Here is a 55975-nt window from a genome sequence, read left to right on the forward strand (position 1 = left end):
CTACAAAAGAAAAAACACTAGCGATAACGTTATCGCTAGTGTTTAATTATTTAATTTTGTTTAATAATCTGTATCGCTTTTTTAGGACGGGACATATTTTAAGAATTTATCTTTTATTCATTTCTACGTAATCACGTTTTGCCGCACCTTGGTAAACCTGTCTTGGTCTTCCGATCGGATCATTGTGCAAACGCATTTCCTTCCACTGGGAAATCCAACCTGGCAAGCGTCCTAAGGCGAACATTACGGTGAACATTTCTGTAGGAATCCCTAAGGCTCGGTAAATTATTCCAGAATAGAAATCCACGTTAGGATATAATTTTCTGCTTACAAAATACTCATCTTCTAAAGCTACTCTTTCTAATTGACGTGCAATATCTAAGGCTTTATCTTCAATTCCTAAAGATTCTAAGATATCATCTGCCGCTTTTTTAATGATGGTTGCTCTTGGATCAAAGTTTTTATAAACTCTATGACCAAAGCCCATCAAACGGAAATCATCATCTTTATTTTTGGCTTTTTCAACATATTTTGCTACGTCGCCACCATCTTTTTCAATCATTTCGAGCATTTCAATTACTGCTTGGTTTGCACCACCATGAAGTGGTCCCCAAAGTGCTGAAATCCCAGCTGAAACGGAAGCGAATAAACCTGTGTGTGCAGAGCCAACCATTCTCACGGTTGAGGTAGAACAGTTTTGCTCATGATCAGCGTGAAGAATTAATAATTTATCTAAAGCGCCAACAACCACAGGATCTAATTCAAATTCTTGGTTAGGACGACGAAAACACATTTTGTAGAAATTTTCTACATAGTTTAAACTATCATCTCCATGATTGATAGAAAGTCCCATTTTTTTACGATACGTCCAAGCGCAAAGGTGAGAGAATTTAGCGATCAACATTTCTGCAGCATGATCCATTTCTTCCTTTGAACGTACATTTACAGCTTTTGGATTAAAGGCCGTAAGCGCTGAAGTTAGAGAAGATAAAACTCCCATTGGGTGCGCAGATCGAGGGAAAACATCGATTAATCTTTTCATTTCGTCTGCAACGAAATTGTATTTTTTAATCCCTTTTTCGAATCCTGCAAACTGATCTGTGGTTGGCAAACTGCCATTTAATAAAAGATACATTACTTCCGTAAAGTTTGATTTTTCCGCAATTTGCTCAATGGGGTAGCCTCTATAATACAATTCTCCATTGTCTCCATCAAGGTAAGTGATGTCACTTAACGTGGCACCTGTATTTTTATATCCTAAGTCTAAAGTAATTAAACCTGTTTGATCTCTTAATTTAGAAATATCTATTCCTCTGTCCCCGATAGTGCTTTCTACGATTGGGTATTCAAAAGATTTACCATCATAGTTTAATATAACTTTGTTATCTGACATTATAATTTAATTTTTTACTAATTTATACTAATTGGAAGAAAACCACAAACAAAATTCAGCGTTCGTGATGAATTCTGTCTATTATCGATTTATTTTGAATGCTTCTAATCCTGGAAAGTAGGCAGACTCTCCCAAAGCTTCTTCAATACGAAGTAACTGGTTATATTTTGCCATTCTATCTGAACGAGAAGCAGATCCCGTTTTAATTTGTCCACAGTTCATTGCTACTGCTAAATCTGCGATGGTATAATCTTCAGTTTCCCCTGAACGGTGAGACATTACAGAAGTATAGCGATTATGCTGTGCCATCTGAACTGCATCCATAGTTTCTGACAAGGTTCCGATTTGGTTCACTTTCACCAAAATTGAATTAGCGATTCCCTCTTTAATTCCTCTAGAAAGGCGCTGAACATTAGTCACAAATAAATCATCACCAACCAATTGAACTTTATCGCCAATTTTATCAGTTAGCATTTTCCAACCTTCCCAGTCATCTTCGTGCATTCCATCTTCTATGGAAATTATTGGATATTTAGCTGCCAAATCGGCTAAATAATTTACTTGTTCGCTCCTGTTGTATTTTGCGGAATCTGGTGTTTGGAATTTTGTGTAATCATAAGTTCCGTCTTTGTAAAATTCTGAAGCGGCACAATCCAAAGCAAACATAATGTCATCTCCCGGTTTGTAACCCGCTTTTTCTACGGCTTGAGAAAGCGTATCTAGAGCATCTTCTGTTCCTTTAAATTTCGGAGCAAAGCCACCTTCATCACCAACCGCGGTAGAAAGACCACGATCATGCAAAATTGATTTTAGACTGTGGAAAATTTCTGTCCCTTTTCTTAAAGCATCTGAAAAAGATTCTGCTTTTACAGGCATCACCATAAATTCTTGAAAAGCAATGGGAGCATCTGAGTGCGATCCACCATTGATAACATTCATCATGGGAACAGGAAGTGTATTAGCATTTACGCCACCAATATATTTGTACAATGGCATTTTTAATTCCGTTGCTGCGGCTTTTGCTGCGGCTAAAGAAACACCTAAGATTGCATTTGCACCAAGATTACCTTTGTTATCTGTACCATCTAAATCAATCATAATCTGATCTATATAGTTTTGGTCAAATACAGGCATCCCGATGAGTTCTGGAGCAATAACTTCTCTTACATTCTCTACGGCTTTCAAAACGCCTTTTCCACCAAATTCTTTCGCTCCGTCCCTCAATTCAACTGCCTCATGTTCACCTGTAGAAGCTCCGGACGGAACTGCTGCTCTACCCATGGCGCCACTTTCTGTGAAGACATCTACTTCAATTGTGGGATTACCGCGCGAATCTAAAATCTGTCTGGCTTCTATGTAAGAAATGTAACTCATTATATTTTATTTTAGTTATTTAATAGTATCCACAAATTTAATTAAAATTCAATGATTGAAAGGATTTTAACAGATGATTTAACTACTGTTAGCGTTAAAATTTAGTTAATTACCACCATTTTTAAAATCTAAAAAGTAAGTGTAAATTTGAATCATCTAAAAAATTTAAAAATGAAGAAATTAATTTATTCAGCAGCTGCAATCGCATTGTTATTTAATGTAAGTTGCAAGAAAAGTGCGGAAGGAAACACCACTATTTTAATCACTGATTCTGGGCTTACCAAATCGGGTGGAGACAGCGCAGTGATCACTAATCAAAATATGGATAGTTATACAGATCGATATGTAACGGAAGACGGATCCGGCGCCTTAGTAACCTTCGATAATTCAACTGGAAAAAAAATGATTAGTATCGAAAGCAATAAAATGACCATTAAAGCACCACAAATAGAAGCTTTATCGAATGGTGGAGTTTACGCTGACCATGATTTTGAAATTACCTCTAAAAACGATACCATCACGATTATTCAGGGGAACAATGTGATCACCATGAAAAAAGCGAGAACCAGTAAATAGAAATAATTCAGAAGCAAGTCACATGCTTCCTCCTAATCTATTGTTTATAAAAAGAAAAAATCCATTTTGAAATTATCAAAATGGATTTTTATTTGTAAGCGTGGGATAATTATTCTCCCGCTTTTTCTTCTGTAGAATCTGCAGCTTCTGCTTTTGGTTCTTCAGTTTTAGTCTCTTTGGCAGGAGCTTCTTTTACCTCAGCTACAGTTTCTGTTGCTTTAGGAGTTGCTCTTCTGCTTCTTCTTGTTGTTTTCTTCTCTTCAGCATTCGGGTTGTAGATATCATTGAAGTCTACCAATTCGATCATTGCCATATCGGCAGCATCTCCTTGTCTGAATCCAGTTTTGATAATTCTAGTGTAACCTCCTGGTCGGTCTGCGATTTTAGGAGCAACTGTTCTGAATAATTCAGTAACTGCTTCTTTGCTTTGCAGGTAAGCGAAAACCGTTCTTCTGTTATGTGTAGTATCATCTTTACCTTTAGTAAGCAAAGGTTCTACGTACACTCTTAAAGCTTTCGCTTTAGCAACAGTAGTGTTGATTCTTTTATGCTCAATAAGAGAACAAGCCATATTAGAAAGTAAAGCGCTTCTATGTGAAGTGGTTCTTCCTAAGTGATTGAATTTTTTACCGTGTCTCATTGTTTGTTATTTGTCAGCGTCTAATTTATATTTAGCAACGTCGAAACCGAAGTTAAGACCTTTTGCATGCACTAATTCTTCTAATTCTGTTAATGATTTTTTACCGAAGTTTCGGAATTTCATCAAATCAGACTTCGTATAAGAAACCAGTTCTCCTAAAGTTTCTACTTCAGCAGCTTTCAAGCAGTTTAGTGCTCTTACGGACAAGTCCATATCTGTTAATTTAGATTTTAGAAGTTGTCTTGTGTGTAAAGTTTCTTCATCGTATTGGATGGATGCTTTCACCGCTTCTGTCTCCAAAGTAATTCTCTCATCGGAGAATAACATGAAGTGATAAATTAATATCTTAGAAGCTTCTGTTAAAGCATTTTGAGGACTGATTGAACCGTCTGTCTCAATATCCAAAACTAATTTTTCGTAGTCTGTTTTTTGCTCTACACGATAGTTTTCAACACTGTACTGTACTTTTTTGATCGGCGTAAAGATAGAGTCAATTGCAATAGTACCGATTGCGGCATTTGCAGATTTGTTTTGCTCAGATGGAACATACCCTCTTCCTTTTTCAATGGTGAAAGTAAGTTCAAATTTTACGTCTTTGTTAAGATTACAGATTACAAAATCAGGATTTAAAATTTCAAAACCTTGAAGTGCTTTTCCTAAATCTCCTGCAGTTACAGTAGTTTGTCCAGATACTTTAGCGGTTACTGTTTCCCCTACAGAAGCTTCAGAAGTTGCTTTTAGTCTTAATTGTTTTAAGTTCAGAATTACTTCTGTTACGTCTTCAATTACACCCGGAATAGTTGAAAATTCGTGCTCTACGCCTTCTATTTTGATAGATGTAATAGCATATCCTTCTAGAGAAGAAAGTAATACTCTTCTCAAAGCATTACCGATGGTTAGTCCAAATCCTGATTCTAGAGGTCTGAATTCAAATTTACCTTTGAAATCATCAGAATTAAGAAGGATTACTTTATCGGGTTTAATAAATGTTAAAATTGCCATATAATTTGGGTTGAGCAAAAATTTGAAAAAATTATTATTTAGAGTAAAGTTCGACGATCAATTGTTCTTTTAGATCTTCTGGAATTTGGATTCTCTCCGGTGCAGAAGTAAAAGTACCTGATTTTGTTTCGTCGTTGAATTGTAACCACTCATAATTTGATTTGTAAGCTAATGAGTCAGCAATTACTTCTAGAGATTTAGATTTCTCTCTAACTGCAATTACGTCTCCTGCTTTCAACGTATAAGATGGAATGTTTACTAATCCGCCATTTACTGTGATGTGTCTGTGAGAAACCAATTGTCTTGCTCCAGCTCTGGTTTTAGAAAAACCTAATCTGTACACTACATTGTCTAATCTAGATTCACATAATTGTAAAAGAACTTCACCTGTAACGCCTTTTGCTCGGTTGGCTTTTTCGTATAGGTTAGCAAATTGTCTTTCTAAAATACCGTATGTATATTTAGCTTTCTGCTTTTCCATTAACTGAACAGCGTACTCAGATTTTTTTGCGTTTCTTCTTTTATTAACACCGTGTTGTCCCGGTGGTTGGTTTTTTCTTTTCTCGAAGCTTTTGTCATCTCCGTAGATTGCAGCTCCAAACTTTCTTGCAATCTTTGTTTTTGGTCCAATATATCTTGCCATATTATTTTAGGATTGTAGATTAAGAATTATAAGTTGATTGTTGCACTGAATGAATCAGTATTGCTTTCTATAATTCGAAATTCAAATTATTATACTCTTCTTCTTTTTGGTGGTCTACAACCGTTGTGTGGCATTGGAGTCACATCAATGATTTCACTAACTTCAATTCCTGAATTGTGGATGGTACGGATGGCAGATTCTCTACCTGCTCCAGGACCTTTCACGTAAACCTTTACTCTGCGTAGTCCAGCTTCGTGAGCTACGGTAGAGCAATTTTCTGCAGCCATTTGCGCTGCAAAAGGAGTATTCTTTTTAGAACCTCGGAATCCCATCTTCCCGGCAGATGCCCAAGAGATCACTTCTCCACTCTTATTTGTTAAAGAAATGATGATATTATTGAAAGACGCTTGGATATGTGCTTCACCAATCGCTTCAACTTTAACTTTTCTTTTTTTAACTGCTTTAGTCTGTTTTGCCATAATTCTTACCGATTATTTAGTTGCTTTTTTCTTGTTAGCAACAGTTTTTCTTCTTCCTTTTCGGGTTCTAGAATTGTTTTTAGTTCTTTGGCCTCTTAAAGGTAATCCCAGTCTGTGACGTATTCCTCGTTGGCAACCAATATCCATCAATCGCTTGATGTTTAATTGTGTTTCAGAACGCAATTCACCTTCCACTTTTACGTGATCTGTGATGTAGTTTCTGATCAATGCCAATTCATCGTCATTCCATTCGTTGACTTTCTTGTCTTCGCTAATACCAGCTGCTTTTAAGATCTCAGAAGAAGTACTTCTTCCTATTCCGAAAATATAAGTTAAGCCGATAACGCCTCTTTTGTTCTTTGGTAAATCAATACCGGAAATTCTCGCCATAATTTAATTTTAACCTTGTCTTTGTTTAAATTTTGGGTTCTTCTTGTTAATCACAAACAGAACGCCTTTTCTGCGAACAATTTTGCAATCAGCACTTCTTTTTTTGATAGATGCTCTAACTTTCATTTGTTTCTTTTCTTGTTAATTTTCCAACGGTTAAATGAGATCTTACGGAATCATTCCCATTTTGTTTAAATTTTAAACTTTGATAAAATCCTGTGATTTTGAAAGTTTCCTTTTATAATAAGTTTCAGATTGCTCTGAAATTAATATCTGAATGTAATTCTCCCTTTTGATAAATCATAAGGAGAAAGTTCTAACTTTACCTTATCTCCAGGTAAAAGCTTAATGTAGTGCATTCTCATTTTACCTGAAATGTGAGCGATAAGGATATGCCCATTTTCAAGTTCTACACGAAACTGCGCATTCGAAAGTGCTTCCGTAATTACGCCGTCTTGTTCAATATGTTTCTGTTTAGCCATTAATTTATTTACAAATTATTGTTTGTTCTGGACAGTTTTGACTGCATAAGCCCATCATAATGATGATTTAGCAAATAAGTATTGATCTGCTGAACTGTATCTAGTATTACACCAACCATGATTAATAGTGATGTACCACCGAAGAACAGGGCAAATCTATCCGTTTGAACCAACGATCCATACACAAGTGCTGGAAGGATTGCAAAGATAGCCAAAAAGATTGAGCCGGGCAAAGTTATTTTTGAGAGAATATCATCCAGGTAATCGGCGGTTTCTTTACCGGGTCTGACCTTTGGAATTAGTCCTCCATTTCTCTTTAAATCATCTGCCATTTGATTTACCGGAATTGTAATTGCCGTGTAAAAGAAAGAAAAAATAATAATTAAGAGGGCAAAAAGAACATTGTATTGCCAACTGAACACATCTTTGAAACCTGCCAAGAAGGTATTAGAATCATCAACCTTAGTTAATAATCCCGGCACAAACATTAACGCTTGAGCAAAAATGATCGGCATTACACCCGCAGCATTTACTTTTAACGGAATCCATTGTCTGGCTCCCTGCATTAAATTTTTGTTAGCACCACCTCTCGCCTGTGCTCTACTTACATATTGGATTGGTATTTTTCTTACGGCGACTGATAAAATAATTGCCAGAAGAACCACCAACATCCAGAATAAGATTTCAATTAAAATCATGATCATACCAAAACCTCCTTTTCCAGTTTGAGTTGCAACTTCCTGAATGAAAGCGCCTGGAAAATCCGCTAAGATACCCACCATAATTAAGATAGAGATCCCGTTTCCGATTCCTTTATCTGTAATTTTTTCTCCTAACCACATTGCAAATACAGATCCTGCTACTAATATTACAATACTTGGCAACCAAAACATAATGGATTCCGGGTGAATGTAATAAGCTGAACCAAACTGTGCGTGTGGTAAAAACATTTGCGTGATAGAAGTAAGATAAGAAGGTGCTTGGATCAAACATACTGCAATGGTTAACCATCTTGTAATTTGATTCAACGTATTTCTTCCACTTTCTCCATCTTTCTGAAGTTTCTGTAGATAAGGAATTGCCATTCCCATTAATTGTACAATGATGGAAGCAGAGATGTAGGGCATAATACCTAATGCCATAATTGACGCTCTACTAAATGCACCCCCTGTAAAGGAAGACAGCAACCCAAGAAGACCAGCTCCTTGTTTATTGCCACCTTGATTTTGGTAGTTATCCAAAAGATTCCCTACTTCTGCCATGTTAATAGCGGGTAGGGAAATATAAGATGCGAATCTATACACGAGAATCATACCTAGAGTGAAAAGAATTTTCTCTCTGAGTTCTTTAAGACTCCAAATGTTTTTTAGTGTTTGTATAAATTCCTTCATTGTAAATTTTATAGAGTAATTGCTGTACCACCTGCTTTAGAAATTGCTTCTTCTGCAGATTTTGTGAATTTGTGTGCAGAGATTGAAATACCTGTTTTCAATTCGCCTCTACCCATGATCTTCACCATTTCGCTTTTTTTAGCCAATCCGTTTTCGATTAAAACTTCTCTACTGATTTCAGTGATATTTTTGGTATCAGCTAAAATCTGAAGGGTATCTACATTGATTGCTCTGTACTCTTTTCTGTTGATATTGGTAAAACCAAATTTAGGTAATCTTCTTTGCAAAGGCATTTGCCCCCCTTCAAAACCGATTTTCTGAGAATAACCAGCTCTTGCTTGCTGACCATTATGACCTTTCCCAGCTGTACCCCCTTTTCCACTTCCTTGTCCTCTACCGATTCTTTTCGTGCTGTGAGTAGAACCTGCTGCAGGTCTAATATTATTTAAATTCATTATTTTTAGATTTGAGATTTTAAGATTAGAGAAGAGAGATTTAAAAACTAAATCTCTTTTCCCCTGGTCTGTTTTCTATTTTACAACTTCTACTAGGTGACGTATTGCAGCTACCATACCCAGGATTGCTGGAGTATCATCATGCTCTACTACTTGGTGAAGTTTTTTTAATCCTAATGCTTCGAGCGTTCTCTTTTGAGTTTTGGTTCTACCAATAGCGCTTCTTACTTGTTTTACTTGAATTTTTGCCATTGTACTTTAATTAACCGTTAAACACTTTATCTAATGAAATACCTCTCAATTTAGCAATCTCTTCTGGTCTTCTGATATCCAATAATGCTTTGAAAGTAGCTTTCACAACATTATGTGGGTTAGAGGATCCTTTGGATTTAGAAAGAATATCTTTAATACCAGCAGCTTCTACTACCATACGAACTGTACCACCAGCAATTACACCAGTACCATGAGTTGCAGGTCTCAAGAAGATATCTGCACCACCGTATCTAGCGGAAGTTTGATGAGGAATTGTATGATTTACTACAGGAACTTTTACCAAGTTTTTCTTCGCATCTTCTACCGCTTTCGCAATAGCAGAAGCAACTTCCTTAGATTTACCTAAACCGAAACCTACAGTTCCAGCTTCATCTCCTACAACCACGATTGCAGAAAACCCGAAGGCTCTACCTCCTTTAGTTACTTTAGTAACTCTGTTAACTGAAACGAGACGATCTTTAAGTTCTAATCCTCCCGGTTTTATTTTTTCTATATTATCTAGTCCTAACATATTATCCGAAATTTATTGATTAGAATTTTAGTCCGCCTGCTCTCGCTCCATCAGCTAAAGCTTTCACTCTACCATGATAAACGAAACCGTTTCTATCGAACACTATATTTTCAATTCCAGCAGCGATAGCTTTTTCAGCAATTGCTTTACCTACTTCTGTGGAGATTTCTACTTTGTTACCTGAAGCTTTAAGCGCTCTAGAAGAGGCTGAAGCTAAAGTTTTACCATCTTTGTCATCAATCAATTGAGCGTAGATTTCTTTGTTACTTTTGTAAACAGATAGTCTAGGCAATTCTGCAGAGCCGGAAATTTTTCCTCTAACTCTTCTTTTGATTCTATTTCTTTTTTGTACTTTGGTTAGTGCCATTTTCTTAAATTTTAAAATTAAGCAGATTTACCAGCTTTACGTCTTACAATTTCTCCTACAAATCGAACTCCTTTTCCTTTGTAAGGCTCTGGTTTTCTGAAAGATCTAATTTTTGCGGCAACCATACCAAGTAACTGTTTGTCTAAAGATGACAAGGTGATCACTGGGTTTTTACCTTTTTCAGATAAAGTTTCTACCGTAATTTCTTTCGGTAGATCCAATACGATTCCGTGAGAGAATCCTAGAGACAAATCCAATCTATTACCTTGGTTAGATGCTCTGTATCCTACTCCTACAAGTTCCAATTGCTTACTCCATCCTGTGGCAGTTCCATGAATCATGTTATTGATTAACGCTCTGTAAAGACCGTGTAATGCTTTGTGTTGTTTAGATTCTGACGGTCTGTCTAAAGTTAGAACTCCGTCTTCTTGTTTAATAGTGATTCCTTCTTGTAATTGCTGTGTAAGTTCGCCTTTCGGTCCTTTCACAGTTACCAAGCCGTCTTTTTCGGTTACGGTAACATTAGCGGGAATTTCTATAATTGCTTTACCAATTCTTGACATTTTCCTTTGATTATTAATTAATAAACATAGCAGATTACTTCTCCACCAACTTTTTCTTGTCTGGCTTTTTTATCTGTCATTACTCCTTTCGAAGTAGAGATAATAGCCACGCCCAAACCGTTTAATACTCTAGGCAGTTCACCTGATCCTTTGTATTGTCTTAGACCTGGTCTAGAAGCTCTTTGGATGCTTTTGATAATTGGTCTACTGGTTTGTTTGTCATACTTCAAAGCGATTTTGATGTTTCCTTGAACAGCGTTATCTTCGAACTTGTAGTTCAAAATATAACCTTGATCAAATAAAATCTTTGTAATCTCCTTTTTGATTTTCGATGCAGGAATGTCCACCACTTTGTGGCCTGCGCTTTGTGCGTTCCTTACTCTGGTTAGGAAATCTGAAATTGGATCTGTTACCATTTTTCTATTTTAAATTATTGGTTTGTGATGAGCAGTTTTGAAAGAGATTTTGGATTAAAGAGCCAAGAACCAAGATTATAAAGTCTCGGATCTGGCGTCTTGTTTCTTTTGTCTAGATCAACTTGATCACCTCGATTGTTCTAAATTATTACCAACTTGCTTTTTTCACTCCCGGGATCAGACCGTTATTGGCCATTTCTCTGAATGTTACTCTAGAAAGACCGAATGTTCTCATGTAACCTCTTGGCCTTCCTGTTAATTTACATCTGTTGTGTAGTCTAACTGGTGAAGCATCTTTCGGCAATTTTTGTAAACCAAGATAATCCTTAGCCTCTTTTAAAGCTTTTCTTTTCTCAGCATATTTTGCTACCGTAGCTTCTCTTTTGCGCTCACGCGCTTTCATTGATTCTTTTGCCATCTTTTAGTTCTTTTTGAAAGGCATACCGAAATGCGTTAATAATGATTTGGCCTCTTTGTCAGTTTTAGCAGAAGTAACGAAAGTAATGTCCATCCCTTGGATTTTCTTCACTTTGTCAATTGCAATCTCTGGGAAGATGATTTGCTCAGTAATCCCTAAGTTGTAATTTCCTCTACCATCAAAACCGTCTGCTTTGATACCAGAAAAATCTCTAATTCTTGGTAATGCGGAAGCGGTAAGTCTGTCTAAGAATTCATACATCTGATTTCCTCTCAAAGTAACTCTGGCACCAATTGGCATCCCTTTTCTTAATTTGAAAGCAGCTTCATCTTTCTTAGAGATTGTTCCTACAGCTTTTTGTCCTGTAATCGCGGTTAATTCTTCTACTGCATAGTCAACAATTTTTTTGTCAGCTGAGGCAGCACCCAAACCTTGCGATACTACGATTTTCATCAATTTAGGAACCTGCATTACAGATTTATACCCAAATTCTTCCATCATACCGGGAACAATTTTCTCTTTATATATTTGTTTTGGTCTTGCTATATATTCCATCTTCTGTTGTATTATAAAGTTTCTCCGGTTGATTTAGCAACTCTTACTTTTTTATCACCATCAACCTTAGATCCTGTTTTCGTTCCCTTACCGTCTTTATCGATAAGCATAACATTAGAAATATGGATGGATGCTTCTTTTTCTACAATTCCGCCTTGTGGATTACCTGCAGATGGTTTAGTATGTTTTTTAACAATATTTAAACCTGCGATAATAACTCTAGCATCTTTGCCTTCTTTTCTGATCACTTCTATAACCTCACCTGTTTTACCTTTAATTTCTTTCTTACCGGTAGTGATGATTACGTTATCTCCTCTTTTGATTTTTAACTTTGTCATTTTTGTAAATTTTAAAATTAAAGTACTTCTGGAGCTAATGAAATGACTTTCATATATTCTTTATCTCTTAGTTCACGGGCAACTGGTCCGAAAACGCGGGTTCCTCTCATTTCACCTGTAGCGTTTAAAAGAACACAAGCATTGTCGTCAAATTTGATGTATGATCCATCTTTTCTTCTTACAGCTTTTTTAGTTCTTACTACTACGGCTTTAGAAATAGTTCCTTTTTTCGCAGTTCCTTGTGGTGTAGAATCCTTGATAGTAACTACTACTTTATCACCAACGGAAGCATATCTTCTTCTGGTTCCTCCCAGAACTCTAATAACAAGTACTTCTTTTGCACCTGTGTTATCAGCAACTTTTAATCTTGATTCTGTTTGTAACATTACTTAGCTTTTTCAATGATTCTTACTAATCTCCATCTTTTACTTTTACTTAAAGGTCTTGTTTCAGTAATTAATACTGTATCTCCTTCAGTACACTCATTGTTCTCATCATGAGCGGTATATTTTTTCGTTTTTAAAACGAATTTACCATACATTGGGTGTTTCACTCTCGTAGTTTCACTTACAACAATGGTCTTTTCCATTTTATTGCTGGAAACAATTCCGATTCTTTCTTTTCTTAAATTTCTATCCATGATAAAATGAAATTCTTATTGTTGTTTTAGTGTTAATTCAGTTTCCAAACGAGCGATTGTTTTTCTCATATCTCTAATTTGAATAGGATTGTCAATCGGGCTGATTTTGTGAGCCATTTTCATTTTATTGAAATCAGTTCTTAATTCAGCAAGTTTGTTTTGAACGTCTCCTGCGCTTAGATTTTTGATGTCAGCTTTTTTCATTTCTTAAAGATTATTGAGGTTGAACAAAATCGTTAGCAACTACAAATCTTGTAGTAACAGGAAGTTTTTGAGCTGCTAAACGAAGTGCTTCTTTGGCAACTTCATAAGGAACACCTCCCACTTCAAACATAATTTTACCAGGTTTCACTACAGATACCCAATATTCTACAGCACCTTTACCTTTCCCCATCCTTACTTCGGCTGGTTTTTTAGTAATAGGCTTATCTGGAAATATTTTGATCCATAATTGACCTTCTCTTTTCATATATCTTGTAGCTGCGATACGCGCTGCTTCAATTTGTCTTGCAGTGATCCAAGCACCTTCATTGGCTTTGATCCCGAAAGTTCCGTAGGCAAGTTGGCTCCCTCTTTGAGCAACTCCCTTCATTTTCATCTTGTGAACTTTACGGAATTTGGTTCTTCTTGGTTGTAACATAATTTCTAGGAATTTTAGATTTTAGATTTTAGATTTTAAAAAAGTAACGGTCATTTAAAAAGTGTCCTCCAAAATTTCATTAATTATTTTCTATCTCTTGGTCTTCTATCTCCTCTGTCCGATCTTTCATTGCGATCATTACGATCGTTTCTGTCTCCTCTTCCAGCAGGTCCTTTTTTCTGTTGTCCTACTAATGGCATAAGATCTCTTTTACCATAAACTTCTCCTTTCATGATCCAAACCTTCACTCCTAATTTTCCGTATTGAGTTAATGCCTCACCAATGTGGTAATCAATATCTGCACGGAAAGTTGATAATGGGATTCTTCCTTCTTTGAAGTTTTCACTTCTTGCCATCTCCGCTCCGTTTAATCTACCGGAAATCTGAACTTTAATTCCTTCAGCTCCCATTCTCATGGTACTTTGAATAGACATTTTCACGGCTCTTCTGTAAGAAATACGGTTTTCGATTTGTTTAGCGATACTGTCTGCAACTAATACTGCATCCAGTTCTGGTCTTTTAATTTCGAAGATATTGATCTGGATGTCTTTATCCGTGATCTTTTTTAATTCTTCTTTTAGTTTGTCAACTTCCTGACCGCCTTTACCAATGATTAAACCGGGTCTTGCTGTAGTAATTGTAACTGTGACTAATTTTAAAGTTCTTTCGATATAAATTCTAGAGATTCCTCCTTTTGACAAACGAGCCTCTAAATATCTTCTGATCTTATAATCTTCGGCGATTCTGTCTCCAAAATCTTTTCCGCCATACCAGTTGGAATCCCATCCTCTGATGATACCTAATCTGTTACCTATTGGATTTGTTTTCTGTCCCATGCCTTGATTAATTAGTTTCTTTGTTACCTAAAATTAAAGTGATGTGGTTTGATCTTTTTCTGATTCTATGACCTCTACCTTGTGGGGCTGGTCTTAGTCTCTTCAATTGTCTCGCACTGTCTACCATAATCTCTTTTACGATTAAGTTTGCTTCTTCAATATCCGCACCTTCATTTTTCAATTGCCAGTTAGCCATTGCAGAAAGTAAAACTTTTTCTAACTTGTTAGAAGCGTCTTTTTTGGAAAATTTAAGGATTGCCAAAGCTTTGTCCACTTCAACTCCTCTGATGATATCAGCAACTAATCTCATCTTTCTTGGGGAAGATGGGCAATCATTATGTAAAGATTTAGCCACATCTTGGTTTGCTATTTTACGTGCTAATGCACTTTCTCTCTTTCTTGATCCCATGATTATCTACCTCCTTTATTTTTGTTACCACCGTGACCTCTGAAAGATCTTGTCGGAGAAAATTCACCTAACTTGTGACCAACCATATTCTCAGTAACATATACAGGGATAAAAGATTTACCGTTGTGTACTGCGATGGTTTGTCCTACGAAGTCCGGGGAGATCATAGATGCTCTGGACCAAGTTTTAATTACTGTCTTTTTATTAGACTCTATATTTGTCTGAACCTTCTTATCTAAAGTATGATGGATGAAAGGTCCTTTTTTAAGTGATCTTGCCATAATTATTTTCTTTTAGATATAATGAATCGGTTAGACGCTTTATTTTTGTTTCTCGTTTTGAAGCCTTTTGATGGCTGTCCATTTCTGGATCTTGGGTGCCCGCCAGAAGATTTACCTTCACCACCTCCCATTGGGTGATCTACAGGGTTCATCACTACTGGTCTTGTTCTAGGTCTTCTTCCTAACCATCTGCTTCTACCTGCTTTACCGGAAACGGTAAGTTGGTGGTCAGAGTTAGAAACGGAACCAATCATTGCCATACATTCTGAAAGAATCATTCTAGATTCACCAGAAGGCAATTTGATGATTACGTATTTTTTATCACGGGAAGTTAACTGTGCTGAAGATCCTGCACTTCTTGCCATTATTGCTCCTTGACCAGGACGCAATTCAATACAAGAAATAACAGTTCCTAAAGGAATGTTTTTTAACTTCATTGCATTACCAATTTCTGGTTCTGCAGATTCCGCGGCGATTACTTTCTGGTCTACTTTAATACCGTTTGGAGCGATGATATATCTCTTCTCTCCATCTGTATATTCTACTAGCGCGATGAAAGCAGTTCTGTTTGGATCATACTCAACAGTCATTACCGTACCTTCAACATCAAGCTTGTTTCTCTTGAAGTCGATAATTCTGTATTTTTGTTTGTGTCCACCTCCGGTGTAACGCATGGTCATTTTACCAGTATTGTTACGACCACCTGACTTACTAATACCAACGGTTAGAGACTTCTCTGGTTTGTTGGTAGTAATTTCCTCAAAGTTGTTTACAACTCTGAATCTCTGTCCCGGGGTGATAGGTTTTAATTTTCTAACAGACATTACGATTGTTTATATTTATTAATTTGCAAAAATATCAATCACTTCTCCTTCTGCAAGAGAAACAACTGCTTTTTTCAATTTGTTGGTTTTCCCAACCTGTAATCCTTTTTTGGTGTTTTTCGAAGAAACCTTCGGAGCATAAATCATTGTTCTAACGTCTGCTACTTTTACACCGTAAGCTACTTCTACTGCTTTTCTAATTTGGATTTTATTCGCTTTAGGGTCAACTAAAAAAGAATAAGCTCCTCTTAGGTCAGTAAGATAGTTGGCTTTTTCTGAAATGATCGGTTTGATTATAATAGACATGATTTATTTTCTTAAATTTTCCTGGAATTTTTCTATTGCACCTTCTAAAAAGATAATCTCTCCTGCATGTACTAAATCGTAAGAACTGATCTCATTATAAGTCAATACTTTAGTTTTAGGTAAATTTCTAGAGGATAGGTATACATTTTTGTTAGCTTCTGGTAAAATATACAATGATTTTTTACCTTCAAATCCTAATGCATTATTTAAGTTGATAAATTCTTTTGTCTTAGGAGCATCAAAATTGAATGCTTCTAATACTTTAATTGAATTATCTCTCATCTTTGCAGATAGAACAGATTTTTTTGCTAATCTTTTTAGAGATTTATTTAATTTAAATCTATAGTCTCTTGGTTTTGGACCGAATACACGGCCACCACCTTTGAATAATGGATTCTTAATATCTCCGTATCTAGCAGATCCTGAACCTTTTTGTTTCTTAAGTTTCTTGGTAGATCCTGCAATTTCACTTCTTTCTTTCGATTTGTGAGTCCCTTGTCTCTGTGCCGCAAGATATTGCTTCACTTCTAAGTAAACCGCGTGCTGATTTGGCTCTAATCCGAAGATCGCTTCGTCCAAAGTTACTTTTCTTCCGGTTTCCTTTCCTGATGTATTTAATACTACTAATTCCATTTTCTAATAATTACATAAGAATTTTTCGCTCCCGGAACAGCACCTTTTACTACTAAAAGATTTTGTTCTTCATCTACTCTTAACACTTGTAGGTTTTGTACAGTAACTTGTTTACCACCCATTCTCCCTGCCATACGCATTCCTTTGAATACACGAGAAGGATCGGAACCTGCACCGATAGAACCTGGAGCTCTTAATCTGTTGTGCTGTCCGTGAGTTGCTTGCATTACCCCCGCAAAGTTGTGTCTTTTTACAACCCCTTGGAAACCTTTACCTTTTGAAGTTCCTGTAACATCAACATATTCGCCTTGAGCAAATAAATCAACTTTCACTTCATCTCCTACGCTTAATTTGTCTACAAATTCATGATAGAATTCTACCAATTTAGCTTTTGGAGTAGAACCAGCCTTTTTAAAATGACCAGCTAACGCTTTTCCAACGTTCTTTTCACTCTTGTCATCGAAACCTAGTTGAGCAGCTTTGTACCCATCCTTTTCTTTGGTTCTGACCTGTAAAACCGCACATGGACCTGCTTGAATAACTGTACACGGCATGTTTTTGCCGTTTTCGTCAAACAAAGAAGTCATACCGATTTTTTTACCAATAATACCTGACATTATTTATATATATCTATTTAAGTTCTGTTTTATCAATAAAGGGTTTAGTGATTTCTACTTTTGAAATAGGCGCACTTCTTCCTTAAATTGAGTGTGCAAATGTATGAAGAAATTTTTAATTGACAAACAGGGACTTAATAATATTTTTGAATTTTCCCAAAAATTATTAAGATGCAATAATCAACTTCGATAAAGTTTAAAAATGCATATAGAAATTCAAAACATTTAAAGACTATTTAACTAGTAATTGCGCTACATAAAAATGAAAATTTTGAAAATAACATTTCACTGAGTAAAATTCTAAATGATCATCATTGTCAACTATAGGATCAATAAATTTAGTCCATTTTTGATTATAGATTAACTATTTTACGTACTTTTACATTTATGCTTACTTTTATATAGTTATTGGCACTTATAATCTGAATTTATTTTTATAATATTATGGATTAGGAAACATTCAAACACAACATACCATGAAAAACTAACTTTAATTATCGCCGTGCTTCTATTAGCTTCCTGCACCAAAAAAGAAGAAGCTGCTAAAATGGACACTTCCGACTCTAGTGCCAAAATGGACTATCCCTATAAAATAGAGAAACCCGATAACTGGGAGATCGGTTCTTCAGAAAACACAATGGTTGCATTGCAAGCCTTAAAAGCTTGGGAAGACGGAAATGTAGATCAAACTTTAAAATTTTTCGGAGATTCTATTCATCTAAAGTTCGATGGACTTGATAAGAAAATATCTAATGATAGTTTAAAAATTTTCTTTACGGAAAATAGAAATAAATTTAAAAGCATAAAAGAACGCGTAGAAGATTGGGAATCTGTAATATCAAAAGACAAGTCCGAAGAGTGGGTAACATTATGGTATACCGATATTCCTGAAACGCAAGCGGGAGTACTAGATTCTATAGACATTGTAAATGACTTTAAATTAAAAGATGGTAGAATTATTCGAATCGATCAGTATACTAGAAAACTAAACTAATTTTTCTTTATTACTTTAGAAATACCCATCCTTAATTTATTTAACGATGGTTTTTTTTTGTAATTTAGATTACGTTCATATTTTCTGCAATCATTTAATTTCAATATTTAAAAATATTTATAATCGGTGTTTGCTATTTGTGGGATGTCTTTAAATTTATGCCATGAAACGTATTTTCATTTTATTTCTTTTCTCTGTTTTATTTTCTTGCACTCCCGCAGAAAATCATACTTACTCGTTCTATTATTGGCGCAGTACCCTAAATTTAAGTACCGTCGAAAAGGCAGCCCTGGAAAAATCACCAACTTCCTATCTATATACCCATTTTTTTGATATCGATAAAATTGATGGAAAATTTCAACCCGTTGGATTAATTACGAAAAATGAAACATTTGAAACCTCTAAAAAAATAATCCCCGTTGTTTATATTAAAAATGAAGTCTTCTATGATATTACGATAAAGGAAATTAATTTTTTGGCTAAAAATGTTTCCACGTTGATTCAAAAAAAGCAAAAAGAGTTTGGCTTTCAGTCCACAAACGAAATACAAATAGATTGCGATTGGACGGCGGGAACCAATAAGGAATATTTTGAATTTCTAAAACAACTTCAAGATATTTCTCAAGTACAAATTACGTGTACGATTAGAATTCATCAGGTAAAAAACAGAACTCTATCTGGAGTTCCGCCGGTGCATAAAGTGTACCTTATCTGCTACTCCACACCTTCTCTCCAATGTAATGCTGGAAAAAAGATTTTAGATGTGCCGACTTTGGAGAAATATCTAGGAAATGTGGATCGCTATCCTTTAGACATTGATGTTGCGCTTCCTATAAATTCTTACGGAACCGTGACGAATGTTTTTGGCGACAAAGAACTCATTGATTCTATTTCTTTAGAAGATTTGAAGCATGCGGATTTTAAAACAGTCACCGAAAATATGGTGGAAATTAAAAAAGATGGTTTTCACTTTGGAAAAAAACTGAGTAATGGTTCGAAAATTAAGGTAGAAGTAAATTCTGATGCGCAATTGAATGAAGTGAGGAAGTATTTAGATTTTAAACTGGGGTCCTACAATATTATCTACTACCATTTAGATGATCATTTTCTAAAAAACAGAAAATTATAATAGTTAATCAAGTGCTAAACATGAATGGAGACGGAACCTATTTTATTTTGGGTAGTGAATCGCTTTGTTGAGTTCAAGCGGATTATTTTCTCTCCGAGTTCTTGCTTGCATCCTTAAATTTAATTCCTTAAACTGTTCTAAACTCTTAATCTCAGTTCCCATAACGGAGAATTTTGTTTGACCATTACTTTTTTTAAAATCTTCGCGAAACTCTTGCAGTGGATCATTGTACATCTCTAAAAGTTTCCTGTGTAAAATCTTTTCGGTAATTATAAGTGGTTTTTGACCTCCAAAAGTATCTAAAAAGTCTACCGTATTTGCAGTAGAACTTAAGTGATAGCTTTTCACCAAACTAAAGCTGAAATTATTCCGATCATCAGAAATTTCAAAAATTAATCCCGGAAGTCCGCGGAATTTGTACGGCCCTTCATTGATGTTCATCTCGGTATTGAACCAAGCGGTCCAATTTCTTCCACCAAAATCTGTTGTCGCTTTTTGCAACTGATATACACCACGAGTTTTGGTTTCATTGGATAATTTCCAAATAACTTCATCCTTGGTTTCATAGGCGAAAAAATCATTAAGCAAAATGTAGTTTAGATTTGTATTGGAATTATTTTTTCTACTGATTGCAGGAAGGGTTTCATCCCACACGAAGTTCATATTATTCCTGATCTTATTCAATGAATCATTTTCCGCATAAGCGTAAGGATAGAATTTTACGTCATTTGGATTAACATCCAATATCATATTTTCTTTGGTAAATTCTTTTGCCAGTGAATCAGATTTAAATTGAAATTCATAGATAAATCGATGTGTTTGGCCAGAAAAAAAGAGTGGAAAAAGGAGGGTTATATATTTCATTACCATTACACTATTGAAATTTACTAAGCATTAAAGCCAAATTATAACTTTTGTTTCAATCTCTTTCTATTCCAAGATAAATTCATCTTTCAATAATTTTACTATTTTAGGATATAAAGGATCATCACTCTCATAAAATCTTTTGAGAAGTCTTAGTTGATCTGTGAAGGTGTTTGCGGTAGTAAATTTTAGTTTATTTCCGGTTGTAGAATTTTTGTCTGTTGCCTCGCCTTTCAGAAAATTTCCTTCTTCATTGAGAATTAAGAGAAATGTATCCGGATTGTAGGTTGATGTTCCTTTGATCACTTTTACCTCTTGATCTTTCGGAATCACATTAATAAAAATAGAATCGTCAATAAGTTCAAATTCTGCTATGCTATAAAACTCTACTATTCTATCATCATATCTAATCCTAATGGTAGCTTCTGATGTTTTATTCGTAGAAATTTTATCCGTAATCAGCATTACCTCATATTTAAAATCCGAAGTCATAAATTCTAAAAAATCTACTCCATCAGGATTTCGTACTTGGGAAGTTCCAAATATAGAAAGAAGCATGCACCATAAGAAAGTTAATTTGTAGAGCATAATGGGAGTTATTTAAAAATAATCTTCTAAAATTAATAAAAAATATTGACTCAATAGCAGACAGGAAATTTTTTGAAAACTGTTAACTGAGTAAAGTTTTAGAAAAAACAGAATTAATCTGGTGTTCTTGTCTGGCAACAATCATTTCTACCGCAACTTTTCCCAATTTCCGAATCTTTTGGTTTTCTGCCGTGTTCTTTTTCAAACTGTGTGGCTAAATATAACTTAATCCGATCTGGGGATTTTCTGTTGGCTTCATCCATCAGTTTGGAAATGGAGAGGTTATCTACTTTCTTATCACCCGTTAAGAGGAACAATTCTTTACGCAAGTTTTGAAAAAGAGTTTTCAAATATGCATCATGGTTTTTTTCATCGCGCAGGAAAACCGACATTTTATATGGATAAACCTGTTCATAGCGTTTACCTAAATTTTTTGCATCCTCAGCAGAAATGAGCAAATGTGCACCCACTCTTTCCCAGCCATAGCTGATTTTAAACTGCGCCAATCGCGACTGTTCCCAGTTGCCAAATTCTGCCATTAAAACTACGCTTAAAGAATCTGTGTATTTTTTTCCAATTACTCTGGAGGCGATGAATTGATTTTTTACAACAGATTCCTGGAATGTTTTATCGGAGATTTTGATTTTAAAATCTTTGTCTAAATATTTATAAGGATAGGTGAGATAATCAATCACTTTATAATTTGCAGGTGCAGCATCTGAAGTTTGCCCATATATAAAAGCAGAAAAAACAAAGAGACAAAATGTGAAAAAATTTCTCATAAGTGAATTTTAATTTGCGGTAAAAATAATCAAATAATTTAAAAGAAAGAATTTCTTAAAGAAAGAAGCTTTAAAATAGAAAAAGATTCCCACTCTTTGGAAAAGATCTTTAATATAAAGTAGACTTGTTCAAGTCACGGTGAAATAGTGTCTCTTCATCATACTTTAATTTCTGGGTCAATAACTCAGGAAATATTTCTAAATTGAGCCGACTGCTCTGCCAAGTAAATTATGAAGCAAAAAATTTAAGTCGGAAATTCTACTAAAACATAATCTGCAATTCCCGAAATTGAATATTTTATAAACAAGAGGAAATCTGCTCTTTAATCTTTTCTATCAATATAATATATTTTGCGTTATTATCCCTTAAGTTGAGATAAAAGATGTTAATTTGCAACTAAATACACTTGTGCTGGAATATTCTGCAAAGAATTTCAAATATAGGCTGTTTGCGAAATATACGTGTCAATTATAATACGATTTTCAGATCTCGGAATAACTATTATATAATGGTAAAAATTGCTAGTACGAATATCTAAAAAAATAATACGATGAAAATAAAATTACTTAAGTTCTTTACTTTATTATTTGTGAGCTTTAGTTATGCTCAAACACCTTGTACATCTGGATTTGCAGGTGTTTATCCGTGTGATGAAATTGATCTAATGTCAAGATTGACCTTAACTCAGCTGGGAGGAACTGCATCAACAGAAGGTAATGATTGTTGGGGTTGGACTGATCCCGTTAACGGAAGAGAATACGCCATCATCGGAACTACCACACATACCGCCTTTGTGGATATTACAAACCCAACGACACCAATATATTTAGGAAAAATAAATTCGCGAAATAATGTAAGTAGCATTTGGCGCGATATAAAGGTTTACAAAAATTATGCTTTTATAGTAAGCGAAGCAGCTGGTCATGGCATACAAATTTTTGATTTAACACGTTTAAGAACGGTGACAACACCTGTTGTTTTTACTCCTGATGCACTCTATAGTGGTTTCGGAAATTGCCACAATATCGCTATAAATGAAACCTCAGGTTTTGCCTATTGCATAGGAACAAATACCTTTGGAGGAGGACCTCGTGTTGTGAATATTCAAAATCCTTTAAATCCAGTTTTTTCTTTTGGCTATGCTAATGCGGGATATTCCCACGACGCTCAAATTGTGACTTACAACGGTCCTGATATAAACTACACTGGTCAGGAAATATTTTTTGGTGCCAATGAGAACGAGGTTGTCATTATGAATGTAACAAATAAAGCTAACCCAGTAATATTATCAAGCTTCACCTACAGCAATGTAAGTTATACCCATCAAGGTTGGCTTACACCAGACCAAAAATATTTTATTGTAGGAGATGAAGAAGACGAGGTTACTTTTGGAAATAATACCCGTTCTATTATTGTTGATCTAACAAGCTTAGACAATCCTGCATTGAAGGGTCAATACTTTGGGCCTACTGCTGCAATTGACCACAATGGATATACCAAAGAAAATGAATTTTATTTAGCAAACTACACCGCTGGTTTGCGTATATTGAATACATCAAATATTAATGGATCAGGTACAATGAATGAGGTAGGCTATTTTGATACCTATCCATCTAATAATGTAAATCAATTTAATGGTGCCTGGAGTAATTATCCATATTTTCCGAGTGGTAATGTTATTATAAGTGATATAGAAAGGGGACTATTCATTGTTCGAAAAAAACCAATATTGGGAACGTCGGAATTTGAAACCAAAGAATTTAAAATCTATCCAAATCCGGCTAAAAATAGTTTCTCTATTCAGTCTAAAATTGACATTGAAGAACTTGTAATTTATAATTCTGTAGGACAACTGGTGAAAAAATTTGCAAAAAGTAAGAATTACGATATTTCGGGTTTACCTAAAGGAGTTTATTTTATTTCCATCAATAATGAAAATAAAGAGAAATTAATAATCGAATAAAAAGTCGTTAAGTTTAAAACAACTGCGGTGGCTTAAATTGTGTTTACAATTTTACTTTTCTGCTGTAAAAGTGATCTCTTCCACCAGAATAAAGGAGCTAAAACTACTACTGTGGAAGCATTTAATTTTATCCTAGCCCCGATTGAAGCGGCATTCTTTTTATTTTTTTTCTCAAAAAATATAAAAAGATATAGTGGACAGCGCGTGTGATCTTTGGGAGGAAAAATAATGTTCTTGCTTCTTGAAATGCAACTCACAGATTTCACAGATCTGCGCTGATTTTAATTTTCTTTGACTGTAAACTTTGTCAAAGATTTAGAACTTTGACAAAGTAAAAAATCCCTAATCTTTCGAAAAGGGATTAATATTTAGTACGTGTTGTTAAAAAACTTCGGTCTTTAAACCTCCACCTTTTAACGGCATCATCATACTTTGATTTCTACGTCAACTCCTGAAGGAAGTTCTAATTTCATTAAAGCATCTACTGTTTTAGAAGAAGAGGAATAGATATCCATCAATCTTTTGTGTGCAGACAATTGAAATTGCTCTCTTGCTTTTTTGTTTACGTGCGGAGATCTTAGTACAGTGAAGATTCTCTTATTGGTTGGCAAAGGGATTGGTCCGTTTACAACAGCACCTGTAGCTTTTACCGTTCTTACGATTTTCTCAGCAGATTTATCTACTAAACTGTAATCGTAAGATTTTAATTTTATTCTGATTCTTTGTGACATTTTAATTTAGATTTAAGATTAACCTCTTGCTTTTGCAATAATTGCTTCTGCAACGTTTGTAGGAGCCGGCTCATATTTTTCAAATTCCATAGAAGAGGTTGCTCTTCCTGAAGAAAGTGTTCTTAGAGTGGTTACATACCCGAACATTTCTGAAAGTGGAACAAATCCTTTGATTACTTTCGCGTTGTTACGATCATCCATTCCATTGATAGTTCCCCTTCTTTTGTTAAGGTCACCTACAATATCTCCCATGTATTCTTCCGGAGTCACTACTTCAATTTTCATGATCGGCTCCATGATTACAGGTTTTGCTTTTTTACCAGCTTCTCTGAATCCAATTTTCGCCGCTAATTCAAAAGATAATGCATCGGAATCCACTGGGTGGAAAGACCCATCTTTTAACACAATTTTAAAGCCTTCAACTTCAAAACCAGCTAATGGACCGTTCTTCAAACATTCTTTAAATCCTTTTTCTACAGCCGGTACAAATTCTTTTGGAACGTTACCACCTTTAATCTCGTTTACAAATTCCAAACCTGGTTTGCCATCTGTAGCCGGTCCAATGGTGAAAACGATATCTGCAAATTTACCACGACCACCAGATTGTTTTTTGTAAACTTCTCTGTGATTGGCTGTCTCCGTAAGATTTTCTTTGTACTCCACTTGAGGTTGCCCTTGGTTTACTTCAACTTTGAATTCTCTTCTCATACGATCAACAAGAATATCTAGGTGAAGTTCACCCATTCCTGAAATGATGGTTTGACCAGAAGCCTCATCAGTTTTAACCTGGAAAGTAGGATCTTCTTCCGCTAATTTAGCCAAAGCGTTCCCCATTTTATCTTGATCAGCTTTAGTTTTTGGTTCAACCGCGATACCAATTACTGGATCTGGGAAAACCATAGATTCTAAAACGATAGGATGTTTCTCATCGCACAAAGTATCCCCTGTTTTGATGGATTTAAATCCTACTGCTGCGCCAATATCTCCTGCTTCAATATATTCTACAGGATTCTGCTTGTTCGCATGCATTTGGTAAATACGAGAAATTCTTTCTTTGTTACCAGATCTTGTGTTCAAAACATAAGAACCTGCATCTAATCTTCCGGAATAAGCTCTGAAAAATGCTAATCTACCTACAAAAGGATCGGTCGCAATTTTAAAGGCCAATGCAGCGAAAGGCTCTGTAACACTAGGTTTTCTTGTAACTTCTAACTCAGTATCAGGATTAGTTCCTACGATATCATCTTTATCCATAGGAGAAGGAAGATATTTACAAACTGCATCCAACATAAACTGCACCCCTTTATTTTTAAAGGAAGAACCACAAGTCATTGGAATAATAGATAAATCAATAGTTGCTTTTCTCAAAGCTTCATTAATTTCGTCTTCTGAAATTGAGTCTGGATCTTCGAAGAATTTCTCCATCAAAGTATCATCATAATCTGCAACAGCTTCTACTAATTTCTCTCTGTATTCCAGCACTTCAGCTTTCATGTCTTCCGGAATTGGCACTACTTCATAAGTTGCACCTTGTCCTTCTTCATCCCAAACAATTGCTCTGTTTTTGATTAAATCTACAACACCTTTAAATGTTTCTTCAGCACCAATTGGTAAAACAATAGGAACTGCATTAGAACCTAACATTTCTTTCACCTGATTTACTACCATTAAAAAATCTGCACCTTGACGGTCCATTTTATTTACGAAACCAAGTCTCGCTACGCTGTAGTTATCAGCTAATCTCCAGTTAGTTTCAGATTGTGGCTCAACACCATCTACTGCTGAAAACAAAAACACCAAACCGTCTAAAACTCTTAAAGATCTGTTTACCTCAACCGTAAAATCTACGTGTCCAGGAGTATCAATAATGTTAAAGTGATAAGGTTTAGATTCTGGCAATAGTTTCCCTTGCGTTGTTGGAAAATTCCATTCACAAGTAGTTGCTGCAGAAGTAATAGTAATACCTCTTTCTGCTTCCTGCTCCATCCAGTCCATTGTAGAAGCACCATCATGTACTTCTCCAATTTTGTGATTAACTCCGGTGTAGAATAAAATTCTTTCTGTAGTGGTGGTTTTCCCTGCATCAATGTGCGCAGCGATACCGATGTTTCTTGTTAATTTAAGATCTCTTGCCATTTCAGATTAGAATTTAAAGTGTGAAAATGCTTTGTTTGCTTCAGCCATTCTGTGAGTGTCTGTTTTCTTTTTATACGCAGCACCTTCTTCTTTAGCAGCAGCGATAACTTCAGAGGCTAATTTCTGAGCCATTGATTTATCGTTTCTTGCTTTTGAATATTTGATTAACCATTTCATGGCCATAGAAATTTTTCTATCAGCACGAATTGGCATTGGAATTTGGAAGTTAGCACCACCGATTCTGCGTGAACGTACTTCTACGTGCGGCATTACGTTAGTTAAAGCATCTTTCCAAATCTCTAATGATTCTTTTTCGTTTTCTCCTTTCTTTGCTTCTACGATATCCATTGCATCATAGAAAATTTTGAATGCGATGGATTTTTTACCATCGTACATCAAATTGTTTACAAATCTTGTTACCAGTTGATCACTAAATTTAGGATCCGGTAACAACGGTCTTTTTTTCGCTTTTGTCTTTCTCATTGTTTCGTTTCTTAAAAATTAATGATTACTTTTTCTTACCTTTTGCTGGTGCTGCAGCTGCCTGACCTGGTTTTGGTCTTTTGGCTCCGTATTTAGATCTTCTTTGAGTTCTACCAGCTACACCTGCGGTGTCCAAAGCTCCACGAACAATGTGATAACGTACTCCCGGTAGGTCTTTCACCCTTCCGCCTCTAACCAATACTATCGAGTGCTCCTGTAAATTATGTCCTTCGCCCGGGATATAGGCGTTAACTTCTTTACCGTTTGAAAGTCTTACCCTTGCAACTTTTCTAAGTGCAGAGTTAGGTTTCTTAGGTGTGGTAGTATATACTCTTGTACATACACCTCGTCTTTGTGGACAAGATTCAAGGGCAGCCGATTTGCTCTTCTTGGCAAGCGAGACTCTTCCTTTTCTTACTAATTGTTGAATAGTAGGCATTAAATTGCTTTTTATTTTAGGGGGCAAAATTAAGAAATTATTTTCTAACTCACAAACACAACTGAGTATTTAAATTCTAGAAATATTTTATTCTGTAATGGTCTGTTCTTGAACTTATTCCAAAACCAACTCAGAGGTATAAAGCACTGAAGATTTCTCTGGTATGGTGTCATATTTCAGCCATTTAATCTTCGGATTTACTGTTCCTGCAACACTTTGCTTAATAGATCCTTTTTGAGAATTGGTATGTTGATATTGATATGATTTCTTTAAAATAGGAATTTCATATGTGGTTGTAATTTTTTCGGCTTGCTCATTATCAAATAAATATTTTTTAGCTTCGAACTTGGGCATCTGAGCAGCAATTTGCGCTTTGTTTCTCAAATAATTCTCTGGAATTTTTAAACTGTATAACGTTAGAAACACAAGAAAGAAAGATCCAACTCTGAAGATTAACTTATCAGATTTTAAATCGGCATAATATATAAGGAGAAAAGAAAAGAAGAGACAAAAATTGGCCGCAGCAAGCATTCGAACATTCATTTCTTCTATTTGCTGAAATAATCCTGAAACAAATAATGCCAAAGTATAAATTACAGCAATGGACCAAAGAAGATGATGAAAGTTTAAATTAATTAAAGATCGCTTCCTTTTATATAAGGTCAGAAGGTATTTTAATATAAAGACATCAATAATCATAATTAAAACTTGGAAAGCAATGCTACCGAAACTATTGGAAGCTGGCTTTATGCCGAGAAAAGGATCCACCACATTCACCATTCCCAGTAAATCCCGAAAAATATAAATAGGATAAAATTGAGCGGGAGCGCCACGCAAATGTTCACCAGTAAAACTTCCAAAACTGAAATAATTAAACGCCAAATAACATCCAATTCCAAATCCCGAGAGAGCTAGAAATTGGAACCAATCCATTATATCCGGAAAAGTTCTGTTTCTTATGAATTGAAAACCGAAGTACACAAGAATTCCTAAATAAATATAAATACCTGAGTACCGTACAGCAAAGAGGCAAATCATTAAAAATGATGCTAATAATACAAACTTAAGTGGTTTGATCAAATCATGTAATTTTTGATGAAGAACGTAAATTAGGAAATACAGGAGGAAAACAAAAGTTCCTTCTGAGGACACTATATTAAACACAAAAAATAAAGTCTTACCCGTAAATAAAAGGACTGTTTCTCGAAAATAAAATTTCTTGAAATAAGAAAATGCCAGAATGCCCAAAACCATAGAAATATGCAGAAATTTCGAAGCCCAAAAATAATCTTGAAATATGAAATGATGCATTTTTATCAAGGCCGGAAATCCTAAAGGAAAGAGATTGGTTTCGATCTTGGGGAAATCAGCAGCAATTCCAAAATAAGAAAGACTGTCTGCACCAATTCCTCCTGTAGCCAGAAAGAAAGATTGGAAAAAGTAAATGACTACCACAAAGACCGCCAAATAAATATACTTCTTCATCTCAAAAAATGTAAAAATCTCCTCATCTCGCAAATATGCAAAATTTTATCCTTTTAAATTTCTGTATCAACTTTTAATATATATTTGTATCCTCAAAAAACACATATTAGGTGAAAAAAATTCTACTCTTTTTATTATTTTCGCAATTCTTATTTTCGCAGCAATGGAGCATCTCCTTCGCAGAAAGAAGCGCCTTACTAAATATTTACAATTCCACTGCTGGGGATGCTTGGAGTCAAACCTGGGATCAGCAAAAAGACCCAAAATTTTGGTATGGAATAAAGATAAAGAACGGGAATGTAATTGAAATAAATCTTCGCGGGAATTCCTTGAAAGGGAATTTTCCCACCATTTCCGGGTTTTCTAAATTGCAAAAGCTGGACTTAAGTTCGAATCAATTGGTGGGCGCAATTTCTCCCTCGATTGCTTCTTTTACAAATCTAATTCGGTTAGACATTAGTAACAATCATCTCAGTGGTGATCCCTCCAACATCATCCTCCCCTTAACCAATCTTGAGGAAATATCCATCGGAAATAATAATTTCACCTTTGCAGATGTTAATTCTTTTCTTCAAAGTTTTCCGCGTGTTAAAATTTTAGATTTATCGCACTTGGGATTAACGAGTGTGCCGCAAAAAATCGCAACACTCACCAATCTTAGCTCCCTGAATCTGAGCAACAATAAAATTTCTCAAGATTTCAGCAACTTATCAACTTTACTTTCCTTAAAAGAACTCAATCTCTCTGGAAACGAATTGACCAAAATTCCTACAGAACTTTCGACTTTAACACTGCTAAGGTCTTTGGATGTGAGCAATAATGTTTTTGCACCCAATTACACCACGGTTTTATCTAATCTCAAGAATTTAGAATGGCTTTCTTTGGCAAACAATAAAATTGAAAATTTTCCTTTAGAGCTTTCTCAACTGAAAAGCCTTATTCATTTGAATCTTTCCGATAACAAACTCTCCAGCGGATTTGAAAATTTAGTGGCTTTAAAGGAGTTAGAGCAAATTTATTTGGACAAAAATTTAATCTCCGGCGCTTTTCCTACAGTACTTTTGCAGCTGAAGAAATTACAAATGCTCTCTTTAACTGCAAACCAGCTTTCAGGCGAAATCCCAGAAAATATTCCTGCGCTGACTTTTTTAGAAAATAATAATTTTACAAAAGCGGATATTAAAAATTTTATGCTGAAAGAAAAAATGATGGCAGATTTCACCTATTCTCCGCAGCGATATGATGAGCTAAAAACTGTTTCCGCAGTCTTGGGAAATTCTGTTTCTCTGCCTCAGTCATTAAGTGGAAATGATTATCAATTTACTTGGTTTAAAAATTTAGATCAAAAAATAACTTCCACTACCGAGAGTTATTTCATTAACAAAGTTGAAGAAAGTGATTATACCGAATACACCTGCGAAGCTTATACCTTTGAAGAATTACCAAAAGAACTTTTAGAAATATCTTTTTTTCGGGAGCCTATCACTCTAACTCAATCTTTAGGAATCGAAGAGTCTCAGCAAGATTTGATTGTATATCCAAATCCAACTTCGGATTTCCTCTACATTAAAACAACCAGAAGAGATATTGAAGATGTGTTTGTGTTTGATCTTACCGGAAAGTTAATTCTTACAGAAAAGTCCAAAACTATTAATGTAAGTCAACTTCCATCATCAACATATATTCTAACCATTAAAACTTCTGAAGGATTACAATCATTTAAATTCATTAAGAAATAAAATTCCAGCTAAATCCTGATATATAGCAACAATCTGAATCATCAATCACCAATTTTTGGAAATCCAAGCTGCGTTTCGTAATTTTGATAAAAATAAATTTTATGAACAATCCAAATATTATTGGTCTGAAAGAAAGCGATTGCCAAGAAATTTCAGAAAAATTAAACATACTTTTAGCAAATTATTCTCTGTTCTACCAAAATACCCGAGGGGCTCATTGGAACATTAAAGGAGATGATTTTTTCACACTTCATCCGAAATTCGAGGAACTGTATAATAATTTGGTTTTAAAAATTGATGAAATCGCAGAGAGAATTCTAACGCTCGGATCTACCCCAAATCACAATTATTCTGATTATTTACAGTTTTCTACGGTAAAAGAGAGCAAAGAAGTAGCAGAGGGAAAAGTATGTGTGCAAAATATTTTAGCCTCTTTTAAAACGGTAATTGATCTGCAACGTGATCTTTTGGATATTACTGAAAAAGCCGGTGATGAAGGAACTAATTCTCAGATGAGTGATTACATTACGGAACAGGAAAAAGAAGTTTGGATGTATAATTCCTACCTTGGAAAATAGAAATATTTAATAGTGAAAATATTGGCGTGATATACATTCTATCCCCTTTATTATCGGAAAATAAATAATACAAAATCGTCTTTCCTAAGGCGATTTTTGTTTTGAATATTTACATTTGTTTAAATATATATTTTACCATGAAGGAAGTCCGACTGAAATCCCTACTCGATAATGATTTTTACAAGTTTACGATGCAAAATGCCGTCATTAAACTCTTCCCCAATGAAAAAGTAAAATATCAATTCATCAATCGTGGAAATCATCATTTCCCAGATGATTTTGGAGCAGAATTGCGGAATGTAATTGATGCCATGGCAGAATTAAAACTGACCAAAGCCGAGAAAGAATTTTTTCGCCGGTCGTGTCCTTACATTGATTTGCCATATCTGGATTTTCTGGCAGGATACCATTATGACCCCTCCGAAGTTGAAATTGTACAAACTGTAAATAATCTCGAAGTTACGGTAGAAGGAGAATGGTACCGCACCATTTTATGGGAAGTTCCCATTTTGGCGCTTATTTCCGAACTGCATTACGAGATGAATCAAATGCAAAGAAATCCTAATGATTTCGTCATAGAAACCACTTTAAACAAAGCCGAACAACTTAATAAGTTAGGCGTCACCTTCGCAGAATTTGGCACCCGCAGAAGACATTCTTACAAAGTTCAAGACTTGGTGGTTGACGCTTTAATTCAGAATAAATCCAGCAAATTTATCGGCTCATCAAATGTGCATTTTGCTATGAAATATGGCGTAAAACCAATCGGAACGCACGCTCATGAATGGTTTATGTTTCACGCAGCCGAATACGGATTTAAAATGGCAAACGCGCTTTCCTTAGAACATTGGGTAGATGTCTATCGTGGAGATTTGGGAGTTGCTTTATCTGATACCTACACCACCGACGTTTTCTTTCAGCAGTTTGATAAGAAATTTGCAAAACTCTTTGATGGCGTTCGTCATGACAGTGGCGATCCTATAGAATTTGCGAATAAAACCATTGCCCATTATCAAATTAACGGTATAAATCCACTCTTTAAATACATTATTTTTTCTGATGGTCTTAACTTAGAAAAAGTAGAAGAAATAACGAAAGCGTGCGAGGGAAGAATCGGAATTTCTTTCGGAATTGGAACCAATTTAACCAATGATGTTGGATTAAAACCCATGAATATTGTAATGAAATTAATCGCCGCACAATCTATAAATGGAGATTGGATTCCCACCGTAAAATTGTCTGATGAACGAGGAAAATATACAGGCGATCCTAAAATGATTGAACTTGCAAAACAATTTTTACGCATCGAAGATTAAAAAAACCAAAACTATGAAATCTGTAATCATCACTCTAGCCTTTTTCGTATGTGTTCTCTCGTGCAATGCTCAGCAGAAAGTTGCTGAAAACCCAAAGACGAAAAATATTCTGAACCACAAATTAGCAGATTCCTTGGGAGCAGACGAAAGAGGAATGAAATCTTACATGCTTGTTATTTTAAAAACAGGTCCGAATGATGATGTCTTCACAGATAAAGCAAAAAGAGAAGAGCTTTTTAAAGGGCATTTTGCAAATATGTCTGCAATGGAAAAATATGGACAATTAAAACTCGCTGGACCTTTCGCAACCAAGAATGATTTAGGTTATCGCGGAATTTTCCTCTTAGATGTTAAAACTGAAGAAGAAGCCAAAGTGCTTTTGCAAAATGATCCGACAATAAAAGCGGGAATTTTCGAAGTCGAAATTTTACCTTGGTATGGTTCCGCTGCAATTCCAATGCATTTGAAATATCACAAACAAATTGCGAAGGAAAATCCGTAAAATATGTAAAAATAAAGTCCTCAAATCACAGATTTTTCTGTGATTTTTGTTGTACAGAAATGAGTAATTTTACTTCAAAATAAAACCTAAATCAAATGAAAACCTTTACAACAATTGAAGAAATTATTGTAAAAATGGATGAAATTATTGCGTGGAGCAAAAAGATACTTTGATTGTTCTTATCGAATCATGATTTTAGCCGTTTTGGAAGGGATTAAAAAGAAGAAATTCGAAGATGGAAAAAGAATGATCATCTTGGATTTGGCTTTCGCCAACCGCTATTTCGAAGCTTTAGAAAATTATCGTAATAATAAGGAATGTCCTAATGCTTGATTTGCCGCTTTCGAAGCTGCCTAAAATAAAAATCTTTTAATGATGCAGCATATTCTCCTCGGAATTAATGCGCATATTAATCTGGATTTGGGCGTTTCTGTTGCTTCAATTATGCCTTATCGCAAAATAAATCCCTTAAAAAATGATTTCGGAAAATTAATGAGGTGATTTCTTCTATCAACCAAAAAGCTCAAGAAACCCTTAATACCATTTGCTGTTCCATCGCTTTAGTAGACCAACTCTCTCCGGGAAAAGACAATATCGTTTTAGATTTTGCCATCTCAAAAGCCCGACAAACTTCGTGGGCGAGTGCTTTTATCCTATCCGATTCCATCAGTTTTATTAGACCATCGCTGGTCAATATGATAGGTAATGCCACTACTCTTGTTGCCAGAAATATCATCATTTCTAAAAATACGCCGCCCAAATTGCTGAAAAGTTTACAAGCTTGTGAAAATACCGACGTGACAAAAAATATTGAAATTTTGTCTAAAATCTAAGTGTTTTTTCTTTCTCAGAGAAAAATCTAAAATGAAATATCGGCAAATTCTTCTTATTTTTGAGGCATGGAAATAGGAACCCTCCTTCTTGGAATTATTTTAGGCACACTCATCGGAGGTTTACTCATTTTTTTCTATTTAAAATCCACCAGTGTTTCCCGTAAATCTTTTGATGAACTCAACCAGAATTTCATCCGTAAAAGTTCCGACTTTGAGAATTCTTCCCGACAAATCGAAGACTTTAAAAATAGTTTGAAGCAAGAAAAAGAATTAAACCAGAAGCAAATTGATGCACAGGATGTTTTACGTCAAAATTTAGCTACGATTTCAGCAGAGCACGATTCTTTGACTAACCAATATCGAGACCTGAAAGATTTAAACAACATTCAAGCAACTCAACTTGCAACGCTTCAAATGGACAAGGAGCACTATTTCGCAAAAAATGCGGAGCTTATAGCCATTAATGACGGTTTACAAAATTCTTTAGTTAAGCAAAAAGACGAAATTACCGCGATGCAGGAATTGGCAAAGAATGAATTTAAAAATTTAGCCAATGCTATTTTAGAAGAGAAAACGGAAAAATTTACGACTTTAAATCAAAATAATTTAAAGAAAATCCTCGAACCATTTCAGGATAAGATAACAGAACTCCGAAATAAAGTTGGCGAAACTTATGACAAAGAATCCAAAGAACGTTTTTCTTTGGGTGAAAAAGTAAAAGAATTGGCCTTGCTTAATCAACAGATTTCCGAAGATGCAAAAAAACTTACGCGCGCACTGAAAGGGGAAAGCAAAACCCAGGGAAACTGGGGCGAAATGATTTTGGAAAACATTCTAGAAAAATCTGGACTTGTTAAAGGGCGAGAGTATTTTTTAGAACATGAACTTCGGGATGAAGATAATAAAGCTCTATTCTCCGAATTTTCCGGCAAAAAAATGCGTCCAGATGCAGTCGTAAAATATCCAGATGAAAGAAATGTAATCATTGATTCGAAAGTTTCCCTTACTGCTTTCATCGAATTAGTAGATGAAAGTGATCCTGATTTGTACGAAATTAAGGTGAATCAACATCTTAACTCGGTGAAAAATCACATCAAACAATTAAGCGACAAAGCCTATGATGATTATGATAAGTCTTTGGATTTTGTAATGATGTTTATTCCGAGCGAACCCGCTTATATTGCTGCGATGCAGGCGGAACCTAATTTGTGGAATTTTGCGTACGAAAGAAGAATATTACTGCTCAATCCGAGTAACCTCATTACTTCTTTAAAACTGGTTGCAGATCTTTGGAAAAGAGAATATCAAAATAAAAATGCGGCCGAAATTGCGGAACGAGGTGCTAAATTATATGATAAGTTCGTAGGTTTCGTGGATAATTTAGAAAAAATTGGTAAAAATATCGATGCTGCGAAAAATGTGTACAATGATGCATTTAAGCAATTGTCTACAGGAAATGATAACCTAATCACGCAAACGATTAAGCTGAAATCTCTGGGCATTAAAAATAAAAAGAACATTCCTCAAAGTCTGGAAGAGTCCAGTGAAAATCTACTGAGCAATGGCGAATAAAAAATTCTCCTCTAAATCACAATTATAATCTTATGCTGATTGAAAGTTTACAAAATGAAAAAATAAAAAATATCCAGCGTTTGAGTTCGGATAATCGCTTTCGTAAAAAATCGGGATTATTTGTGGTAGAAGGGAAACAAGAAAATGAACGTGCGCTTCAATTTCATTTTGAGCCACACCATTATTTCGTTTGCGAAGATATTTATGACGGAGATTTTCCGAAGGGCAATATCAATTTAGTAACAGAAAAAATTTACGATAAAATTGCCTACCGCGGGAGTTCTGAAGGAATTATCGGCGTCTACAAAATTAAGAATACGAGTTTAAAGAATTTTGTCCCTCAAGAAAATTCCTCCGTCATCGTAGTAGAAAGTGTGGAGAAACCTGGAAACCTTGGAGCCATCTTGCGGACGTGTGAAGCGTTTGGAATTGATGCCTTAATTATTGCTGATCCAAAAGTCGATTTCTACAACCCAAACGTGATTCGATCAAGTGTTGGATGTTTATTCGGGATGAAAATTTTCCAGTCTAACAATGAAGAGATCTTCGAATTTTTATTAAAGAATAAATTTCAGGTGTTCTCCACTTTTATGGATGAAAGTGCTGTAAATATTTCTGAGAAAAATCTAAAAGGAAAAAGCGCGCTATTGTTTGGAACCGAACATTCAGGCTTGAGCGAATTTTGGCTGAATAAAGGTGAAAACATTTTAGTTCCAATGGCAGGAAGTATAGACTCTTTAAATTTAAGCAATGCCGTAGCAATTTGTTGTTATGAAATTTTGCGACAGAAGCTGAAAAAATAAAGCACAAAAAAACCGCTTCTACTAGAGAAACGGTTATTTTATTGTAACGTAGTTGCTAATTATTTAGTAGCATCTTTCACGTCGTTAGCAGCACCTGCAGCAGCATCAGCAGCACCAGTTGCAGCATCAGCAGCACCTTTAGCAGCATCTTTAGCCATATCAGCACCAGCAGCAGTAGTAGCAGAAGCAGCATCTTTAGCAGCATCTACAGTTACAGCAGCAGCAGAATCAATAACCATTGCAGCAGAATCAGCAACCATAGCAGAAGAATCAGCTAAAGCAGCAGTAGCAGAATCAGCAGCGCTAGCAGTTTCTACAGTTTCAGTTTTGTTACAAGCTACAAGAGCTAATGCAGCGATACCCGCTACGAATAATGACTTTTTCATAATAAATTAAATTTAGTTGTTTTGTTTATTGGTTGTGTTCATCATTTTGAACAGGGCAAAGATATAGTGACAATTACTTTTGTTTTAGAAAATTAATTGTAATATATTTGTAAAATTGTTTTACAAACAAATACAATTGATAATCAATGCTTTATACATTTTTTAACCAGTGAGCGATTTAGATCTATTACACTTTGAACAACTCAAAACAGAGGTTCAAACCGAATATTTAGGTGATCACACTCCATCATCTGAAGATATTTCTAAATGGAAAGGAATAGATATCATTTATTTCCAGGAAGATTTGCGTAAAAAAGGGAAAGGAAACATTAGCGAAAAATCCTTTTACACCTATTTCAAAACTTCTCCTGTGAGTAAACTTCCCCGGATTGATATGCTTAATATTCTCTCTGTTTATGCGGGTTATGTCTCTTGGTACGACTTTAAAAAAAATCATCTCTTTACCAATGAACTTCTGCAAGAAAGTGAGGATTTAGAAACTGAGGAAATTGAAAAATTAGAACTTGAGGTTGCAAATTCCCCTGATATTGTAGAAATTGCTGTAAAGTCGGAAAATACACCAAAACAACTGGAAATTAAACGCTCAGCATCCGTAGAAGATTTAGTTTTACAAGATATCCCTACTGTAAATCAAAGCGTTAATTCAAATTCTATAAATACTTTCGATGATGACTCGCGAGAAAAAAAATCCACAGTTGCTCTTGTAAAAAAATATCTTTGGTTAGGAATTTCGGCTATTTTAACCATTTTGGTGGGAATTTTAGGATTTCAAGATGAATTGTTTAGTAGAAAGTTTTACTACAGCTTCATTGATGCGGATAGAAATTCTAAGATTAATGCAGAGCTACAGGTTCAGATCCTACAACAAAATGAATCTCCAATTCTTTATGTAGCCAAACCCAATGAGCCATTTGTTTACACCACGAAGTCCAAAATGCTCACCATGGTTGTTTCCTCTCCTTATTATAGAACAGATACCATTCAAAGAAATCTGGAAAACGCGCCAGAAGCAGAAAATATAGAACTTAAACCTAATGATTACGCTATCATGCTTTTTTATTATTCTAAATCCATTAAAGATTTGAAGAAGAAAAGAGTGAGCCTCAATTATCTTATCAATGATAACGCCCTTATTTATCAGGTTTTCAATAATAAATTCTATGGCGTGGAAACTATGGATAAGCAGCGATATATCAATTTGGTAACCTTACCTTCTACTTCGCTTGAAAACTTAGATGTGATAGACACTCAAACTGATAAATCGGGCAAAATCGTGATGATTAAATTTAAAATTGATTCAGATGAAGACAAACAATAAATATATTGCACTCATAATCCTTCTACTGGTAGGAATTACATCTTGCACCCCCGATAAAAAAGAAGAGATTTCTGATTTGCAAATTGTGAGAAACAACAATAACCAAAAATCCTATCCTACTACAAAAATGGATAGCGCTCAAGTTATTTCACTCATTACGAAACAAAAGATTCAAGAATTATTTGACCTTTCCACTTTATATACCTCCGGGAATCGTGATACTGAAATAGATTCCGTTATTTACGCACAAATGAGAAGCTATTTTGCAGAAAGTGACTCTAACAAATTAAAACCGCTTTTGAAGCAATTAGATAGTTTTAAAGTAAGAAGTGCAAAAGTGGGAAATGTGAATGTGAAGAAAGAAATTATCGGCAATGACACTTTGGATTTGGCCCAATACATTGTAGAATACTTTGATCAAAGAGACAATATGATTGGTAAATTTGACAAAAACGCAAAGTTTATGCTCAAGCTTTCACCGGTGAAATTTAAAAAAGAATTCAGATTTTACTTTGTGGATTTAGACTTTGAGATTCCGAAAGATAGCGTTGCAGTTGGCGTAATCAAATAGTCCAAAGGAATATCTTTTTCCCAAATATCATCCACGATTTCAGAAGGTTCGAAAAAATTTACTCCTATTTTTGAAGCTTTTTTATTGATTCTGCTAAAAAAGCCATCATAATATCCTTTGCCAAACCCTACCCGATTTCCAGTAGAATCGCAATATAAGAGGGGCGTAATAATTAAATCGAAATCATTTTCACCGCAATCAATATTCGTTTCTGGCTCTGAAATTCCCCATGCATTTTTAATGAGCGTTGAATCCTGAAAAATTTCTACTGAAATCAATTCACCCTTTACTATTTTCGGCACAAAAACCCGACAACCATTTTCAAAAAAATAATTTAGAAAAACATTGGTATTCACTTCCTTCTTTTCGGAAATGGATAAAAAACAATGTACTTTTTGCCCGCTAAACTTTTTGAATTGGTTTTTGAAACGATTAAAAATTTCCGCAGAAAAGGTCAAAACCTCATCGTGCGACAAGGTTTTGCGTTTCTTAATATATTCAGTTCTCAATTCAGCTTTAGTCATGTTTAAATTTACAAACTTTTATACAACTTATCTGATAATCGGATTCTAAAAGGAATTTCAAAAGTTACTTGATCACCTACATTAGCGATTTCGCACGAATTTCCATTTGCAAATAGTTTTGTAATCGTAAAATCTTGTTCGCCCGTAGTTGGTCCTACAATTAAAACTTTATCACCGATTGCAAGTTCATCTTTTTCAACAATGAATTGCGCGATTTTAGATTTAGTATAGTAGTGTTCTGCTTTTCCAATCAATGATCTTTTTACTGTAATCTTCTTGCGAATATTGTTAGTTTCTGCTTTTGCTAAAGGCCTTTTAGGTAAATCACCAGATTTTTTAAACTTCAAAGCTTCAGATTTCCCTTTTCTAAAGACTTTATTCCCAACTTCTTTTCCTTTTCTTAATTTTATCTGCTCAGCTAAAGGCAAATGAATAATGTCCAAACATTCTGCAGAACAGCAATTTTCCATAGCTGCTTTACAATCTTCACATTGGATAAAAAGCAAATGACACCCTTCATTCTCGCAATTGGTATGATTGTCACAAGGTTTTCCACATTGATGACATTGCGAAACAATATCGTCTGTAATTCTCTCCCCTAATCGATGATCAAACACGAAATTCTTCCCAATGAATTTACTTTCAATGTCTTCTTTTTTAATTTGACGCGTATATTCGATGATTCCACCTTCTAATTGATAGACATTTTTAAAACCTTGATGCTTAAAATAAGCACTCGCCTTTTCACATCGGATTCCCCCTGTACAATACATGAGCAAGTTTTTATCTTCTTTGAAATCTTGAAGCTGTTCATTAATTATAGGTAAACTTTCTCGAAAAGTCTCTACATCTGGAGTAATTGCACCTTCAAAATGACCCACTTCACTTTCGTAATGATTTCTAAAGTCAACAACAATCGTATTAGGATCTTCCAGTAAATTATTGAATTCTTGGGCTTTGAGATGAATTCCTTTATTCGTTACGTCAAAAGTGTCATCATTCAATCCATCGGCAACAATTTTATGCCGGACTTTTATAGTCAACTTTAAGAATGAATGATCATCTTGATCAATGGCGACATTTAAGCGAATTCCTTTCATGAAATCATAAACTTCCAGCGTTTCCCGAAAATTTTCTAGTTGATCGGCAGGAATACTCATTTGCGCATTAATACCTTCATGTGCAACGTAAATACGACCAAGTGCATCAAGTGCGTTCCAGGCTATAAATAATTCGTCGCGAAATTTTTTGGGATCTGTGATTTTGGCATACGCATAGAAAGACAAAGTGAGCCGTTGTTTCCCGGCTTCATCAATAAGTTGAGCTCTTTCTTCTGCGCTTAAGGTGTTATACAGTTGCATGCTATAAACGGTTTAAGGGAGAAAATTAATAGTGCAAAGGTAAGAAATCCGGACTTACTGAGAATTGATGAACCAATTTCTATTTTATGATTTTTATCAAAAATGTTTACTTAGAAGCTCGTATAAATATACTTCAACATATTTCGATCTTCTTCCGTAAAAGGAACTTTTCGTCTTGCCATGGCGAGTTCTGCAACTTCATACGCTTTTTCCAATTTGAATTTTTCATCGCCTTTCATACCGCCCCAGGAGAAACTTTCAATTAAGTTTGGCGGAAATCCACTTTTGAAAATATTGGCCGCCACGCCAACTACAGTTCCTGTATTCAATTGCGTATTGATGGCTGTTTTAGAATGATCACCCATTATTAAACCCGCAAATTGCAAACCTGTATCTGCAAATCTTTTCGTTCTATAATTCCAGAGTTTTACGGAAGCATAATTATTTTTGAGGTTGGAAGAATTGGTATCTGCACCGATGTTACACCATTCACCAATCACAGAATTCCCCAGAAATCCATCATGCCCTTTGTTCGAGTAGCCAAAAATGACAATGTTGTTCACTTCTCCACCCACTTTACAATGGGGTCCAATGGTGGTTGCACCATAAATTTTAGCACCCAAATTAAATTTAGATTCTTCGCACAGTGCAATAGGTCCACGAAGATTACAACCTTCCATCACCTCGGCATTTTTCCCGATATAGATTTTACCTGTTTTTGTATTGATAGTGGAGAATTCAATCATTGCACCTTCTTCAATAAATAAATCTTCATAATTTCCTAAAATTCCATTTGTGGAAGATAATTCTTGCGATTTTCTTCCGTTCGTCAATAATTGAAAATCGAAATTAATGGCTTTTTCATTATGCGTAAACAAATCTGTAGGCTGCTTAAAAAATAAAAGCTCTTCATGCACATCTGTCATTTTTTCGATCTGATGCAGAGAAAAATCTTTCATATTGATTCTGGCCGCAAGCAACTCATTCTCATAAACCAAAGCTTCCCCTTTTTTCAGGTCTTTAATCTGTTGCAAAATACGGTCACTCGGTAAAAAATTGGGCACAAGCAAAAGACTTTCTTTATCTGCTGGTTTCACAAATTTTTCTTGCAAATATTCTTCCGTTAAAAAAGAGACTTCAGAAATATCGAGTAATTTCTGCCATCTTTCAGAAAAAGTTAGAATTCCGCAACGCATTTCTGCGGTTGGTCTGGTGAACGTAAGCGGTAAAAAATCTTCCCAGAATTGGGCATCGGAAAAAACAAGCTGCATAGTTGAAATTTTAAATTTTAGAAGGTAGATTCTTGCAAATGGAATCTATCAAGAAGAATCAAGCTAAAGTACAATAAAAAAAAGTCTTTCAGAAAAACTGAAAGACTTTAAATGTTGCTAAATCCTCACTGATTATTGAGAGAACTTTTTGTATTTGTTCATGAATTTGTCAACTCTACCTGCAGTATCAACTAATTTAGTTTTACCTGTGTAGAAAGGGTGTGATGTAGAAGAGATCTCCATTTTCACTAATGGATAAGTTTCTCCTTCAAATTCAATTGTATCCTTGGTGTCTGCAGTAGATTTGCAAAGAAAAGTCTCATCGTTACTCATATCTTTGAAAACAACAAGTCTATAATTTTCCGGGTGGATTCCGTTTTTCATAATAAAAATTTTAATAAATTAAAGTTTTGCTTCAGAAGTAGTAATGGATATTCCTCTGCTAATTTTTAGACCGCAAAAGTACAATTAATTTTCTAATCTGCAAATGCAGGGAGTGATAATTTTTAAATTTCTCTGTTCAACAAATTTAATTAAATTTGAACCTTATATCCTTATTCAACTTCAATGAAAAATTTTAAACTTTTACTTGGCCTTTCTTTCTGGTTACTGCTTACTGCAGTGGCGTGTGAGAGAGACGATATTAACTTTGATGCGCCTACAGAATTGTTACGATTTTCTGCGGATACCGTTTTCTTAGACACTGTTTACAGCCAGGTTCGCTCAGAAACCTATGCAGTGAAAATTTACAACAATGAAGATAAGGATGTAATGATTCCAAAAATATCTTTAGGCAGTGGAAATTCGTCGCTATATCGAATAAATGTAGACGGAAAAGCTGGGACGAATTTTACTAATGTACCCTTGAGAAAAAAAGACAGTTTATTCATTTTTGTAGAAATTGCTCCGATTGCCAATGCTACAGAAGCCATTGCAGAAGATCGCATTAATTTCGAAACACCCGCCGGAAGCCAACATGTCACTTTATTTTCAGTGATTCAAGATGTTGAATTTTTCATCCAAACGGACACAAATCCTAATATCTTAAATTCAAATACAACTTGGACCAATGACAAGGCGAAAATTATTTTCGGAGATTTAACCTTAGCAGAAGGCAGAACCTTAAATATTCAAAAAGGAACCAAAGTTTATTTTCACAAGAATAGTGGATTGAAAATTTCTAAAAATTCCATCCTTAATGTAACTGGAAATTTGAATGAAGAAGTAGTTTTCCGTGGAGATCGAAATGATACGAAATATGACACCATTCCAAAAAACTGGAACGGAATTTACGCGGATCAGGGTGCACAATTAACCATAGATTACGCAAGAATCTTTGGTGGCACAAGAGGAATTGAGATGAAAGAAGCAACGGCGACTCTAAAAAACACCATCATTCACACCCATCAAGAATATGGAATCTATGCTTTAAAATCGGTGATCAATGCTTCCAATTTGGTCATGAATAATTGCGGTGAAGCGAATATTGGAATTTATAAAGGAGGAACTTATAACATTTCCCATTCTACCCTAGCCAATTACTGGAACTTTAATTCGGCTCTTCCTGGATTAGGAATTTTTGCCACCAATGAATATCAAAATGAAAATGCAACGGAATTAGGTCCCTTAACTTTGAATGTGAGAAATTCTATTTTATATGGTAGTGCGGACGATGCTGTAGTGTTTAAACCTACTGCTGGACAAACATTTAATTATACCTTCCAAAGCAGTTTGCTAAAATACGGCACGAAATCTACTTACAATGTGGATGCTGCATCGATTAAAAATGAGGATCCTAAATTCCAGAATTATTTCACGCAGAAAATGAATCTTCGACTAAAAGATGATTCGCCGGCAAAAGGTAAAGGAAATGTAGGTGTTGCAGCTTTATTTCCATTAGATATTCTAAAAGTTACCAGAACGGTTTCACCTTCAATGGGTGCTTACCAATAATTATTTAAGGAGAAACAATTCGATTAATATTGAAACTTTATAGTTTACTTTAAAGATTCGCACTGTTGATTTAAAAGATAAAAATTCGATAAAAATGGAAATAACAAAACTCCAAAATGAAGTTGACGAATGGATCAAAACCATCGGAGTTCGATATTTCAATGAACTTACTAATATGGCCATGCTTACTGAAGAAGTGGGCGAAGTTGCAAGAATTATTGCCAGAAGATATGGCGAACAAAGCGAAAAAGAGAGTGATAAAACCAAGGATTTGGGTGAAGAATTAGCAGATGTCCTTTTTGTTACTTTATGTTTGGCCAATCAAACGGGAACTGATTTGCAAAAAGCTTTTGAAGAAAAGATGCGGGTAAAAACGGCACGAGATAAAAATCGCCACCGAGAAAATGAAAAACTGAAATAAATTTAGAATTTACTTAGATTATAGTTGAGAAAAATATATGTTGTTAGAAAAATCTACCTTAATTGGCAATCAAACTCTAGAAATTAGCGGTTCGAAAAGTATTTCGAATCGTTTGTTGATTTTGAAGAAATTGTACAATACCATTTCTGTTCAAAACCTCTCCAATTCTGAGGATACGCAATTGCTACAAAAAGCGCTGGTTTCCGAAGATTCGATCATTGACATTCATCATGCAGGAACTGCCATGCGATTCCTCACCTCTTATTTTGCACTGCAAGATGGCAGGATAGTAACTTTAACAGGTTCCGAAAGAATGCAACAGAGGCCCATTCACTTTTTAGTAGAAGCTCTACGAAAATTGGGTGCCGATATTACTTACCTGAAGAATGAAGGTTATCCACCAATTAAAATCAAAGGAAAGAAATTGACAGAAAACTCAGTTTCAATTCCGGCAAATATTTCCAGTCAGTTTATTTCTTCCCTCATGCTTATCAGTGCAGAATTCGAAGACGGACTCACAATTATATTAGAAGGTAAAATTACGTCGAGACCTTACCTGGAAATGACTTTGAAAATCCTGAGAAGTGTAGGAATATCTACGCAATGGAATGACAACATCATTCACATATCTGGTAAAATGCAAACAGAAAAAAGTTCTCAAAGTATTCCTTTCGTCGTAGAAAGTGATTGGAGCTCCGCTTCCTATTTTTACTCATTGGCAGCAATAGGAAGAGAAACGATCAATCTAAAATCTTTCAAACCTTATTCTCTTCAAGGGGATTCCGCGTTAAGAGAAATTTACTGGCAATTTTTCGGCGTGAATACTATTTCAGAAGGCGCTGAATCAAAGATTTCACTCTTGCCCGAAAATCATTTCACCTTCCCAGAGAAGATTACTTTAGATATGAATGACTGTCCAGATATTGCACAGACTCTTTGTGTAACGGCAACCGCGCTCAATATTCCTTTTGAAATTACGGGTTTAGCCACTTTAAAAGTAAAAGAAACAGATCGCCTTTTTGCTTTGAAGAATGAACTTTTTAAAATTGGTGGAATTTCTGAAATTACAGAGGATTCAATCTACAGCGTGAAGTTTTTCGAGCCGAATGATCATATCTCCATAGAAACTTACAATGATCACAGAATGGCCATGAGTTTCGCGCCATTTTGCCTTAAAAAATCGCTGACCATCGGAAATCCAGAAGTGGTAGAGAAATCATATCCAGATTTTTGGATTGATTTAGAAAAAATTATAATCAAAGATTAGCACATGACCATTATCATTACAGGCAGTTCCACAGGAATTGGTTTTGCCCTTGCAGAATATTTTGGCAAAAATGGCCACCTTGTTTTTGGATTGAGCAGAAAAGAAAGGCAATCACAATATTTTACCACAATTCCAACAGACATAACTATAAATCAACAAGTTAAAAACGCCATTGCGCAAATTTTGACCAAAACAAATGCGATTGACGTAGTGATAAACAATGCCGGAATGGGAATGGTTGGAGCCGTGGAGGATTCTACACAAGAGGAAATTATTAAATTATTTAATTTAAATGTAGTAGGCTCAGTACAAATGATGAACGCGGTTTTGCCACAGATGCGGACGCAGAAAAAAGGCAAAATCATCAACATTTCTAGCATTGGCAGTGAAATGGGATTGCCTTTTCGCGGTTTTTATTCGGCATCAAAATCGGCGCTAGACAAAGTTACAGAAGCTATCCGGTATGAAGTTTCCCCCTGGAATATCGAGGTTTGCTCTTTGCATTTAGGAGACATTAAAACAAAAATCGCAGAAAGCAGAGTGCAGACTAAAATTTCTGAACCCTACAAAAAAACATTCAATCGTGTTTATGCACTCATGAATAGCCATGTGGACGCAGGTTCCGAGCCTCATGAAGTTGCAGATTACATTGACGGACTTTTGAGAAAAAATAAATGGAAAGCGCATTATTATTTTGGAAAATTTGGGCAAAAGATTGGCGTTCCGTTAAAGTGGATCTTACCCCAAAATATCTTTGAAAACCTGATGCGCAAATACAGCAACATGGATTAAGTAGATATTACGAGCAAAAATAAAAGGGATGAAATTCATCCCTTTTTTATTAAAAAATTTCCCGAGCGATTTTTTTTATATTATCGCTTTTTCCCATGGAATAAAAATGCAAAACGGGAACGCCGAAATCCAGTAATTCCCGGCATTGATTAATCGCCCATTCAATTCCCAACTGTTTGACGGCGACATTATCTTTCGCTTTTTCAACTTCTGATATTAAATCTTCTGGCAAATCAATTTTAAAAACTTTCGGGAGCATTTGCAAATGTCCTTTCGTAGCAATCGGTTTAATTCCTGGAATAATCGGAACCGTTATTCCAATTTCTCGGGCTTGCTTTACAAATTCTATGAATTTTTTATTGTCAAAAAACATTTGTGTTACAATATAATCTGCGCCAGAATCTACTTTTTTCTTTAGCCATTTCAAATCATAATTCATGGATGGAGCTTCGATGTGTTTTTCTGGATAACCCGCAACGCCAATACAAAATTTATTAAAGTCGGAGGTTTCACTTTCGTCGTGCAAATATTTTCCACGTCCCAAATTATTCATTTGATGAACCAACCCCATCGCATTCTCGTGACCACCGTTTGAAGCCGTAAAATATTGTTCCCCTTTCATCGCATCTCCGCGCAAAGCCATCACATTTTCAATTCCCAGATACATACAATCCACCAAAAGATATTCCGTTTCCTCTTTAGAAAATCCGCCACACAAAACATGCGGAACGGTATCCACATTATATTTATGCTGAATTGCAGAACAAATTCCCAAAGTTCCAGGACGCATTCTCGTCACTTTTCGCTCCATCAAACCATTTCCTTTATCGAGGTAAATATATTCTTCCCGAGAAGTCGTAACATCTACAAAAGGAGGTTTAAATTCCATCAATGGATCAATATTTTTATACAAATCTTCAATTCCAATTCCTTTTTGTGGCGGAACGACTTCAAGAGAAAATAAAGTTTTTCCGTTCGCGTTTTTTATGTGATCTGTTATTTTCATTTTTAGTTGTCAATTGTTGGTTGTTAGTTTTAATTTCTATTTTTTTTGGGCAGTAATTTCCGCCTTCCGTTCCCGCTTTTTTTCTCAAAATTTTCCGTCCGCATTTCCATAGCTAAAATTTTAAGAAAAAAGAGCTCCACTCAAGTCGGGCTGCAGATTCGGTTGTTTAATGAATTTTTCATCAATTGAAAAGTTTCATCTCATATTTTGATATCGCCCTTTCAGGGCTTCACGATGAATTTCCATTTCTTTTTCAATGGGTTTCATCCATTGCTATTATTGTTTAGTCACTTCGTGGCTCTCTATTCTCAAATCTTGATTCTTGGCTCTTCATTCTCTAAGCTATTCCGCCAAATTAGGACTCAGCCATTTTCTGGCAAATTCCAAATCCACTCCTTTTCTTTCGGCGTAATCTTTCAGTTGATCTTCTTTAATTTTTCCCACGCCAAAATATTTTGCTTTTGGATTTCCAAAATAATATCCGGATACTGCCGCAGTTGGAAACATCGCCAAACTTTCTGTGAGTTCTAAACCAATATTTTCCTTCACCTTAAGCAAATTCCAAATCGTGGATTTTTCCAAATGATCCGGACACGCTGGATAACCAGGAGCAGGGCGAATTCCTAAATATTTCTCGGCGATTAAATCTTCGTTTTCTAAATTTTCATTTTCTGCATAACCCCAAAATTCAGTTCGAACTTTGTGATGTAGAAATTCCGCAAAGGCTTCTGCGAGACGATCTGCCAAAGCTTTTACAATTATCGCATTGTAATCATCGCCATTATCATAGTATTTTTGAGCCAGTTCTTCCGTTCCAAAACCTGTTGTAACTGCAAAAACTCCCACATAGTCTTGTTTCCCGGAAGATTTTGGAGCAATAAAATCGCTCAAGGCGTGATATTCTTTTCCCGCGGATTTCTTCAATTGTTGTCTTAAAGTATGGAATTTTGCCACCTCATTTCCTTCTTCATCATAAAGCAAAACATCGTCTTGCTCATTTGAATTTGCAGGAAAAATTCCAAAAATTCCTTTCGCGGTAAATAATTTTTCGTCCAGAATTTTATCGAGTAAAACTTTTGCTTCCTTGAATAATTCTGTGGCTTGTTCACCGACAACCTCATCCGTCAGAATTTGCGGAAATTTTCCGTGGAGTTCCCAACTTCGGAAGAAAGGTGACCAATCCATAAAGTCCAACAATTCCCGTAAATCCTGATTTTCAATGATATGAATTCCTAAATTTTTCGGTTTTGAGATGTTTTCATTTTCCCAATCAATGGTGAACTTTTGTTTTCTCGCTTCTTCAATGGTCACATAAATTTTCTCAATTTGACGATGCAAAAACTTTTGACGGAAATCTTCATAATCGATTTTTAAATCTGCTTTATATTGTTCATTATTATGATCCAACAATTGAGAAACTACACCAACTGCTCTGGAAGCATCATTCACATGAACAACGGTGTGCCCATATTTTGGAAATATTTTCACCGCAGTATGTGCTTTTGAAGTTGTGGCGCCTCCAATTAAAAGAGGGAAATTTAAATTTTTTCTTTGCAATTCATCCGCAACATGAACCATTTCGTCTAAACTTGGCGTAATCAAGCCGCTCAAACCAATTACATCAACTTGATGATCAATCGCTGCCTGAATAATTTTTTCAGCCGGAACCATCACTCCGAGATCAATTATTTCGTAATTATTACAGCCCAAAACGACGCTCACAATATTTTTTCCAATATCGTGAACATCGCCTTTTACGGTGGCCATCAATATTTTTCCATTCGGTTTTTGTTTCTCATCTTTTTCGGCTTCGACATAAGGCTGCAAATAAGCCACAGCTTTTTTCATTACTCTAGCCGACTTTACTACTTGTGGTAAAAACATTTTTCCACTGCCAAATAAATCCCCAACGACGCCCATTCCAGTCATTAGATTAATTTCAATAACATCTAAAGGTCTTTTGGAAAGTGCTCTTGCTTCTTCTACATCTTCTAGGATAAATCGGTCAATTCCTTTGACCAAAGCGTGTGTAATTCTATCTTGCAATGGGTCTTTTCGCCACTCTAATTCCTCGACAAACTCTTTCTTGGTCGATTTTACGCGTTCCGAATAATCCAAAAGTCGCTCTGTTGAATCATCTCTTCGATCGAGCATTACGTCTTCAACCAATTCCAGCAATTCTTTCGGAATCTCATCATAGATTTCTAACATGGTAGGATTTACTATTCCCATATTCATTCCCGCCTTAATTGCATGATAAAGGAAAACGGAATGCATCGCTTCCCGAACATTGTCATTTCCTCTGAACGAAAAAGAAACATTGGAAACTCCACCACTTACGGAAACATTTGGCAAATTTGTTCGAACCCATTTTGTAGCTTCAATAAAATCCAAAGCATTTCTGCGGTGTTCATCCATTCCGGTAGCAACGGGGAAAATATTCAAATCGAAAATAATATCTTCGGAAGCAAATCCAACTTTATTAACCAAAATATCGTAAGATCGTTTGCAGATTTCTACTCTTCTTTCAAAATTATCAGCTTGACCATTTTCATCAAAAGCCATAACAATTACGGCTGCACCATATCGCTTTATTTTTTTCGCATGATTTATGAATTCTGCTTTACCTTCTTTTAAACTGATGGAATTCACGACACATTTTCCTTGTACAACTTGTAATCCGGCTTCCAAAATCTCCCATTTCGAAGAATCTATCATGATTGGAATTCGGGAAATATCCGGTTCAGAAGCAATTAAATTCAGGAATTTCACCATTGCAAATTTCCCGTCGAGCAATCCATCATCAAAATTGACATCGAGGATTTGAGCACCACCCTCCACTTGATTTCGTGCAATATCAAGCGCTTCCGAGTAGTTGCCTTCTTTTATGAGTCGTAGAAATTTCTTCGAACCCGCCACATTAGTTCGTTCTCCAACATTAATAAAGTTGGATTCTGGAGTTATAATGAGCGGTTCTAAACCAGAGAGTTTTAAGTATTTCATAAATTTTAGCCGTTATGAAGCCACGAAGTGGTGTAATCATTAGCATTGGGCAAAGCCCGATGAATTATAAGTTGCGAGACATGAAGCCCTGAAAGGGCGAAATCAATTTTACACATATATTAATCCCAAATATATCTTTCATCATATTCAACATCATATTTCTTTATAAAAGCCAAAAATTCTTCCTCAAATGATTTCATTTTATGATGCTCTTTTTGGTTCGTAATATAATTCTTCACTACCTCAATCTCACTTGGATTTACCGAAAATGCTCCATATCCATTTTGCCAATAAAAATTTCCGAATTCTTTACCTTTGGTTTCAATCCATTTTGAAGAATTGGATTTAACTTCTTCGAGCAATTTCATTAAAGCAATTTTCTTTGATAATAAACATAAAATATGAACGTGGTCTTTATATCCTCCTACTTGAATTGGGTTGCATTCTAGATTTTTACAAATACCACCTAAATATTTAAATAATTCTTCTTTGATTGAACCTGTGATTAACGGGTTTCTATGTTTGGTAGAAAAAACAAGATGAACATATATTTTATTTAAAGATTGACTCATTTCATTTATTTTTATTGAAATTATAATAGTTCGATTTTTAATTTCGGTCTTTCAGACCTTCTTGGCTGTCTCTATTTAATTTTCATTGGGCGGCGCTTCGTTTATCCAATGCTTTTGGTAACGCCACTTCGTGGCTCTAAGGTGAAATTCAATAATTGTAAATCTAAGATTTTACACTAATTTTCCGCGGTTCATAATTTTTCACTAAATCCGCAACTGCTTTGATGTGAGGCGGCGTTGTTCCGCAACAACCTCCAATAATATTGATGAGACCTTTATCTGCATACTCCCGAATTTGTTCGGCCATAAATTCTGGACTTTCATCATATTGACCGAAAGCATTTGGTAATCCTGCATTAGGATAGGCGGAGATATAGAAGTCTGAATTTTTTGCTAAAGTTTCTAAATAAGGTGTTAATTGTGCTGCTCCTAAAGCACAATTTAATCCAATGCTTAAAAGATTAAGATGCGAAACTGATATTAAAAATGCTTCTGCCGTTTGTCCGCTCAATGTTCTTCCGGACGCATCGGTAATTGTGCCGGAAACCATAATTGGGATTTCGAGATTTCTTTCCTCCTGAATTTCATCAATTGCAAAAAGTGCGGCTTTCGCATTCAACGTGTCGAAAATAGTTTCTACCAATAAAATATCTGAACCGCCGTCTAAAAGCGCTTCAGCTTGTTGTTTATAAGCAATTCTCAATTGATCAAAATTAATCGCACGAAATCCAGGATCATTAACATCCGGACTTAAACTTGCCGTTCTGTTTGTTGGACCCATTGAACCTGCAACAAATCTTGGTTTCGCCGGATTATTATTTGTGAATTCGTTACAAACTTTTCGGGCGATTTTTGCAGATTCGTAGTTGAGTTCGTAAACCAATTCTTCCATGTGGTAATCTGCCATTGCGATGGTGGTTCCAGAAAATGTATTGGTTTCGATGATATCTGCATCGGCTTCTAAATATTTGCGGTGCACTTCTTCGATTGCTTTTGGTTGTGTTAATGAAAGCAAATCGTTATTTCCTTTTAAAGAATGTTCCCAATCTTTAAATCTTTCGCCGCGGTAGTCTTCTTCTGTGAAATTATAGCGTTGCAGCATTGTCCCCATTGCTCCATCGAGGACGAGAATTCTTTCGCGCAGCACTTTGTATAATTCTAAAGTATTTTTCATTCGTTGTTTATTATTTTGCACTAAATTTTACTTGTTTTCAGACAATCTTAAAATATCGCCGAAAACTCCCCGTGCAGTAACTTTTGCGCCAGCTCCAGCGCCTATAATTACTAATGGATTTTCACCATAACTATCGGTGTAAATTTCAAAAATAGAATCAGATCCTTTTAATTGACCAAACAAAGATTCTTTGGCCACAGATATTAATTTTACCTTCAGCTCACCTTTTTCCTGTTGTAAATCACCATGCAATTCCCCGACAAGACGGAGGACATGGTCTTTTTCTTGATTTTTTTTCAATCCTTCAAAATGAGAGTCCAACAATCTAAGATTATCAAGAAAGAAATCTTTGGTGCCTTTGACGAATACTGCCGGAAGCAATTTTTCTATTTTAATGTCGGATAATTCATTACTTAGATCCAGCTCTCTTGCAAGAATTAGCAATTTTTGCGCAACATCAATTCCTGATAAATCATCGCGCGGATCAGATTCTGTTATTTGTAAAGCCATGGCTTCCGTTAGAATCGTAGAAAATTTCCCATTTCGCACGGAAAAATGATTAAAAATATAACTCATTGACCCAGAAAAAACTCCTTTAATTCGGGTAATATTTTCGCCAGATAAATGCAAAAGCTTAATGGTATCGATTAGCGGCAAACCTGCTCCAACATTTACTTCATATAAATATTTCTTATTATTTTTGAGTAAAATATGTCGAAAATCTCGGTACTCAGAAATTGGCAAAGTATTTAAAGTTTTATTGGAAGAAACTAAATCAAAACCACATTCTGCCAATAACCCATACTCCTTCACGAAATCTTTATTATCAGTATTATCTACAGCAATCAAATTCTCTAATTGATGTAATTTCGAAAAGTCAATTAAAGAAATCACCTCAGACTTCTCTTTTGAGGTTTCTAAGTCTGATTGCCAATTATCTTGAAAGCCCTCTTTACTAAAAGCAATGTTTTTTGAGTTAGCAACTGCTATAATCTTTAAATCGATTTTTTTTCTCTTTCTGATGATTTCTGCCCTGATCAGAATCTGATCAATTAGTGTCGCCCCCACTTTTCCCACTCCAAATATTGCCAAGTGAACGGTTTTAGGTTTTGCAAAAATTTCAGCTTCAATGATATTCTTGGCCTTTACGTCTTGGGAAGAAGTCACCACAATATTAATTTTATTAGCGGCAGCCACCTGATTAAGTATAATGGGAAAAATATTATTTCTCTCGAGCTCAGACATAATCTTACTTAAATCTTTGGCAATAAAACCTAAAACCGAAACATTATTAATACTATAGATCTGACTTACCTTTCCAGATTTTCGTTCTGGTTCAAACTCTTGAATTAGACAGTTGATGGCATTTTCTGCATCATCATCTCGCACCAAAACAGAAATTCCATTTTCTGCTGCTTGCTGAGAAATAACACCGACACTAATTCTAGCGTAGGTTAAAGCTTTAAAAATACGCCCATCTATTCCAACTTCATCTAAAAAGTCTTTTCCCTCAAATTTGATAATGGATCTACTTTTTAAAAAAGTGATCTCTGTATTCTTTTTCATGATTTAGTATAATTGGATGGTAAACAAAGTGGTAAAAAAGCAGTTGTGTTCCTTCTAAATAAAAGGAAAAATGAACACAAGAATTTGATATCCTGTATATTTCTGGATACTAAATAAAGACAATAATGAGAATGAAGGTGCAGCGAATTTTTCAATTTATTTTTAATTAAAATTGAAAATGCTACCTTGAAGGGTAATAAAGTTTCTGTTATCTTCTCTCGATTAAATCGAGATAGAATGTAGCACCTTCTTCGTTTCCGAAGGGTTGCCAAGGTTTCAGTGAGTCTAATCTCTCCACCTTTCTTAATAACATTTTCAATATGTGAATGAACTTATGAATGGCAAATATAGCCAAATTTATCAATTTCAAAAGGGCCTGGAAAAAATTTATTTCCTATTTTCGCTCAGAGAAATAAAAGTTATGATGATTGAGAAAGAGAGGATGCTTGAGGATCAATGGAAAAAATGGGGGCCTTATGTTAGCAATCGACAGTGGGGAACTGTACGCGAAGACTACAGTTCCAACGGAAATGCTTGGGGATACACTACTTATGACGAGGCAATCAGCAGAACCTACAGATGGAGTGAAGATGGAATAGCAGGAATTTCTGATGACAAACAGCGATTCTGCTTTGCTTTATCTTTCTGGAATCGGAAAGATAAAATGATCAAGGAACGTTTCTTTGGCCTAAGTAATTATGAAGGTAATCACGGAGAAGACTTGAAGGAAATTTATTTTGAGCTGGATAATACTCCTACTCATTCTTACATGAAATTATTGTACAAATACCCTATCAATGAATTTCCTTACGAAGATTTGATTGCAGAAAATGGACGAAGAACCAAAGAGGATCCAGAGTATGAGTTGGTAGAAACAGGCATCTTTGATGACAACAAATATTTTGATATTTTCATAGAGTACGCTAAAATAAATCATGATGATTTTCTTATTAAAGTAACTGCCATTAACAGAAGTGCGGAAAAAGCGCCGCTTGTAATTTTACCCACCGTTTGGTATAGAAACAATTGGAGTTGGGGATATGGAACTTATGAACCAAAATTAAAATCTACGCAAGATGGTATTATAGAAGTTGATCATGATTCTATCCCCATAAAAAGACTCTATGCCAGAGCTGCAGAAACAAAAACGCTCTTTTGTAATAACGAAACTAATTCTCAGAAAATTCACTGCGTTCCTTCTGAAGCAAAATTCTTCAAGGATGGCATCAATAATTTTTTAGTTCATGGCGATGAAAGCGCTATTAATTCTGAAAAAACGGGCACCAAAGCGAGTTTCTTGGTAGAGGCAGAAATTGAAGCAGGAGAAACTCAAACCTTTGAATTCAGACTGAGTCCACATGAAATGGAAGACGCGTTTTTTGATTTTGACGAGATATTTAGTTTAAGAAAAAATGAAGCGCAGGAGTTTTATAACGATCTTCAGAAAGACGTCACCAATGAGGATGAAAAGAACGTACAGCGGCAAGCATTTGCAGGCTTGCTTTGGAATAAACAGTTTTATCATTACAATGTTTCCAAATGGTTATGCGGCGATCCTAAACAAGAAGCACCCAGAGATTTTGATCATCATGTAAGAAATACAGGTTGGGAACACATGCAGAACAAGGACATTATTTCTATGCCAGACAAATGGGAATATCCATGGTTTGCAACGTGGGATTTAGCATTCCATTGCGTACCTTTTGCACTTATAGATTCTGGTTTTGCCAAGCAACAATTAAAACTTTTAACCAAAGAATGGTATCTTCATCCTAATGGTCAGTTACCCGCTTATGAATGGGATTTCAGTGATGTAAATCCGCCTGTTCACGCGTGGTCAACGTTCCGCGTCTTTAAAATCGATGAAAAAATCAATGGCAAAGCCGATTTGGCTTTCTTAGAAAGTGTTTTTCAAAAATTATTATTGAATTTCACCTGGTGGGTGAATAGAAAAGATAAGAATGACAATAATGTTTTCGGCGGTGGCTTTTTAGGCTTGGATAACATTGGCGCTTTTGACCGAAATATGGAATTCACAAATGGCGATCATTTGGAACAAGCAGATGGAACCAGTTGGATGGCGATGTTTGCACTAAATATGATGCGAATTTCTATGGAATTAGCACTTTATAATCCAGTTTATGAAGATATGGCTATTAAATTCTTTGAGCATTATCTGTATATCGCAGAAGCGATGGAAAATCTTGGAGAAAAGAAAAATGGACTTTGGAATGAAGAAGATGGTTTCTTTTATGATGTTTTGCAATTAAATGATGGAGATTCTGTCTCCCTTAAGTTAAGAAGCATCGTAGGATTAATCCCAATGTTTGCGGTGGAAATCATAGAGCATGAAATGCTGGAGAAACTACCCGCTTTCCA

65 protein-coding genes, 1 pseudogene and 1 riboswitch (1 of these 67 cut by a window edge) are annotated in these 55975 nt (G+C 35.3%); of the genes and pseudogenes, 18 read left to right on the forward strand and 48 right to left on the reverse strand.

The features are described from left to right. Nucleotides 1–106: 106 nt before the first annotated feature. On the reverse strand, nt 107–1393 hold the full coding sequence (locus RCH13_RS11860) for a citrate synthase (RefSeq protein ID WP_326987463.1): 1287 nt from the start codon (nt 1391–1393) through the stop codon (nt 107–109). 81 nt (nt 1394–1474) lie between these two features. Next, the gene (eno, locus tag RCH13_RS11865; RefSeq protein WP_326987464.1) at nt 1475–2767 is read right to left on the reverse strand and encodes a phosphopyruvate hydratase; all 1293 of its coding nucleotides are present in this window, start codon (nt 2765–2767) and stop codon (nt 1475–1477) included. 171 nt (nt 2768–2938) lie between these two features. Between eno and RCH13_RS11870 the strand changes: the two genes are divergently transcribed. Continuing rightward, the gene (locus RCH13_RS11870) at nt 2939–3343 is read left to right on the forward strand and encodes a hypothetical protein (RefSeq protein WP_326987465.1); all 405 of its coding nucleotides are present in this window, start codon (nt 2939–2941) and stop codon (nt 3341–3343) included. A 109-nt stretch (nt 3344–3452) separates the two neighbouring features. Here RCH13_RS11870 and rplQ read toward each other — a convergent pair whose 3' ends face one another. From rplQ to rplC, 28 genes are all read right to left on the reverse strand, one after another. Beyond that, complete coding sequence (gene rplQ / locus RCH13_RS11875) at nt 3453–3983, reverse strand: 50S ribosomal protein L17 (RefSeq protein ID WP_326987466.1); 531 nt, start codon at nt 3981–3983, stop codon at nt 3453–3455. Nucleotides 3984–3989: 6 nt separating this feature from the next. Further along, complete coding sequence (locus tag RCH13_RS11880) at nt 3990–4985, reverse strand: DNA-directed RNA polymerase subunit alpha (RefSeq protein ID WP_326987467.1); 996 nt, start codon at nt 4983–4985, stop codon at nt 3990–3992. A 34-nt stretch (nt 4986–5019) separates the two neighbouring features. Then, a complete protein-coding gene (gene rpsD / locus RCH13_RS11885) occupies nt 5020–5628 on the reverse strand; it encodes a 30S ribosomal protein S4 (RefSeq protein WP_326987468.1) in 609 nt (202 codons plus the stop codon). Nucleotides 5629–5717: 89 nt separating this feature from the next. Continuing rightward, nucleotides 5718–6107, reverse strand: a complete 390-nt coding sequence (rpsK, locus tag RCH13_RS11890) for a 30S ribosomal protein S11 (protein WP_326987469.1) — start codon at nt 6105–6107, stop codon at nt 5718–5720. A gap of 12 nt (nt 6108–6119) precedes the next feature. Continuing rightward, nucleotides 6120–6497, reverse strand: coding sequence for a 30S ribosomal protein S13 (gene rpsM / locus RCH13_RS11895; protein ID WP_326987470.1), 378 nt, complete (start codon nt 6495–6497; stop codon nt 6120–6122). A gap of 9 nt (nt 6498–6506) precedes the next feature. Beyond that, nucleotides 6507–6623 (reverse strand): 50S ribosomal protein L36, encoded by a 117-nt coding sequence (gene rpmJ / locus RCH13_RS11900; RefSeq protein WP_007839480.1) that lies wholly within the window; start codon nt 6621–6623, stop codon nt 6507–6509. 140 nt (nt 6624–6763) lie between these two features. Then, nucleotides 6764–6979, reverse strand: coding sequence for a translation initiation factor IF-1 (infA, locus tag RCH13_RS11905; RefSeq protein WP_015806726.1), 216 nt, complete (start codon nt 6977–6979; stop codon nt 6764–6766). 8 nt (nt 6980–6987) lie between these two features. Continuing rightward, on the reverse strand, nt 6988–8370 hold the full coding sequence (gene secY, locus RCH13_RS11910) for a preprotein translocase subunit SecY (RefSeq protein WP_326987471.1): 1383 nt from the start codon (nt 8368–8370) through the stop codon (nt 6988–6990). Between the two features lie 8 nt (nt 8371–8378). Further along, nucleotides 8379–8825, reverse strand: coding sequence for a 50S ribosomal protein L15 (rplO, locus tag RCH13_RS11915; protein WP_326987472.1), 447 nt, complete (start codon nt 8823–8825; stop codon nt 8379–8381). A gap of 75 nt (nt 8826–8900) precedes the next feature. After that, nucleotides 8901–9077 (reverse strand): 50S ribosomal protein L30, encoded by a 177-nt coding sequence (rpmD, locus tag RCH13_RS11920; RefSeq protein ID WP_326987473.1) that lies wholly within the window; start codon nt 9075–9077, stop codon nt 8901–8903. 10 nt (nt 9078–9087) lie between these two features. Beyond that, nucleotides 9088–9609, reverse strand: coding sequence for a 30S ribosomal protein S5 (gene rpsE, locus RCH13_RS11925; protein ID WP_326987474.1), 522 nt, complete (start codon nt 9607–9609; stop codon nt 9088–9090). A gap of 19 nt (nt 9610–9628) precedes the next feature. Continuing rightward, nucleotides 9629–9976 carry a 50S ribosomal protein L18 gene (rplR, locus tag RCH13_RS11930; protein WP_326987475.1) on the reverse strand — a complete coding sequence of 116 codons (348 nt, stop codon included), beginning with the start codon at nt 9974–9976 and terminating at the stop codon, nt 9629–9631. Nucleotides 9977–9993: 17 nt separating this feature from the next. After that, complete coding sequence (rplF, locus tag RCH13_RS11935) at nt 9994–10539, reverse strand: 50S ribosomal protein L6 (RefSeq protein ID WP_326987476.1); 546 nt, start codon at nt 10537–10539, stop codon at nt 9994–9996. A gap of 17 nt (nt 10540–10556) precedes the next feature. Beyond that, nucleotides 10557–10955 carry a 30S ribosomal protein S8 gene (rpsH, locus tag RCH13_RS11940; protein WP_326987477.1) on the reverse strand — a complete coding sequence of 133 codons (399 nt, stop codon included), beginning with the start codon at nt 10953–10955 and terminating at the stop codon, nt 10557–10559. A 148-nt stretch (nt 10956–11103) separates the two neighbouring features. After that, nucleotides 11104–11373, reverse strand: a complete 270-nt coding sequence (gene rpsN, locus RCH13_RS11945) for a 30S ribosomal protein S14 (protein WP_326987478.1) — start codon at nt 11371–11373, stop codon at nt 11104–11106. Nucleotides 11374–11376: 3 nt separating this feature from the next. Beyond that, nucleotides 11377–11928 carry a 50S ribosomal protein L5 gene (gene rplE / locus RCH13_RS11950; protein WP_326987479.1) on the reverse strand — a complete coding sequence of 184 codons (552 nt, stop codon included), beginning with the start codon at nt 11926–11928 and terminating at the stop codon, nt 11377–11379. 11 nt (nt 11929–11939) lie between these two features. Further along, complete coding sequence (gene rplX, locus RCH13_RS11955) at nt 11940–12266, reverse strand: 50S ribosomal protein L24 (protein ID WP_326987480.1); 327 nt, start codon at nt 12264–12266, stop codon at nt 11940–11942. Nucleotides 12267–12283: 17 nt separating this feature from the next. After that, a complete protein-coding gene (gene rplN / locus RCH13_RS11960) occupies nt 12284–12652 on the reverse strand; it encodes a 50S ribosomal protein L14 (RefSeq protein WP_305520471.1) in 369 nt (122 codons plus the stop codon). Further along, a complete protein-coding gene (gene rpsQ, locus RCH13_RS11965; protein WP_088263399.1) occupies nt 12652–12909 on the reverse strand; it encodes a 30S ribosomal protein S17 in 258 nt (85 codons plus the stop codon). The genes rplN and rpsQ overlap by 1 nt, the downstream gene beginning before the upstream one ends. Nucleotides 12910–12921: 12 nt before the next feature. Then, a complete protein-coding gene (gene rpmC / locus RCH13_RS11970; RefSeq protein ID WP_326987481.1) occupies nt 12922–13110 on the reverse strand; it encodes a 50S ribosomal protein L29 in 189 nt (62 codons plus the stop codon). A 10-nt stretch (nt 13111–13120) separates the two neighbouring features. Then, entirely contained in the window at nt 13121–13546 is a 426-nt protein-coding gene (rplP, locus tag RCH13_RS11975) for a 50S ribosomal protein L16 (protein ID WP_326987482.1), read from the reverse strand. Between the two features lie 83 nt (nt 13547–13629). Continuing rightward, nucleotides 13630–14382: a 30S ribosomal protein S3 gene (gene rpsC, locus RCH13_RS11980; protein WP_326987483.1), complete on the reverse strand. Its 753-nt coding sequence runs from the start codon at nt 14380–14382 to the stop codon at nt 13630–13632. 7 nt (nt 14383–14389) lie between these two features. Continuing rightward, the gene (gene rplV, locus RCH13_RS11985; RefSeq protein WP_326987484.1) at nt 14390–14791 is read right to left on the reverse strand and encodes a 50S ribosomal protein L22; all 402 of its coding nucleotides are present in this window, start codon (nt 14789–14791) and stop codon (nt 14390–14392) included. A gap of 2 nt (nt 14792–14793) precedes the next feature. Continuing rightward, a complete protein-coding gene (rpsS, locus tag RCH13_RS11990; protein WP_326987485.1) occupies nt 14794–15072 on the reverse strand; it encodes a 30S ribosomal protein S19 in 279 nt (92 codons plus the stop codon). A 2-nt stretch (nt 15073–15074) separates the two neighbouring features. After that, nucleotides 15075–15896 carry a 50S ribosomal protein L2 gene (gene rplB / locus RCH13_RS11995; protein ID WP_326987486.1) on the reverse strand — a complete coding sequence of 274 codons (822 nt, stop codon included), beginning with the start codon at nt 15894–15896 and terminating at the stop codon, nt 15075–15077. Between the two features lie 18 nt (nt 15897–15914). Further along, nucleotides 15915–16202: a 50S ribosomal protein L23 gene (rplW, locus tag RCH13_RS12000; protein WP_326987487.1), complete on the reverse strand. Its 288-nt coding sequence runs from the start codon at nt 16200–16202 to the stop codon at nt 15915–15917. A 3-nt stretch (nt 16203–16205) separates the two neighbouring features. Next, nucleotides 16206–16835 (reverse strand): 50S ribosomal protein L4, encoded by a 630-nt coding sequence (gene rplD, locus RCH13_RS12005; protein ID WP_326987488.1) that lies wholly within the window; start codon nt 16833–16835, stop codon nt 16206–16208. Beyond that, nucleotides 16826–17452, reverse strand: coding sequence for a 50S ribosomal protein L3 (rplC, locus tag RCH13_RS12010; RefSeq protein ID WP_326987489.1), 627 nt, complete (start codon nt 17450–17452; stop codon nt 16826–16828). Before rplC ends, rplD begins: the two co-directional genes overlap by 10 nt. A gap of 502 nt (nt 17453–17954) precedes the next feature. Here rplC and RCH13_RS12015 point away from each other — a divergent pair. Both RCH13_RS12015 and RCH13_RS12020 read left to right on the forward strand, forming a co-directional pair. Further along, complete coding sequence (locus RCH13_RS12015; RefSeq protein WP_326987490.1) at nt 17955–18446, forward strand: hypothetical protein; 492 nt, start codon at nt 17955–17957, stop codon at nt 18444–18446. A 163-nt stretch (nt 18447–18609) separates the two neighbouring features. After that, a complete protein-coding gene (locus RCH13_RS12020) occupies nt 18610–19575 on the forward strand; it encodes a hypothetical protein (RefSeq protein ID WP_326987491.1) in 966 nt (321 codons plus the stop codon). A gap of 42 nt (nt 19576–19617) precedes the next feature. Here the strand turns inward: RCH13_RS12020 and RCH13_RS12025 are convergent, their stop codons facing one another. The 3 genes from RCH13_RS12025 to RCH13_RS12035 all read right to left on the reverse strand — a co-directional run bounded on the left by RCH13_RS12025 (nt 19618) and on the right by RCH13_RS12035 (nt 21809). Beyond that, nucleotides 19618–20439 (reverse strand): GLPGLI family protein, encoded by an 822-nt coding sequence (locus RCH13_RS12025; protein WP_326987492.1) that lies wholly within the window; start codon nt 20437–20439, stop codon nt 19618–19620. Nucleotides 20440–20505: 66 nt separating this feature from the next. Continuing rightward, nucleotides 20506–21027: a hypothetical protein gene (locus tag RCH13_RS12030; protein WP_326987493.1), complete on the reverse strand. Its 522-nt coding sequence runs from the start codon at nt 21025–21027 to the stop codon at nt 20506–20508. A 113-nt stretch (nt 21028–21140) separates the two neighbouring features. Further along, a complete protein-coding gene (locus RCH13_RS12035; RefSeq protein ID WP_326987494.1) occupies nt 21141–21809 on the reverse strand; it encodes a hypothetical protein in 669 nt (222 codons plus the stop codon). Between the two features lie 551 nt (nt 21810–22360). Here RCH13_RS12035 and RCH13_RS12040 point away from each other — a divergent pair. Further along, the gene (locus RCH13_RS12040) at nt 22361–23773 is read left to right on the forward strand and encodes a choice-of-anchor B family protein (protein ID WP_326987495.1); all 1413 of its coding nucleotides are present in this window, start codon (nt 22361–22363) and stop codon (nt 23771–23773) included. 425 nt (nt 23774–24198) lie between these two features. Here RCH13_RS12040 and rpsJ read toward each other — a convergent pair whose 3' ends face one another. The 5 genes from rpsJ to RCH13_RS12065 all read right to left on the reverse strand — a co-directional run bounded on the left by rpsJ (nt 24199) and on the right by RCH13_RS12065 (nt 29047). Beyond that, nucleotides 24199–24504: a 30S ribosomal protein S10 gene (gene rpsJ, locus RCH13_RS12045; protein ID WP_015806753.1), complete on the reverse strand. Its 306-nt coding sequence runs from the start codon at nt 24502–24504 to the stop codon at nt 24199–24201. A gap of 18 nt (nt 24505–24522) precedes the next feature. Then, nucleotides 24523–26640, reverse strand: coding sequence for an elongation factor G (gene fusA / locus RCH13_RS12050; RefSeq protein ID WP_326987496.1), 2118 nt, complete (start codon nt 26638–26640; stop codon nt 24523–24525). A 6-nt stretch (nt 26641–26646) separates the two neighbouring features. Continuing rightward, a complete protein-coding gene (gene rpsG, locus RCH13_RS12055; RefSeq protein WP_326987497.1) occupies nt 26647–27123 on the reverse strand; it encodes a 30S ribosomal protein S7 in 477 nt (158 codons plus the stop codon). Between the two features lie 25 nt (nt 27124–27148). After that, nucleotides 27149–27562, reverse strand: a complete 414-nt coding sequence (gene rpsL, locus RCH13_RS12060; protein WP_034718671.1) for a 30S ribosomal protein S12 — start codon at nt 27560–27562, stop codon at nt 27149–27151. A 114-nt stretch (nt 27563–27676) separates the two neighbouring features. Beyond that, nucleotides 27677–29047 (reverse strand): hypothetical protein, encoded by a 1371-nt coding sequence (locus RCH13_RS12065; protein ID WP_326987498.1) that lies wholly within the window; start codon nt 29045–29047, stop codon nt 27677–27679. Between the two features lie 110 nt (nt 29048–29157). Here RCH13_RS12065 and RCH13_RS12070 point away from each other — a divergent pair, with 110 nt between their 5' ends. From RCH13_RS12070 to RCH13_RS12100, 7 genes and pseudogenes are all read left to right on the forward strand, one after another. Continuing rightward, nucleotides 29158–30786, forward strand: a complete 1629-nt coding sequence (locus RCH13_RS12070; RefSeq protein WP_326987499.1) for a T9SS type A sorting domain-containing protein — start codon at nt 29158–29160, stop codon at nt 30784–30786. A 101-nt stretch (nt 30787–30887) separates the two neighbouring features. Further along, nucleotides 30888–31364 (forward strand): Dps family protein, encoded by a 477-nt coding sequence (locus tag RCH13_RS12075; protein WP_326987500.1) that lies wholly within the window; start codon nt 30888–30890, stop codon nt 31362–31364. Nucleotides 31365–31501: 137 nt separating this feature from the next. Further along, a complete protein-coding gene (gene pncB, locus RCH13_RS12080) occupies nt 31502–32680 on the forward strand; it encodes a nicotinate phosphoribosyltransferase (RefSeq protein WP_326987501.1) in 1179 nt (392 codons plus the stop codon). A 13-nt stretch (nt 32681–32693) separates the two neighbouring features. Next, nucleotides 32694–33182 (forward strand): YciI family protein, encoded by a 489-nt coding sequence (locus RCH13_RS12085; protein WP_326987502.1) that lies wholly within the window; start codon nt 32694–32696, stop codon nt 33180–33182. Nucleotides 33183–33371: 189 nt separating this feature from the next. Next, nucleotides 33372–34015, forward strand: a pseudogene (locus tag RCH13_RS12090) (DUF5995 family protein). A gap of 66 nt (nt 34016–34081) precedes the next feature. Then, on the forward strand, nt 34082–35587 hold the full coding sequence (locus RCH13_RS12095; RefSeq protein WP_326987503.1) for a DNA recombination protein RmuC: 1506 nt from the start codon (nt 34082–34084) through the stop codon (nt 35585–35587). Nucleotides 35588–35619: 32 nt separating this feature from the next. Beyond that, entirely contained in the window at nt 35620–36390 is a 771-nt protein-coding gene (locus RCH13_RS12100) for a TrmH family RNA methyltransferase (protein ID WP_326987504.1), read from the forward strand. Nucleotides 36391–36449: 59 nt separating this feature from the next. On the opposite strand, the gene RCH13_RS12105 is transcribed toward RCH13_RS12100, so the two are convergent. Continuing rightward, nucleotides 36450–36776, reverse strand: coding sequence for a hypothetical protein (locus RCH13_RS12105; RefSeq protein ID WP_326987505.1), 327 nt, complete (start codon nt 36774–36776; stop codon nt 36450–36452). A 169-nt stretch (nt 36777–36945) separates the two neighbouring features. Here RCH13_RS12105 and RCH13_RS12110 point away from each other — a divergent pair, with 169 nt between their 5' ends. Together RCH13_RS12110 and RCH13_RS12115 are read left to right on the forward strand one after the other, a co-directional pair. Next, entirely contained in the window at nt 36946–38115 is a 1170-nt protein-coding gene (locus RCH13_RS12110; RefSeq protein ID WP_326987506.1) for a hypothetical protein, read from the forward strand. Then, nucleotides 38099–38686 (forward strand): hypothetical protein, encoded by a 588-nt coding sequence (locus tag RCH13_RS12115; protein WP_326987507.1) that lies wholly within the window; start codon nt 38099–38101, stop codon nt 38684–38686. Before RCH13_RS12110 ends, RCH13_RS12115 begins: the two co-directional genes overlap by 17 nt. Here the strand turns inward: RCH13_RS12115 and RCH13_RS12120 are convergent. The 4 genes from RCH13_RS12120 to RCH13_RS12135 form a co-directional block, all read right to left on the reverse strand. After that, nucleotides 38623–39210 carry a 5-formyltetrahydrofolate cyclo-ligase gene (locus RCH13_RS12120; RefSeq protein WP_326987508.1) on the reverse strand — a complete coding sequence of 196 codons (588 nt, stop codon included), beginning with the start codon at nt 39208–39210 and terminating at the stop codon, nt 38623–38625. The genes RCH13_RS12115 and RCH13_RS12120 overlap by 64 nt on opposite strands. An 8-nt stretch (nt 39211–39218) precedes the next feature. Next, entirely contained in the window at nt 39219–40571 is a 1353-nt protein-coding gene (trhO, locus tag RCH13_RS12125) for an oxygen-dependent tRNA uridine(34) hydroxylase TrhO (protein WP_326987509.1), read from the reverse strand. 110 nt (nt 40572–40681) lie between these two features. Next, on the reverse strand, nt 40682–41842 hold the full coding sequence (locus RCH13_RS12130; RefSeq protein ID WP_326987510.1) for a GlmU family protein: 1161 nt from the start codon (nt 41840–41842) through the stop codon (nt 40682–40684). Nucleotides 41843–41974: 132 nt separating this feature from the next. Then, on the reverse strand, nt 41975–42226 hold the full coding sequence (locus tag RCH13_RS12135; RefSeq protein WP_326987511.1) for a type B 50S ribosomal protein L31: 252 nt from the start codon (nt 42224–42226) through the stop codon (nt 41975–41977). A gap of 183 nt (nt 42227–42409) precedes the next feature. Between RCH13_RS12135 and RCH13_RS12140 the strand changes: the two genes are divergently transcribed. The 4 genes from RCH13_RS12140 (at nt 42410) to RCH13_RS12155 (ending at nt 46275) form a co-directional block, all read left to right on the forward strand. Continuing rightward, nucleotides 42410–43795 carry a hypothetical protein gene (locus RCH13_RS12140; protein WP_326987512.1) on the forward strand — a complete coding sequence of 462 codons (1386 nt, stop codon included), beginning with the start codon at nt 42410–42412 and terminating at the stop codon, nt 43793–43795. Nucleotides 43796–43889: 94 nt separating this feature from the next. Next, nucleotides 43890–44216 carry a nucleotide pyrophosphohydrolase gene (locus tag RCH13_RS12145; protein WP_326987513.1) on the forward strand — a complete coding sequence of 109 codons (327 nt, stop codon included), beginning with the start codon at nt 43890–43892 and terminating at the stop codon, nt 44214–44216. A 37-nt stretch (nt 44217–44253) separates the two neighbouring features. After that, on the forward strand, nt 44254–45483 hold the full coding sequence (locus tag RCH13_RS12150) for a 3-phosphoshikimate 1-carboxyvinyltransferase (RefSeq protein WP_326987514.1): 1230 nt from the start codon (nt 44254–44256) through the stop codon (nt 45481–45483). Nucleotides 45484–45486: 3 nt separating this feature from the next. Further along, nucleotides 45487–46275 carry an SDR family NAD(P)-dependent oxidoreductase gene (locus RCH13_RS12155; RefSeq protein WP_326987515.1) on the forward strand — a complete coding sequence of 263 codons (789 nt, stop codon included), beginning with the start codon at nt 45487–45489 and terminating at the stop codon, nt 46273–46275. A gap of 49 nt (nt 46276–46324) precedes the next feature. Here RCH13_RS12155 and metF read toward each other — a convergent pair whose 3' ends face one another. The 5 genes from metF to RCH13_RS12180 form a co-directional block, all read right to left on the reverse strand. Continuing rightward, nucleotides 46325–47281 carry a methylenetetrahydrofolate reductase [NAD(P)H] gene (gene metF, locus RCH13_RS12160; RefSeq protein WP_326987516.1) on the reverse strand — a complete coding sequence of 319 codons (957 nt, stop codon included), beginning with the start codon at nt 47279–47281 and terminating at the stop codon, nt 46325–46327. A gap of 342 nt (nt 47282–47623) precedes the next feature. Beyond that, on the reverse strand, nt 47624–50284 hold the full coding sequence (metH, locus tag RCH13_RS12165) for a methionine synthase (protein WP_326987517.1): 2661 nt from the start codon (nt 50282–50284) through the stop codon (nt 47624–47626). A gap of 119 nt (nt 50285–50403) precedes the next feature. After that, on the reverse strand, nt 50404–50856 hold the full coding sequence (gene tnpA, locus RCH13_RS12170; protein ID WP_326987518.1) for an IS200/IS605 family transposase: 453 nt from the start codon (nt 50854–50856) through the stop codon (nt 50404–50406). 163 nt (nt 50857–51019) lie between these two features. Further along, complete coding sequence (locus RCH13_RS12175) at nt 51020–52030, reverse strand: homocysteine S-methyltransferase family protein (RefSeq protein WP_326987519.1); 1011 nt, start codon at nt 52028–52030, stop codon at nt 51020–51022. A 27-nt stretch (nt 52031–52057) separates the two neighbouring features. Then, the gene (locus tag RCH13_RS12180) at nt 52058–53596 is read right to left on the reverse strand and encodes an ACT domain-containing protein (protein ID WP_326987520.1); all 1539 of its coding nucleotides are present in this window, start codon (nt 53594–53596) and stop codon (nt 52058–52060) included. A gap of 205 nt (nt 53597–53801) precedes the next feature. Then, nucleotides 53802–53909, reverse strand: a riboswitch (SAM riboswitch). A 108-nt stretch (nt 53910–54017) separates the two neighbouring features. Here RCH13_RS12180 and RCH13_RS12185 point away from each other — a divergent pair. After that, nucleotides 54018–55975 carry the 5' portion of an MGH1-like glycoside hydrolase domain-containing protein gene (locus tag RCH13_RS12185; protein WP_326987521.1) on the forward strand. Its footprint extends 667 nt past the window's final position, so 1958 of the gene's 2625 nt are visible here — the first part of the coding sequence; the start codon lies at nt 54018–54020; the stop codon falls past the right edge of the window.

It is taken from the genome of Chryseobacterium sp. MP_3.2, assembly GCF_035984805.1.
Taxonomy (GTDB): Bacteria; Bacteroidota; Bacteroidia; order Flavobacteriales; family Weeksellaceae; genus Kaistella.

What these genes read in the sequence shown, in the direction of transcription:
- rplN (WP_305520471.1), bottom strand. Translation starts at nt 12,652, where the DNA reads ATGTTACAAACAGAATCAAGATTAAAAGTTGCTGATAACACAGGTGCA.
- RCH13_RS12180 (WP_326987520.1), bottom strand. Translation starts at nt 53,596, where the DNA reads ATGAAAAAGAATACAGAGATCACTTTTTTAAAAAGTAGATCCATTATC.
- rplC (WP_326987489.1), bottom strand. Translation starts at nt 17,452, where the DNA reads ATGTCAGGTATTATTGGTAAAAAAATCGGTATGACTTCTTTGTTTGAC.
- rplV (WP_326987484.1), bottom strand. Translation starts at nt 14,791, where the DNA reads ATGGGATCAAGAAAGAGAGAAAGTGCATTAGCACGTAAAATAGCAAAC.
- RCH13_RS12105 (WP_326987505.1), bottom strand. Translation starts at nt 36,776, where the DNA reads ATGAAAAAGTCATTATTCGTAGCGGGTATCGCTGCATTAGCTCTTGTA.
- metF (WP_326987516.1), bottom strand. Translation starts at nt 47,281, where the DNA reads ATGAAAATAACAGATCACATAAAAAACGCGAACGGAAAAACTTTATTT.
- rplE (WP_326987479.1), bottom strand. Translation starts at nt 11,928, where the DNA reads ATGGAATATATAGCAAGACCAAAACAAATATATAAAGAGAAAATTGTT.
- RCH13_RS12095 (WP_326987503.1), top strand. Translation starts at nt 34,082, where the DNA reads ATGGAAATAGGAACCCTCCTTCTTGGAATTATTTTAGGCACACTCATC.
- metH (WP_326987517.1), bottom strand. Translation starts at nt 50,284, where the DNA reads ATGAAATACTTAAAACTCTCTGGTTTAGAACCGCTCATTATAACTCCA.
- rpsN (WP_326987478.1), bottom strand. Translation starts at nt 11,373, where the DNA reads ATGGCAAAAGAATCAATGAAAGCGCGTGAGCGCAAAAGAGAAGCTACG.
- RCH13_RS12120 (WP_326987508.1), bottom strand. Translation starts at nt 39,210, where the DNA reads ATGACTAAAGCTGAATTGAGAACTGAATATATTAAGAAACGCAAAACC.
- RCH13_RS11860 (WP_326987463.1), bottom strand. Translation starts at nt 1,393, where the DNA reads ATGTCAGATAACAAAGTTATATTAAACTATGATGGTAAATCTTTTGAA.
- rpsH (WP_326987477.1), bottom strand. Translation starts at nt 10,955, where the DNA reads ATGGTAACAGATCCAATTTCAGATTTCCTAACCAGAGTAAGGAACGCA.
- RCH13_RS12150 (WP_326987514.1), top strand. Translation starts at nt 44,254, where the DNA reads ATGTTGTTAGAAAAATCTACCTTAATTGGCAATCAAACTCTAGAAATT.
- RCH13_RS12175 (WP_326987519.1), bottom strand. Translation starts at nt 52,030, where the DNA reads ATGAAAAATACTTTAGAATTATACAAAGTGCTGCGCGAAAGAATTCTC.
- RCH13_RS12115 (WP_326987507.1), top strand. Translation starts at nt 38,099, where the DNA reads ATGAAGACAAACAATAAATATATTGCACTCATAATCCTTCTACTGGTA.
- RCH13_RS12140 (WP_326987512.1), top strand. Translation starts at nt 42,410, where the DNA reads ATGAAAAATTTTAAACTTTTACTTGGCCTTTCTTTCTGGTTACTGCTT.
- RCH13_RS11870 (WP_326987465.1), top strand. Translation starts at nt 2,939, where the DNA reads ATGAAGAAATTAATTTATTCAGCAGCTGCAATCGCATTGTTATTTAAT.
- rpsD (WP_326987468.1), bottom strand. Translation starts at nt 5,628, where the DNA reads ATGGCAAGATATATTGGACCAAAAACAAAGATTGCAAGAAAGTTTGGA.
- rplF (WP_326987476.1), bottom strand. Translation starts at nt 10,539, where the DNA reads ATGTCAAGAATTGGTAAAGCAATTATAGAAATTCCCGCTAATGTTACC.
- RCH13_RS12040 (WP_326987495.1), top strand. Translation starts at nt 22,361, where the DNA reads ATGAAAATAAAATTACTTAAGTTCTTTACTTTATTATTTGTGAGCTTT.
- rplP (WP_326987482.1), bottom strand. Translation starts at nt 13,546, where the DNA reads ATGTTACAACCAAGAAGAACCAAATTCCGTAAAGTTCACAAGATGAAA.
- rplR (WP_326987475.1), bottom strand. Translation starts at nt 9,976, where the DNA reads ATGGCACTAACCAAAGTACAAAAAAGAAATAGAATCAAAAGAAGAGTT.
- trhO (WP_326987509.1), bottom strand. Translation starts at nt 40,571, where the DNA reads ATGCAACTGTATAACACCTTAAGCGCAGAAGAAAGAGCTCAACTTATT.
- RCH13_RS12085 (WP_326987502.1), top strand. Translation starts at nt 32,694, where the DNA reads ATGAAATCTGTAATCATCACTCTAGCCTTTTTCGTATGTGTTCTCTCG.
- rpmC (WP_326987481.1), bottom strand. Translation starts at nt 13,110, where the DNA reads ATGAAAAAAGCTGACATCAAAAATCTAAGCGCAGGAGACGTTCAAAAC.
- RCH13_RS11880 (WP_326987467.1), bottom strand. Translation starts at nt 4,985, where the DNA reads ATGGCAATTTTAACATTTATTAAACCCGATAAAGTAATCCTTCTTAAT.
- RCH13_RS12035 (WP_326987494.1), bottom strand. Translation starts at nt 21,809, where the DNA reads ATGAGAAATTTTTTCACATTTTGTCTCTTTGTTTTTTCTGCTTTTATA.
- rplB (WP_326987486.1), bottom strand. Translation starts at nt 15,896, where the DNA reads ATGTCTGTTAGAAAATTAAAACCTATCACCCCGGGACAGAGATTCAGA.
- RCH13_RS12135 (WP_326987511.1), bottom strand. Translation starts at nt 42,226, where the DNA reads ATGAAAAACGGAATCCACCCGGAAAATTATAGACTTGTTGTTTTCAAA.
- rplD (WP_326987488.1), bottom strand. Translation starts at nt 16,835, where the DNA reads ATGGAATTAGTAGTATTAAATACATCAGGAAAGGAAACCGGAAGAAAA.
- rplO (WP_326987472.1), bottom strand. Translation starts at nt 8,825, where the DNA reads ATGAATTTAAATAATATTAGACCTGCAGCAGGTTCTACTCACAGCACG.
- rpsC (WP_326987483.1), bottom strand. Translation starts at nt 14,382, where the DNA reads ATGGGACAGAAAACAAATCCAATAGGTAACAGATTAGGTATCATCAGA.
- rplW (WP_326987487.1), bottom strand. Translation starts at nt 16,202, where the DNA reads ATGTCTATTATAATCAAACCGATCATTTCAGAAAAAGCCAACTATCTT.
- tnpA (WP_326987518.1), bottom strand. Translation starts at nt 50,856, where the DNA reads ATGAGTCAATCTTTAAATAAAATATATGTTCATCTTGTTTTTTCTACC.
- infA (WP_015806726.1), bottom strand. Translation starts at nt 6,979, where the DNA reads ATGGCTAAACAGAAACATATTGAACAAGACGGCGTAATTACGGAAGCA.
- RCH13_RS12130 (WP_326987510.1), bottom strand. Translation starts at nt 41,842, where the DNA reads ATGCAGCTTGTTTTTTCCGATGCCCAATTCTGGGAAGATTTTTTACCG.
- rpsM (WP_326987470.1), bottom strand. Translation starts at nt 6,497, where the DNA reads ATGGCGAGAATTTCCGGTATTGATTTACCAAAGAACAAAAGAGGCGTT.
- RCH13_RS12075 (WP_326987500.1), top strand. Translation starts at nt 30,888, where the DNA reads ATGAACAATCCAAATATTATTGGTCTGAAAGAAAGCGATTGCCAAGAA.
- secY (WP_326987471.1), bottom strand. Translation starts at nt 8,370, where the DNA reads ATGAAGGAATTTATACAAACACTAAAAAACATTTGGAGTCTTAAAGAA.
- rpsS (WP_326987485.1), bottom strand. Translation starts at nt 15,072, where the DNA reads ATGGCAAGATCACTTAAAAAAGGACCTTTCATCCATCATACTTTAGAT.
- RCH13_RS12155 (WP_326987515.1), top strand. Translation starts at nt 45,487, where the DNA reads ATGACCATTATCATTACAGGCAGTTCCACAGGAATTGGTTTTGCCCTT.
- eno (WP_326987464.1), bottom strand. Translation starts at nt 2,767, where the DNA reads ATGAGTTACATTTCTTACATAGAAGCCAGACAGATTTTAGATTCGCGC.
- rpsE (WP_326987474.1), bottom strand. Translation starts at nt 9,609, where the DNA reads ATGTTAGGACTAGATAATATAGAAAAAATAAAACCGGGAGGATTAGAA.
- RCH13_RS12030 (WP_326987493.1), bottom strand. Translation starts at nt 21,027, where the DNA reads ATGCTCTACAAATTAACTTTCTTATGGTGCATGCTTCTTTCTATATTT.
- rplX (WP_326987480.1), bottom strand. Translation starts at nt 12,266, where the DNA reads ATGACAAAGTTAAAAATCAAAAGAGGAGATAACGTAATCATCACTACC.
- RCH13_RS12025 (WP_326987492.1), bottom strand. Translation starts at nt 20,439, where the DNA reads ATGAAATATATAACCCTCCTTTTTCCACTCTTTTTTTCTGGCCAAACA.
- RCH13_RS12065 (WP_326987498.1), bottom strand. Translation starts at nt 29,047, where the DNA reads ATGAAGAAGTATATTTATTTGGCGGTCTTTGTGGTAGTCATTTACTTT.
- RCH13_RS12020 (WP_326987491.1), top strand. Translation starts at nt 18,610, where the DNA reads ATGAAACGTATTTTCATTTTATTTCTTTTCTCTGTTTTATTTTCTTGC.
- rpsJ (WP_015806753.1), bottom strand. Translation starts at nt 24,504, where the DNA reads ATGTCACAAAGAATCAGAATAAAATTAAAATCTTACGATTACAGTTTA.
- RCH13_RS12100 (WP_326987504.1), top strand. Translation starts at nt 35,620, where the DNA reads ATGCTGATTGAAAGTTTACAAAATGAAAAAATAAAAAATATCCAGCGT.
- RCH13_RS12145 (WP_326987513.1), top strand. Translation starts at nt 43,890, where the DNA reads ATGGAAATAACAAAACTCCAAAATGAAGTTGACGAATGGATCAAAACC.
- rpsL (WP_034718671.1), bottom strand. Translation starts at nt 27,562, where the DNA reads ATGCCTACTATTCAACAATTAGTAAGAAAAGGAAGAGTCTCGCTTGCC.
- rpsG (WP_326987497.1), bottom strand. Translation starts at nt 27,123, where the DNA reads ATGAGAAAGACAAAAGCGAAAAAAAGACCGTTGTTACCGGATCCTAAA.
- rpmJ (WP_007839480.1), bottom strand. Translation starts at nt 6,623, where the DNA reads ATGAAAGTTAGAGCATCTATCAAAAAAAGAAGTGCTGATTGCAAAATT.
- pncB (WP_326987501.1), top strand. Translation starts at nt 31,502, where the DNA reads ATGAAGGAAGTCCGACTGAAATCCCTACTCGATAATGATTTTTACAAG.
- fusA (WP_326987496.1), bottom strand. Translation starts at nt 26,640, where the DNA reads ATGGCAAGAGATCTTAAATTAACAAGAAACATCGGTATCGCTGCGCAC.
- rpmD (WP_326987473.1), bottom strand. Translation starts at nt 9,077, where the DNA reads ATGGCAAAAATTCAAGTAAAACAAGTAAGAAGCGCTATTGGTAGAACC.
- rpsK (WP_326987469.1), bottom strand. Translation starts at nt 6,107, where the DNA reads ATGGCAAAACAGACTAAAGCAGTTAAAAAAAGAAAAGTTAAAGTTGAA.
- rplQ (WP_326987466.1), bottom strand. Translation starts at nt 3,983, where the DNA reads ATGAGACACGGTAAAAAATTCAATCACTTAGGAAGAACCACTTCACAT.